Annotated in this window: 50 protein-coding genes (2 of these 50 only partly in view); 25 read left to right on the plus strand and 25 right to left on the minus strand. The window is 45.6% G+C overall.

The features are described from left to right. A protein-coding gene (locus BLR32_RS03210) for an alpha-2-macroglobulin family protein (RefSeq protein WP_089828791.1) crosses the window boundary here: on the plus strand, positions 1 to 688 show its end. Its footprint begins 4,910 nt before the window's first position; only the last 688 of its 5,598 coding nucleotides appear in the window; the start codon falls outside the window, past its left edge; its stop codon occupies positions 686 to 688. A 152-nt stretch (positions 689 to 840) separates the two neighbouring features. Beyond that, on the plus strand, positions 841 to 3,225 hold the full coding sequence (pbpC, locus tag BLR32_RS03215; protein ID WP_089828792.1) for a penicillin-binding protein 1C: 2,385 nt from the start codon (positions 841 to 843) through the stop codon (positions 3,223 to 3,225). Here pbpC and BLR32_RS03220 read toward each other — a convergent pair. Continuing rightward, a complete protein-coding gene (locus BLR32_RS03220; RefSeq protein WP_089828793.1) occupies positions 3,219 to 4,478 on the minus strand; it encodes a replication-associated recombination protein A in 1,260 nt (419 codons plus the stop codon). The genes pbpC and BLR32_RS03220 overlap by 7 nt on opposite strands. Before the next feature lie 37 nt (positions 4,479 to 4,515). After that, the gene (locus tag BLR32_RS03225) at positions 4,516 to 5,046 is read right to left on the minus strand and encodes a hypothetical protein (protein WP_143011344.1); all 531 of its coding nucleotides are present in this window, start codon (positions 5,044 to 5,046) and stop codon (positions 4,516 to 4,518) included. 142 nt (positions 5,047 to 5,188) lie between these two features. Between BLR32_RS03225 and BLR32_RS03230 the strand changes: the two genes are divergently transcribed. The 4 genes from BLR32_RS03230 (at position 5,189) to BLR32_RS03245 (ending at position 8,480) form a co-directional block, all read left to right on the plus strand. Continuing rightward, on the plus strand, positions 5,189 to 7,249 hold the full coding sequence (locus BLR32_RS03230) for a M13 family metallopeptidase (protein WP_089828795.1): 2,061 nt from the start codon (positions 5,189 to 5,191) through the stop codon (positions 7,247 to 7,249). 175 nt (positions 7,250 to 7,424) lie between these two features. Further along, a complete protein-coding gene (locus BLR32_RS03235) occupies positions 7,425 to 7,658 on the plus strand; it encodes a hypothetical protein (protein ID WP_089828796.1) in 234 nt (77 codons plus the stop codon). Between the two features lie 29 nt (positions 7,659 to 7,687). Beyond that, entirely contained in the window at positions 7,688 to 7,993 is a 306-nt protein-coding gene (locus BLR32_RS33705; RefSeq protein WP_218124145.1) for a YHS domain-containing protein, read from the plus strand. 79 nt (positions 7,994 to 8,072) lie between these two features. Further along, positions 8,073 to 8,480, plus strand: coding sequence for a hypothetical protein (locus BLR32_RS03245; protein ID WP_143011345.1), 408 nt, complete (start codon positions 8,073 to 8,075; stop codon positions 8,478 to 8,480). A 429-nt stretch (positions 8,481 to 8,909) separates the two neighbouring features. On the opposite strand, the gene BLR32_RS03250 is transcribed toward BLR32_RS03245, so the two are convergent. Next, on the minus strand, positions 8,910 to 12,146 hold the full coding sequence (locus tag BLR32_RS03250) for a TonB-dependent receptor (protein WP_089829907.1): 3,237 nt from the start codon (positions 12,144 to 12,146) through the stop codon (positions 8,910 to 8,912). Positions 12,147 to 12,613: 467 nt separating this feature from the next. Then, on the minus strand, positions 12,614 to 13,144 hold the full coding sequence (locus BLR32_RS03255) for an Lrp/AsnC family transcriptional regulator (RefSeq protein WP_089828798.1): 531 nt from the start codon (positions 13,142 to 13,144) through the stop codon (positions 12,614 to 12,616). A 178-nt stretch (positions 13,145 to 13,322) separates the two neighbouring features. Between BLR32_RS03255 and ppsA the strand changes: the two genes are divergently transcribed. Continuing rightward, positions 13,323 to 15,752 (plus strand): phosphoenolpyruvate synthase, encoded by a 2,430-nt coding sequence (gene ppsA, locus BLR32_RS03260; protein ID WP_089828799.1) that lies wholly within the window; start codon positions 13,323 to 13,325, stop codon positions 15,750 to 15,752. Positions 15,753 to 15,803: 51 nt separating this feature from the next. On the opposite strand, the gene BLR32_RS03265 is transcribed toward ppsA, so the two are convergent. The 5 genes from BLR32_RS03265 to BLR32_RS03285 all read right to left on the minus strand — a co-directional run bounded on the left by BLR32_RS03265 (position 15,804) and on the right by BLR32_RS03285 (position 23,040). Next, positions 15,804 to 16,901: a M57 family metalloprotease gene (locus tag BLR32_RS03265; RefSeq protein ID WP_089828800.1), complete on the minus strand. Its 1,098-nt coding sequence runs from the start codon at positions 16,899 to 16,901 to the stop codon at positions 15,804 to 15,806. A 199-nt stretch (positions 16,902 to 17,100) separates the two neighbouring features. Beyond that, the gene (locus tag BLR32_RS03270) at positions 17,101 to 18,576 is read right to left on the minus strand and encodes a cell shape-determining protein MreB (RefSeq protein ID WP_143011346.1); all 1,476 of its coding nucleotides are present in this window, start codon (positions 18,574 to 18,576) and stop codon (positions 17,101 to 17,103) included. Positions 18,577 to 18,657: 81 nt separating this feature from the next. Beyond that, on the minus strand, positions 18,658 to 21,447 hold the full coding sequence (locus BLR32_RS03275; RefSeq protein WP_089828802.1) for a TonB-dependent receptor: 2,790 nt from the start codon (positions 21,445 to 21,447) through the stop codon (positions 18,658 to 18,660). A 205-nt stretch (positions 21,448 to 21,652) separates the two neighbouring features. Beyond that, a complete protein-coding gene (locus BLR32_RS03280; RefSeq protein ID WP_143011347.1) occupies positions 21,653 to 22,063 on the minus strand; it encodes a hypothetical protein in 411 nt (136 codons plus the stop codon). Between the two features lie 140 nt (positions 22,064 to 22,203). Continuing rightward, positions 22,204 to 23,040: a UDP-2,3-diacylglucosamine diphosphatase gene (locus BLR32_RS03285; protein WP_089828804.1), complete on the minus strand. Its 837-nt coding sequence runs from the start codon at positions 23,038 to 23,040 to the stop codon at positions 22,204 to 22,206. 251 nt (positions 23,041 to 23,291) lie between these two features. On the opposite strand from BLR32_RS03285, the gene BLR32_RS03290 reads away from it, so the two are divergent. From BLR32_RS03290 to BLR32_RS03325, 8 genes are all read left to right on the plus strand, one after another. Then, positions 23,292 to 23,945 (plus strand): DUF47 domain-containing protein, encoded by a 654-nt coding sequence (locus BLR32_RS03290; RefSeq protein WP_089828805.1) that lies wholly within the window; start codon positions 23,292 to 23,294, stop codon positions 23,943 to 23,945. A 49-nt stretch (positions 23,946 to 23,994) separates the two neighbouring features. Beyond that, positions 23,995 to 24,999, plus strand: a complete 1,005-nt coding sequence (locus tag BLR32_RS03295) for an inorganic phosphate transporter (protein ID WP_089828806.1) — start codon at positions 23,995 to 23,997, stop codon at positions 24,997 to 24,999. A 186-nt stretch (positions 25,000 to 25,185) separates the two neighbouring features. Beyond that, positions 25,186 to 26,055, plus strand: a complete 870-nt coding sequence (rfbA, locus tag BLR32_RS03300) for a glucose-1-phosphate thymidylyltransferase RfbA (RefSeq protein ID WP_089828807.1) — start codon at positions 25,186 to 25,188, stop codon at positions 26,053 to 26,055. Between the two features lie 159 nt (positions 26,056 to 26,214). Further along, positions 26,215 to 27,243, plus strand: a complete 1,029-nt coding sequence (gene galE / locus BLR32_RS03305) for a UDP-glucose 4-epimerase GalE (protein WP_089828808.1) — start codon at positions 26,215 to 26,217, stop codon at positions 27,241 to 27,243. A 45-nt stretch (positions 27,244 to 27,288) separates the two neighbouring features. Then, the gene (locus BLR32_RS03310) at positions 27,289 to 28,251 is read left to right on the plus strand and encodes a transketolase family protein (RefSeq protein ID WP_089828809.1); all 963 of its coding nucleotides are present in this window, start codon (positions 27,289 to 27,291) and stop codon (positions 28,249 to 28,251) included. A gap of 77 nt (positions 28,252 to 28,328) precedes the next feature. After that, complete coding sequence (locus BLR32_RS03315; protein WP_089828810.1) at positions 28,329 to 28,880, plus strand: RNA polymerase sigma factor; 552 nt, start codon at positions 28,329 to 28,331, stop codon at positions 28,878 to 28,880. A 102-nt stretch (positions 28,881 to 28,982) separates the two neighbouring features. Continuing rightward, on the plus strand, positions 28,983 to 29,906 hold the full coding sequence (locus BLR32_RS03320) for a hypothetical protein (RefSeq protein WP_089828811.1): 924 nt from the start codon (positions 28,983 to 28,985) through the stop codon (positions 29,904 to 29,906). Position 29,907: 1 nt separating this feature from the next. After that, positions 29,908 to 30,384, plus strand: a complete 477-nt coding sequence (locus BLR32_RS03325) for a hypothetical protein (RefSeq protein ID WP_089828812.1) — start codon at positions 29,908 to 29,910, stop codon at positions 30,382 to 30,384. A gap of 144 nt (positions 30,385 to 30,528) precedes the next feature. Here the strand turns inward: BLR32_RS03325 and BLR32_RS03330 are convergent, their stop codons facing one another. The 7 genes from BLR32_RS03330 to purD form a co-directional block, all read right to left on the minus strand. Then, complete coding sequence (locus tag BLR32_RS03330) at positions 30,529 to 31,275, minus strand: MBL fold metallo-hydrolase (protein ID WP_245705340.1); 747 nt, start codon at positions 31,273 to 31,275, stop codon at positions 30,529 to 30,531. 17 nt (positions 31,276 to 31,292) lie between these two features. Then, on the minus strand, positions 31,293 to 32,582 hold the full coding sequence (gene rodA, locus BLR32_RS03335; RefSeq protein ID WP_089828813.1) for a rod shape-determining protein RodA: 1,290 nt from the start codon (positions 32,580 to 32,582) through the stop codon (positions 31,293 to 31,295). Between the two features lie 5 nt (positions 32,583 to 32,587). Beyond that, positions 32,588 to 34,543: a penicillin-binding protein 2 gene (mrdA, locus tag BLR32_RS03340; RefSeq protein WP_089828814.1), complete on the minus strand. Its 1,956-nt coding sequence runs from the start codon at positions 34,541 to 34,543 to the stop codon at positions 32,588 to 32,590. Positions 34,544 to 34,742: 199 nt separating this feature from the next. Next, positions 34,743 to 35,252 carry a hypothetical protein gene (locus BLR32_RS03345; RefSeq protein WP_089828815.1) on the minus strand — a complete coding sequence of 170 codons (510 nt, stop codon included), beginning with the start codon at positions 35,250 to 35,252 and terminating at the stop codon, positions 34,743 to 34,745. Continuing rightward, positions 35,249 to 36,136 carry a rod shape-determining protein MreC gene (mreC, locus tag BLR32_RS03350; protein WP_176842150.1) on the minus strand — a complete coding sequence of 296 codons (888 nt, stop codon included), beginning with the start codon at positions 36,134 to 36,136 and terminating at the stop codon, positions 35,249 to 35,251. Before mreC ends, BLR32_RS03345 begins: the two co-directional genes overlap by 4 nt. A 65-nt stretch (positions 36,137 to 36,201) precedes the next feature. Further along, on the minus strand, positions 36,202 to 37,224 hold the full coding sequence (locus tag BLR32_RS03355; RefSeq protein WP_012787871.1) for a rod shape-determining protein: 1,023 nt from the start codon (positions 37,222 to 37,224) through the stop codon (positions 36,202 to 36,204). 364 nt (positions 37,225 to 37,588) lie between these two features. Next, the gene (gene purD / locus BLR32_RS03360) at positions 37,589 to 38,866 is read right to left on the minus strand and encodes a phosphoribosylamine--glycine ligase (protein WP_089828817.1); all 1,278 of its coding nucleotides are present in this window, start codon (positions 38,864 to 38,866) and stop codon (positions 37,589 to 37,591) included. 204 nt (positions 38,867 to 39,070) lie between these two features. Between purD and BLR32_RS03365 the strand changes: the two genes are divergently transcribed. The 3 genes from BLR32_RS03365 to BLR32_RS03375 all read left to right on the plus strand — a co-directional run bounded on the left by BLR32_RS03365 (position 39,071) and on the right by BLR32_RS03375 (position 43,899). Next, on the plus strand, positions 39,071 to 40,777 hold the full coding sequence (locus tag BLR32_RS03365; RefSeq protein WP_089828818.1) for a peptide MFS transporter: 1,707 nt from the start codon (positions 39,071 to 39,073) through the stop codon (positions 40,775 to 40,777). 456 nt (positions 40,778 to 41,233) lie between these two features. Further along, the gene (locus BLR32_RS03370) at positions 41,234 to 43,279 is read left to right on the plus strand and encodes an OPT family oligopeptide transporter (RefSeq protein ID WP_089828819.1); all 2,046 of its coding nucleotides are present in this window, start codon (positions 41,234 to 41,236) and stop codon (positions 43,277 to 43,279) included. A 122-nt stretch (positions 43,280 to 43,401) separates the two neighbouring features. Further along, entirely contained in the window at positions 43,402 to 43,899 is a 498-nt protein-coding gene (locus BLR32_RS03375; RefSeq protein ID WP_089828820.1) for a hypothetical protein, read from the plus strand. Here BLR32_RS03375 and BLR32_RS03380 read toward each other — a convergent pair. The 3 genes from BLR32_RS03380 to BLR32_RS03390 all read right to left on the minus strand — a co-directional run bounded on the left by BLR32_RS03380 (position 43,896) and on the right by BLR32_RS03390 (position 48,031). Continuing rightward, positions 43,896 to 45,104 (minus strand): DUF1501 domain-containing protein, encoded by a 1,209-nt coding sequence (locus tag BLR32_RS03380; protein ID WP_089828821.1) that lies wholly within the window; start codon positions 45,102 to 45,104, stop codon positions 43,896 to 43,898. The two genes, BLR32_RS03375 and BLR32_RS03380, sit on opposite strands and share 4 nt — an antisense overlap. 25 nt (positions 45,105 to 45,129) lie before the next feature. Further along, on the minus strand, positions 45,130 to 46,569 hold the full coding sequence (locus BLR32_RS03385; RefSeq protein WP_245705342.1) for a DUF1800 domain-containing protein: 1,440 nt from the start codon (positions 46,567 to 46,569) through the stop codon (positions 45,130 to 45,132). Positions 46,570 to 46,825: 256 nt separating this feature from the next. After that, positions 46,826 to 48,031: a molybdopterin molybdotransferase MoeA gene (locus BLR32_RS03390; RefSeq protein ID WP_089828823.1), complete on the minus strand. Its 1,206-nt coding sequence runs from the start codon at positions 48,029 to 48,031 to the stop codon at positions 46,826 to 46,828. 43 nt (positions 48,032 to 48,074) lie between these two features. On the opposite strand from BLR32_RS03390, the gene moaC reads away from it, so the two are divergent. Both moaC and mobA read left to right on the plus strand, forming a co-directional pair. Continuing rightward, positions 48,075 to 48,557: a cyclic pyranopterin monophosphate synthase MoaC gene (gene moaC, locus BLR32_RS03395; protein ID WP_089828824.1), complete on the plus strand. Its 483-nt coding sequence runs from the start codon at positions 48,075 to 48,077 to the stop codon at positions 48,555 to 48,557. Positions 48,558 to 48,567: 10 nt separating this feature from the next. Next, positions 48,568 to 49,152: a molybdenum cofactor guanylyltransferase gene (gene mobA / locus BLR32_RS03400; RefSeq protein ID WP_089828825.1), complete on the plus strand. Its 585-nt coding sequence runs from the start codon at positions 48,568 to 48,570 to the stop codon at positions 49,150 to 49,152. Between the two features lie 53 nt (positions 49,153 to 49,205). Here mobA and BLR32_RS03405 read toward each other — a convergent pair whose 3' ends face one another. Then, on the minus strand, positions 49,206 to 49,622 hold the full coding sequence (locus BLR32_RS03405; protein WP_089828826.1) for a molybdopterin synthase catalytic subunit: 417 nt from the start codon (positions 49,620 to 49,622) through the stop codon (positions 49,206 to 49,208). Positions 49,623 to 49,720: 98 nt separating this feature from the next. Between BLR32_RS03405 and BLR32_RS03410 the strand changes: the two genes are divergently transcribed. Both BLR32_RS03410 and BLR32_RS03415 read left to right on the plus strand, forming a co-directional pair. Continuing rightward, the gene (locus tag BLR32_RS03410) at positions 49,721 to 49,909 is read left to right on the plus strand and encodes a hypothetical protein (protein WP_089828827.1); all 189 of its coding nucleotides are present in this window, start codon (positions 49,721 to 49,723) and stop codon (positions 49,907 to 49,909) included. A gap of 61 nt (positions 49,910 to 49,970) precedes the next feature. After that, complete coding sequence (locus BLR32_RS03415; RefSeq protein ID WP_089828828.1) at positions 49,971 to 50,360, plus strand: hypothetical protein; 390 nt, start codon at positions 49,971 to 49,973, stop codon at positions 50,358 to 50,360. A gap of 2 nt (positions 50,361 to 50,362) precedes the next feature. On the opposite strand, the gene BLR32_RS03420 is transcribed toward BLR32_RS03415, so the two are convergent. Continuing rightward, the gene (locus tag BLR32_RS03420) at positions 50,363 to 50,593 is read right to left on the minus strand and encodes a MoaD/ThiS family protein (protein WP_089828829.1); all 231 of its coding nucleotides are present in this window, start codon (positions 50,591 to 50,593) and stop codon (positions 50,363 to 50,365) included. A 76-nt stretch (positions 50,594 to 50,669) separates the two neighbouring features. On the opposite strand from BLR32_RS03420, the gene BLR32_RS03425 reads away from it, so the two are divergent. The 3 genes from BLR32_RS03425 to BLR32_RS03435 all read left to right on the plus strand — a co-directional run bounded on the left by BLR32_RS03425 (position 50,670) and on the right by BLR32_RS03435 (position 54,930). Further along, positions 50,670 to 51,038, plus strand: a complete 369-nt coding sequence (locus BLR32_RS03425) for a DUF7009 family protein (RefSeq protein ID WP_089828830.1) — start codon at positions 50,670 to 50,672, stop codon at positions 51,036 to 51,038. Between the two features lie 227 nt (positions 51,039 to 51,265). Continuing rightward, positions 51,266 to 53,743, plus strand: coding sequence for a TonB-dependent siderophore receptor (locus tag BLR32_RS03430; protein ID WP_089828831.1), 2,478 nt, complete (start codon positions 51,266 to 51,268; stop codon positions 53,741 to 53,743). 2 nt (positions 53,744 to 53,745) lie between these two features. Continuing rightward, entirely contained in the window at positions 53,746 to 54,930 is a 1,185-nt protein-coding gene (locus BLR32_RS03435) for a PepSY-associated TM helix domain-containing protein (RefSeq protein WP_089828832.1), read from the plus strand. On the opposite strand, the gene BLR32_RS03440 is transcribed toward BLR32_RS03435, so the two are convergent. The 4 genes from BLR32_RS03440 to serS all read right to left on the minus strand — a co-directional run. Next, positions 54,886 to 55,629: a sulfite exporter TauE/SafE family protein gene (locus BLR32_RS03440; RefSeq protein ID WP_089828833.1), complete on the minus strand. Its 744-nt coding sequence runs from the start codon at positions 55,627 to 55,629 to the stop codon at positions 54,886 to 54,888. The genes BLR32_RS03435 and BLR32_RS03440 overlap by 45 nt on opposite strands. A gap of 8 nt (positions 55,630 to 55,637) precedes the next feature. Further along, positions 55,638 to 56,723, minus strand: coding sequence for a ThiF family adenylyltransferase (locus tag BLR32_RS03445; RefSeq protein ID WP_089828834.1), 1,086 nt, complete (start codon positions 56,721 to 56,723; stop codon positions 55,638 to 55,640). Then, the gene (locus BLR32_RS03450; RefSeq protein WP_089828835.1) at positions 56,720 to 57,265 is read right to left on the minus strand and encodes a GNAT family N-acetyltransferase; all 546 of its coding nucleotides are present in this window, start codon (positions 57,263 to 57,265) and stop codon (positions 56,720 to 56,722) included. The genes BLR32_RS03445 and BLR32_RS03450 overlap by 4 nt, the downstream gene beginning before the upstream one ends. Before the next feature lie 73 nt (positions 57,266 to 57,338). Next, positions 57,339 to 57,671, minus strand: partial view of a serine--tRNA ligase gene (gene serS / locus BLR32_RS03455; RefSeq protein ID WP_089828836.1) — the 3' end only. 942 nt of this gene lie beyond the right edge of the window; 333 of the gene's 1,275 nt are visible here — the last part of the coding sequence; the start codon falls outside the window, past its right edge — the gene reads right to left on this strand; the stop codon is at positions 57,339 to 57,341.

Genomic DNA, 57,671 nt, shown 5'->3' on the forward strand with positions numbered 1-57,671 from the left:
ACAGACCACCGCTTATGCGCTGATCGCTGTTGCCAAATATTGTGGTGTGAACAGCAGTGGCAATAAGATGACCTTCAGCTATACGCTGAATGGCGCCAGCAATACTGTCAACGGTAGCTCTTATGTAGCCCAGGTGCCTGTTAGCTTCGCCAGCATGGCAGATGGCAGCGTAAGCATCCAGAACAAAGGACAGAATGTGTTGTATACCCGCCTCATTCTCCAGGGTCGTCCGGATGCTGGCCAGGAACCCAATGTGCCTAACAATCCTGATGTACTGGATATCCAGGTGAAATATAGCACCCGTGATGGTAAAGTCCTCGATCCGGCTTCCCTGCGTCAGGGAGCAGACTTCCTGGCAACTGTCACCATCCGCAATCCGGGTAAACGCGGCTATTACGAGCAGATGGCTTTGACGGAGATATTCCCAAGTGGATGGGAGATCATCAATACCCGTCTGATGGACAATGACAGCACCTTCCGTTCATCACCATATACCTACAAGGATATCCGTGATGACAGAGTGTACACTTACTTTAATATTGAAGAAAACAAAACACGCACTTACAACGTGCTGCTGAATGCGGCCTACCTCGGCCGTTATTACCTGCCAGCCGTATCCTGCGAAGCAATGTATGACAATACCATACACGCCTTCCTGCCGGGCAAGTGGGTGGAAGTAACGAAATAAAGATTTAACAACTGACTGCCGTTTAGTGAAGCAAGAGGGATAGCGCTCCTGATTGTTTTGCTAAACGGCAGTCTTTTTTCAGATATCAGCGCCCCTGCAACAAACATTGTCCCCTACATTTTATTCCCGATTCTTATTCCTAATTTTACCTCATGTGGTTCCGAAAACGAAAATGGTGGCTTCTTGCTGCAGCCCTGCTCCTTATCCTTTACATCTTTTCTATACCTTCCCGTCTCTTCACTACGCCTACCTCATTTGTGATTGAAGACAGTAATGGAGAGTTGTTAAGCGCTACCATTGCTACCGACGGACAATGGCGTTTCCCCGCAGATAAACAGGTACCCGATAAATTTGCCAAATGCATTGTTGCCTATGAAGACAAACGTTTCTATCATCATTGGGGCGTAGATATATTGGCACTGGCGCGCGCTATCAGGCAAAACATCAGCAGGAAAAGAGTTGTCAGCGGTGGTAGTACACTCACTATGCAAGTAATCCGCTTGTCACGCAATCAGCCACGTACCCTGATGCAGAAGCTGATAGAAGCAGTGATGGCTACCCGCCTGGAGTTCTCTTATTCGAAGAAAAGTATCTTATCATTATACGCAGGTAATGCACCTTTCGGCGGAAACGTAGTGGGACTGGAAGCCGCCTCCTGGCGGTATTACGGCCGCAGCGCCACGCAATTGTCCTGGGGAGAAACAGCTGCACTTGCAGTATTGCCCAACAGTCCTGCACTCGTACATCCCGGCCGTAACCGGCAGATCTTATTACAGAAACGTAATCAGCTGCTGGATAAATTACAGCAGAATAATACAATTGATAGTGTAACCTGTCAGCTGGCCAAGCTGGAACCCTTGCCAGATCAGCCGAAAGCATTACCACAGGATGCACCACACTTACTGGATCTCTTCAGAAAAGACTACCAGGCAAAGAAGGATAACAAAGCTGTTACACGTATTAAAACAACGCTGGAAGCTTCTCTGCAACGCAATGTCAGCAATATCGTAGAGCGTTATCATAGCATCTATAAAGCGAATGGCATTAACAATGCAGCAGCGATTGTACTGGATGTGGAGACAGGCAATACGCTCGCCTATGTAGGCAATGTGTATCATCCTGAAGATCCTGAAACGGAAAGCCATGTGGATATTATACAGGCGCCCCGTAGTCCGGGTAGTACGCTGAAACCTTTCTTATACGCGGCTATGCTGAATGATGGAATGATATTACCACACTCCCTGGTAGCAGATGTGCCTACACAGATAGCCGGCTACACACCACAGAACTTCGACCTCGGTTATGACGGCGCAGTACCTGCCAGTAAAGCCCTTGCACGTTCTCTTAATATTCCCGCGGTCAGAATGTTACAGCAATACCGCTATGAAAGACTGCATGCATTACTCAAGCAGATGGGAATGACAACCCTGACCCAGCCTGCCGATCATTACGGTCTTTCGCTCATCCTGGGAGGAGGCGAGTCTACCTTATGGGAGCTGTCTGGCATGTATGCCAGTATGGCCCGTACACTGCTGCATTTAGATCAGTATAATGGGAAGTATGATGCAGATGATATCCATCCTCCGAACTATATACAGGGCGCTAAACTGGTGTCAAAACATTCGCCGGCAACGAATGGCATACTGGATGCAGGCGCTATCTGGTATACCTTCCAGGCAATGGAGGAAGTAATGCGCCCGGGAGAGGAATTGCTCTGGCAGCAGTTCTCCTCGTCACAACGTATCGCCTGGAAAACTGGCACCAGCTTCGGTTTCAGGGATGGCTGGGCGATTGGCGTTACGCCTCAATATGTAGTAGGTGTATGGGTAGGAAATGCAGATGGTGAAGGCAGACCCGGACTGATAGGCGTATCCACAGCAGCGCCGATACTCTTTGATGTATTCCGCTTATTACATACAGGTAGCTGGTTTAATCCCCCTTACACTAAACTACAAAAGATAGAAGTGTGCAGACAGAGTGGTTACAGAGCCAGTGATCTTTGTCCGGAGAAAGACTCCATAGCAGTACCCGCCAGCGGGCTGCGCTCAGGTTTATGCCCTTATCATCAGCTGGTACATCTTGATCATACAGGCAAGTGGCGTGTTACGGCAGACTGTGAACCACCGTCTCAGATGCAGCATGTACCCTGGTTTGTATTACCGCCAGCAATGGAGTTCTATTATCGCACTAAACATAACTACCTGCCATTGCCGCCATACAAAGCAGAATGCCTGGCTACACTCAATGCAGATAAGGCGCCAATGGAACTGATCTATCCAAGGCCGAATGCGCGTATTTACATACCTGTGGAAATAGATGGCACGCCGGGAGAGACCGTATTCACAGCCACACACCGCAATACATCGGAGAAGATCTATTGGCACCTGGATAACAATTACATTGGCACCACACAGGAATTCCATCAGTTAGCGCTGCACCCCGCCGCGGGTAAACATACCATCACACTGGTTGATGAGCAGGGAGAGCAGATCCATGTATCGTTTGAGATATTGGAGAAGAAGAACGACAATCAGTAACCGTACTTCTCCTTCCATAAGCTGCGCAGATGTTTTCTCATTTCATCTTCTCTTGCATTCTTGCCCGGGTCATAGAGCTTCATGCCTTTGATCTTCTCCGGCAGGTACTCCTGCGGAGAGAAGTTGTTTTCATAATCATGGGAGTATTCATATCCCTTATGATATCCCATGTCTTTCATCATCTTCGTAGGCGCATTGCGTATGTTCATTGGCACTGGCAGATCACCGGTTTGTGACACGACCGACATGGCATTATTGATAGCCATGTATGCAGCATTGCTCTTTGCAGAAGAGGCCAGATAGGTAGTACATTGAGAAAGGATAATTCTCGCTTCTGGATAACCGATCAGGTTCACTGCCTGGAAACAACTGGTAGCCAGCAGTAATGCATTAGGATTAGCGTTGCCAATGTCCTCTGATGCAAGGATCACCAGGCGGCGGGCAATGAACTTTACGTCCTCTCCACCTTCTATCATTCTCGCCAGGTAATATACTGCGGCATTGGGATCGCTTCCGCGGACGGATTTGATAAATGCAGAGATGATGTCATAATGCTGCTCGCCTGTCTTATCATAGATCGCCACACGCTGCTGTGCAATGTCCATCACCTTCTGATCGGTAATCACAATAGGCTTTTCATTTTGCAGCGTATTTACTACCAGCTCAAACAGGTTAAGCAGTTTACGGGCATCTCCGCCGGCGATATTAAACAAGGCAGTCGTTTCCTTCAGTTCAATACTTTTGCTACCCAGCCATTCATCCTGTTTCATGGCCTGATGTAATAGCTGTAACAATTCCGATTCACTGAGTGGTTTGAGCACATATACCTGGCTGCGTGACAACAACGCGGAATTGACTTCAAAGGAAGGATTCTCTGTAGTAGCGCCTATCAGGGTAATGATGCCTTTTTCAACAGCACCCAGCAGGGCATCCTGTTGTGATTTATTGAACCGGTGTATCTCATCAATGAACAATACCGCATAGCCCTGTTTACGGGCTATCTCGATCACTTCACGTACTTCTTTTACACCAGCAGAAATAGCACTGAGTGTATAAAAGGGTACATCCAGTGTATGCGCAATAATGTTGGCAATGGTGGTCTTACCCACGCCAGGAGGCCCCCACAGGATCATGGATGGGATCTTTCCCTGGCGGAGGGCGGTACGTAATATACTATCCTTACCGGTCAGGTGTTCCTGTCCCACCAGCTCATCCAGTGTCTCCGGTCTTATTCGCTCAGCTAATGGTTCCATTATGCAGTGATATTAAATGTTTGGGATGCTGCAGATATCAGGCATCCAGGTCAAGGTCAATATGTTTATCATCTTCCTGCTTTTTCTTCCATTGTTTCAGGAAAGACAAGGATAACAAAGCATTCGTTACAATGGAAGCGCCATACAGGAAGAGGAAGAACTGCATCATTGTCATTGCAGTTCCCTTCAAACTTCTAATGGTTTCAAGCTGTTGTCGCTGTTCCTCGGTGATCTGGCTGCTCGCTTGTTTCAGATCCAGGTTCATAACTATAAATATCGCAATACCACTGAGCAGCATTAAAGCACCTATCAATATTGTGTAACCACCCATAATACGGATACCGCCAGGTGTATTTTCTTTCAGCGTAAAGCCGGGTTCCTGGAGGCTCCTTTGCAGGTAAGCCGAGAGGATGGCATGGATAAAAACCCCGCCCAACATAACAATGGAGACCAATCCCTGGCTAAATGCGCCCATCAGCATGGACGCAAAATTCATCATTATAGAAAATCCGGTGATGAACAAGTTAATCCCTGTCAGCGCTTTAAACAATTTAAATCTAAAAGTCATGTATTCCATTTTTACAGATTACAAACCTACTAAACAACCGGCAAACCACCCAGTATACTACCATACCTGCCGCCGTCTATAAAAAAGCGATATGTCAGCATGGGATGTTTTAGTTATATTGAGCTACTAAACCTGTTTACATATGAAGAGCACATACGCTTTACATCTTCCATTGCTGGCAGCTGTATCCCTTATGGCAGCCTGCAACAACAACACCACAAAACAGTCGCCCGCAGGAGCAGACACAACCAAAGTCCCCGCTTTCGAAGTAAGTTCAATTGACTCAACCACAAAGCCTTGCGATGATTTCGACCAGTTTGTAAATGGCAACTGGAAGAAAAACAACCCCATCCCTTCCACAGAAAGCCGTTGGGGCGCTTTTAACGTACTTGATAAGGAAAATAAAGAAGTACGTCTGAAAGGTATCATCCTTGGTCTGGCAGAGCAAAAAGACCTGAAGAAAGGAACGGAAGAGCAGCAGATCTCCGACTTTTACCGCTCATTCCTGGACACTGCCACTATCGAGAAACTGGGTACAACACCTTTGCAGCCTTACCTCGATAAGATTAATGGTATCCAGAACCTGGCAGATTTTGCAAAAGTATCCGGCGAGTTTGAAATGATCGGTATCCCCGGCGTTGTGAACTTTGGCGTTGATGCAGATGGCCGTAACAGTAAGATGAATGCCGTATACCAGGTACAGGACGGTTTAAGTCTTGGTGAAAGAAGTTATTATGAAAGGCCAGACTCCAGTACTGCCGAAGTACGTAATGAGTTTGTAAACCATATTAACAAGCAATTCTCACAGGCTGGATTTAAAGATGCCGACCCGGGTAAGACCGTGCTGGATTTCGAAACCAAAGTAGCTAAGCTCCAGCTCACCAATGTGGAACTGCGCGATCCCGTTGCTACTTACAACAAAGCGCCCTATAGCGAATTAAAGAAACTGGCCCCGGACTTTGACTGGGACGCATTTACAGGTACACAGGGTATCAAAACTGATACAATGATCCTGCAGAACAAAAAGTATCTAACCAATATATCCGCGCTGTTAAAGGGGACATCTCCTGAAACACTCAAAACATGGCTGCGCTGGCAGGTATTATCCCATTTTGCCAGCTATCTGCCTAAACCGATAGACGATGAGAATTTCCATTTCTTCGCTACTGTAATGCGTGGTGCTAAACAACAGCGTCCCCGCCTGGAACGCGCTGTACGTGCTACTGATGGTATCATGGGTATGCCGCTGGGAAAAGTATTTGCCAAGAAATACTTCCCTGAAAGCTCCAAACAGAAGGTATCTGAAATGATCGAGAACGTACGTGCCGTATACGGACAGCGTATCGACAGCCTGACCTGGATGAGTGCTGCTACCAAAGAGATGGCGCACAAGAAACTGGCATCCTTCACTTATAAGATCGGTTATCCTGATAAATGGAAAGATTACTCTACCATTGATATCAAACCAGGTACCCTGATCGAGAACCTCGTTTCTGCCGCTCACTACACCCATAAAGAGGCGCTTGATAAAATCGGGAAACCGGTAGACAAAACTGAATGGGGTATGACACCTCAAACCGTGAATGCGTATTACAATCCGCTGAACAACGAAGTAGTATTCCCTGCAGGTATCCTCCAGCCGCCATTCTTCAATGCAGATGCTGACGACGCTATCAACTATGGTGGCATCATAGCAGTGATCGGGCACGAGTTCACCCATGGCTTTGACGACCAGGGTTCTCAGTACGACGCAGAAGGTAACCTGAAGAACTGGTGGACAGACGCCGACCGTAAGAACTTCATGGCACTGGCGCAACGCTATATCAACTATTTCAACAGCATTGAGGTGCAGAAAGGCTTCTTTATCAAGGGAGCACTCACCATCGGTGAAAACATTGCTGATCTGGGTGGTCTGACCCTGGCTTACAGCGCATTGGAGAAATCGCTGAAAGGCAAACCTGAGCCGGCCCTGATAGACGGATTTAACTGGAAACAGCGTTTCTTCCTGGGATGGGCGCAGGTATGGCATGCCAATACCACAGAAGCAGCGCTGCGCAACCAGGTGCTGACAGATCCGCATTCTCCTGCAAGAGAGCGTATCAACGGACCGCTGCCTCATCTGAAAGCCTTTGCTGATGCCTGGGGTTGTGCTCCTGGTAGCAAAATGTGCCTGACTGATGATAAACGTGTTGTGATCTGGTAAACTACCTTACTTGAAATAATAAAGGGGCTCGCGTAAAACCGGGCCCCTTTTGTTTTTTTAAGTAAGAGCACCGCATTTGCCGCAAACCGGTCATCAATGTCCGGGATTTGTACAATACTTTCTGTTCATTATGCCTTAATTTTGCCCTATTATTCACCGGATTAAAACAGTAACAATGACCGGCATTTTGAAACAATATCGCATAGAGATCCGTAATATATTGATCCTTGCCCTGGTGGTGATGCTGCTGCCATATTTACCCAAACTGGGCGCCTTCCTGCTGACCACTACCACAGGAGCTATCATTACCCTGAGCATGGTGGGAAGTTTAGTACTGGCTTTCACGCTGAAAATATACTTTCGCATATTGGTTATGCGTATTAATAAGGACAACGAAACTGTTGCCTGATTCCTTTAAACGCAACAACCTATATAACGATGAAACAGCTTTTGAATATCTCCTATACGCTCCTGCTGGCAGCATTGATGACTGCCTGTGGTAATTCCGGTACAAAAACAGCGAATGACAGTGGGACTGTCGCTACCCAACCTGCGGAACAGGAACCCGCCAAGGATGCTGCTATTGCCGGTAAACTGCCAGATCCTGTATGTGGTATGCCTTATGATACCATGTATAAAGAATGGAGCGTATATCAGAATGATACCGTTCATTTTTGCTCCCCGACCTGCAAGCGCGTGTTTGATAAGAATCCGGAGAAGTACGCGGGTAAACTGGGACTGTAATCGACCATCAGCCCTTTTTTATCTCTTACCCAATGTAACTTAGTACTGTTTTTTGCGTTCTAATTACAAACTCCTATGCATGAGATCACTATTAACCAGCTTGCTGCTACTCATGTTATTCTGCAGCTGCGAGAAAAATGACGTAGAACCCGCGCCAGCGATAGATGTCACCGGTGCCTGGCAACTGTCCCAACAGTTGTCAATGCCGGATACCGTTTGGCAGAATATCGCCTCCGGCGATTCCGCGTACTACGTTTTTGGGTCCAACGGACAATTCGTTTTTGATGCAAAGAGTTACCACCTGACAGGTACTTATAAAGTCATCCCCTCCGGCGATAAGGTAAAACTGATCGTTACCGGCAAAGACTCCGTTTCTCAATATCTCCAGGTAGAAAAACTAAACGATACCAGCATCCGGATAGATGACTGGTTAATCGGTGTCAACAGACAACAGACCAGCCGCAAATTCATCCTCATCTACAAATAATCTGCTCATAAGCAATACGATATATACGGCATAAAAAAAGTCCCGGGATAATTCCCGGGACCGTCGATTAAAACAGCTTATGAAAATCTACGCTTACGTTCAAATTATGTTATAAAGTTACCCCCCTGGTGTTACGCGAGTGTTACGGGTACATTATCAGCGTATTAACAAATTAGAAGGAGAGTTTAACCCCTGAGGATCAACACCTCATCTGACTTCCCCCCAAAGCACATCAGCTACAAACAGCACTGTCGAATTGAATAAAGAGACGCCTGAAAACAATATTACGGCCAGGGTATTTTCCCCCATAGCGGCATGTGCTTGTTGCCTCTCATTTCAACGGGTATCATGAGAGAACCTCCCTAAAACAAACCAGGGATAACGCATCGCTGCATTACCCCTGATTCCCAATTACTAATTGCTAATTTCTTAGAAGCTATATCTTAAGCCCAACTGCATCTGGTGTCTGCTACCAAAGAAATCTCTGGAGTAAGGAGTACCAGGATTAGACCAGGTGTATACCGGGTAAGCGGTAGGAGAACCTGCAGCCTTGCTGCTCAGACCTACGCTTGCAGTAGAGTTGAACGTATTTGGAGAGAAGTACTGGATACCCCAATCCTTGTTCAACAGGTTGGTCAGGTTGATGATGTCGTAAGTCAGGGTCAGGGTGTGAGTAGTCTTACCTGCCTTGAAGTTGAAGTCCTGAGTGAAACGGAAGTCAGCCTGTGTATTCCATGGCGTACGGCCACCGTTACGCTCTGTGAACTGTCCTTTACGGGTGCTCAGGTATTTGTCACCTTCTACGTAAGAGAAGAACGCATCAGCCATTGCCTGGTTTTCAGGAGCGAAGAACTTGCGTGCTTCAGCCTGATCTTTCGGAATGTATACTAAGCTAACCTGCTGTGGTGTACCCTGAATGGTCGCGTTCACGAAACCATAAGAGAAAGGCAGGCCGGAAGAAGTATTGAAGAACAGCGCAAAGTTAGAAATGAAACGGCCGTTGTGTTTCCAATCCACTTTATAGCTACCGGTAGCCACGATGCGGTGACGGATGTCGAAGTTGGAGTAAGCCAGCTGCGGATCGTTTGGATTCAGCGCCTGGTTCAGCTGCCAGTTAGACTCCATGGAGTTACGGATACCGTTGGTGATGTCTTTAGACTGACCATAAGTATACGCTACGGAGAAGTTCAGACCGAAATCAAATGCCTTGCTTGCCTGACCGGTTACAGCATAACGGTAACCTTTTTTCGTGTTTGACAGCAGGTAAGCATTTGTAAACTTAGGATTAATCTTGCTACCGCTATAGATAGGCTGTTGTTTCTGGGTATCGTAGATGTTGTAAGTAGGATTATCCACCAGGTTGATCTGCTGGAATTTCAGATCATAGATAGTTTTTGTATAGATACCTTCTACTGTGAATTTCCACCTGTTTTCTGTAGAGTAATCCAGCGCCAGGCTGCTTCTCCACATCTGCGGCATCTTGAAGTTGTTGTCGATCAGGTCCACCTGTGTAGCGCCGGTTGCATCGTGTACATTAACACCCTGTGCAGCTACGAACTGTGCGCCACCCTGTGGGTCAACTTTTACCGGATTGCTACCTGCTGCAGGAACAGTGGTTGCATTGAAACGTTTGTCATATGCACCATAGGTAGTACCGTTGTTGTAGTAAGCATAACCTAACCATGCAAAAGGAATACGACCGGTGAACAGACCTGTTCCGCCACGCAGTACCAGGCTCTGATTGCCATTGATGTCGAAGTTAAAGCCCAGGCGTGGGGAGATCTGAATATTATTCAGGTATTTATTGTTGATATTTTTAGGCTGTGTGTAGCTATAAGTAGTACCGAAGTTAGGATCTACCGGAGCACCTGTGGTCTTATCGCTCAGCGCCTGTCTGTTCGGCAGGTTGGTATAATCGAAACGGATACCTGGAGTCAGTTTGAAACGGTCAGTCAGCTGGATCTCGTCCTGCGCATACAGGCTATACATACCGATCTTGAACTTAGCAGGAGGATTCGCCATGATATAATCACGGGAATTATCGGTGTAATTAAAGTTAGAACGTACACGGCTAGGAGCATCAGCCAGGAAAGCATTAATGCTGTCATAATCCACACGGCCATTCCAGGAGTTTACGAAACCATAAGTGATGTTGTAAAACTCGTTGTGGGTACCGATGGTGATATTGTGGTTGCCTTTGAGGATGCTCACGTTATCAGTGAATTCAAAGGTCTTCTGTTTCATGTTGAAGATAGCTGCCTCACGGTCTGTACCCAGGAAGATGGTACCACCTCTGGATTTGATCTGGATCTGAGCCAGGGATGGATCGGAAGTCGGATCACGATAGTCGTGGATGCTTGAGTAACCGAGGATCAGGCTGTTTGAAACAGTATTGCTGAAACGGCTTTTCAGTTCCGCAACAGTAGAGGTCTGGTTGTTCACCTGTTTGTAGTCGATACCACCGAAGCGGAAGTTCTGCTGGTCACGCTCCAGGTTAGTTGCTTCTGAAGTGATGGTATTGTTACGTAATGACAACTGGTGTTTATCATTGATATTCCAGTCTAAACGGTTGAAGAACTTATTAGAATTAGCATAAATGGATGTGTTGCTATAAGTTCCCGGATCGTATTTACCGGATTTAGTCACATCGAGGCTCAGCATGTGCTGACGGATTGCTTCTGCTTCCTGTACGGTGATCAGAGGCATATCCGCAGAACCTGCACCCAGGATAACCGGGTCGCGGCGGCGTGCTATCTCTTCGTTGGTGAAGAAGAATAATTTATCCTTGATGATAGGGAAACCTAATCTTATACCAGTCTGGTAATCATGGAAGTCGGAAGGCAGTTTGGAACCATCACCTGCGTTGTTCTTACCGATCATACCTGCGTTACGGCCAAAACCGTATACAGAGCCATGGAACTCATTGGTACCACTACGGGTTACCGCGTTGATGCTACCACCCAGGAAGTTACCAATCTTCACATCGTAAGGAGCCAGGTAAACCTGGATATCCTGGATCGCATCCAGCGATACCGGGTTAGAGCGGGTGCTGCTACCAGGCTGGCCAGAGCTATTGGTCTGTCCACCGAGAGAAGGGCTGAAGCCGATCGCATCGTTGTTGATAGCACCATCCAGTGTTACGTTATTATAGCGGTAGTTGGTACCCAGGAAGGAGTTGTTATTACTCTGTGGAGTACCACGGGTAAAGTCCTGGAAGCTACGGTTAATGGAAGGAAGGGTCTTTAACGCGTTCTGGCCTACTTTAAAGCCAGCGCCGGATTTATTCGCAGTATTACCTTTCACCACTACTTCACTCAGGGCGGTAGTAGCGTCAGTCAGCTGGAAGTTGAACGTGCTGCTACCCAGTGACAGGTTCAGGTCACGACTTTCTTCTGTTTTATAACCAATGAAGGAAACTGTTATAACATAAGGGCCACCTGGATTGATGTTGTTGATCAGGTAACGGCCATCTGCGTTGGTTTGAGCACCGTAACGCGTTCCTGTTGATGTGTTTACCGCCAGTACTGTTACGCCTGGCAAGGCTTCGCCTTTACCGCTAACTATCTTCCCGGAGATCTGGGAAGTAGTGATCTGTGCTCTTAGGTTGGCTACAGACAGTACAAGGATACCGATAAATAACAATAACGAATAGAATTGCTTGTTCACGCCTTTTGAATTTTGACGCAAACGTATCCCTGCTACATTACGCATATGTTAACACAATATTAAATTAATGTTAACACACGAGCGCACGTATCATATTCAACGACTTATGGATAAGCCATTAAACTATGTGAGTAATATTTTCTGTTGGGCTTGTTGATTTCCTACTCGTTTTCCAGGCATAGATACAGGAAGCATGAGTTACGAAGCAGACAATGTTCTATTCATACAAGCTTATCAGCATGCAGAAACAAAAGGAGGGAATTCGCAATAGGTTTCCATTTTGTTCGCATTATTTCAAAAATAAAAATCGTGTGTTAAGAGAGTGTTACCGCAATATTAACTTTCAAGATCAAGTGTGTTAAGTTTTTCCTAATGTAACCTTTCTTCTTGCGATACCGTTTTACATACGGAATCTCCTGCATATGAAAGTAATTCCTAAAGCCTGATCTATATACTGTACTGTGGCATCAACTGCCGCCTGTAGCCCCCTCATCTTTTTTTCCAGGCTTTGTTGTTTTGATGATCTGCCCTGTGTTAAATGACAGGGCAGTTTCGTGTTTAGGTTCCGCTATTACAAAAAGACTGTTGATCCGGCTGATAGCATCCAGCCGGGAGAGTTTATTGGTAATAAATAGCTCGTATTCTTCCAGATCTGCTACCATTACTTTCAGCAGATAATCATAAGGTCCGTTGATCTTATAACATTCCATTACTTCCGGGAAAGCGTTCACCTTTGATTCAAACAGCAGGAATACATCGTGGCCGTGTTCCTTCAGCGTTATATTGGCGAAGGCAGTCACATGTTTACCCATCCTCTTCCTGTCCAGGATAGCTACATACCCTTTTATATATCCTTCACATTCCAGCCGCTTTATTCTTTCAAAAATGGAGGTCACTGATTTTCCCAGTCTGGCCGCTATTTCTTTATTGGTGAGACGAGCGTCTTCCTGTAACAGATCCAGTATATGCAGGTCGGTTTCATCTAACGTGAAATGCATTGGGGAATATTTTACTAAAAGTACATAGAATAAAGACACTACTTCAGAAAAAAAATCATGATTTACAGCCCTTTATAGATTTGTTTTCGCCTTTAGCAGCCATCTGCATTTCTGTTTACAATAATCATGACCTTTATCCTGACGCGCCAACTATCATACACCAAAATTTATCTCATTGATGGAAACAAGAATTGTAATTCCTCTACAGGCATTAGGCCTGGAGGATATCCCTATCGTAGGTGGAAAATGCGCCTCGTTAGGGGAAATGATTGCCAACCTTTCAAAAGCAGGCATTAATATCCCCTCCGGATTCGCCATTACAACTACTGCCTATTATCAATTCCTGCGCCATAGTGGCCTGGAAGAGTATATTCGGGAACAGATCGAAGGCATTGATTTCGACTCACTGGTTACATTACGCCGGGCAGGCCAGCGGATCAGGCAGGCCATCAGCAACACCAAATTTCCCCATGAACTCAGCACTGAGATTATCAGTGCTTATATGGACCTGTCAAGGGAATATGGTCAGGATATCACTGATGTAGCTGTGCGTTCTTCCGCTACTACTGAAGACTTACCAGACGCATCCTTTGCCGGTCAGCAGGAAACCTATCTGAATGTACGTGGTCCTGCCGCACTTATTGATGCAGTGCGTAACTGCTTTGCCTCCCTTTTTACAGACAGGGCCATCAGCTACCGTCAGAACTTTGGATACGACCATTTCAGCATAGGTCTGTCAGTGTGTGTACAGAAAATGGTACGCTCCGACCTTGGCGCTGCAGGCGTAGCCTTTTCACTGGATACAGAATCCGGGTTTAAAGATGTCGTGGTGATCAACGGGGCATTCGGCCTGGGAGAAATGGTCGTACAGGGAGCAGTATCCCCCGATGAGTTTATCGTGTTCAAACCCGCGCTCAATGGTAAGTTTACACCTATTATTGAGAAGCGCCTGGGCATCAAAGACAAGATGATGATCTATGGGGAAAGCAACGACCAGCGTACAAAAGTAATACCTGTTGAAAGAGGCAACCAACAGCGGTTCTGCCTGAGAGACAAACAGATTATGCAACTGGCGGAATGGGTATGTAAAATAGAAGACTACTATACGCAGTTAAAAGGTAAATGGTGTCCCATGGATATCGAGTGGGCACTGGATGGATTGAGCAATGAATTGTTCATCGTACAGGCTCGTCCGGAAACCATCCATTCCCAGAAGGAACATCACACTATTACCTCATACGCCATTGAAAGCAAAACCACGCCGCTGTTGAAAGGGATAGCGGTAGGAGATAAGATCGCCTCCGGAAAGGTTAATATCCTGTTTTCCCTGGACAAACGTGTTACAGAAGGTACCGAATTCAAAGCCGGTGATGTACTGGTAACAGACATGACCGACCCTGACTGGGAACCTATCATGAAAATGGCGGCGGCCATTGTCACCAATAAAGGTGGCAGAACATGTCATGCAGCCATTGTAGCCAGAGAGATGGGTATCCCTGCTATCGTTGGCTGTGGTAATGCAACAGAAATACTATCTACCGGACAGGATATTACGATCAGCTGTGCGGAAGGAGATGAAGGCATTATCTATGAAGGCCTGGTGCCATTCAAAGAAACCTCCCTTGACCTGCGGGAACTACCTGAGATCAAAACAGCGCTGATGCTGAACGTGGCGTCGCCCGCTATGGCTTTCCAGTTCTCACATCTGCCTAACAAAGGTGTAGGACTGGCCAGAGAGGAATTCATCATCAACAACTACATAAAAGTTCATCCCCTTGCGTTGCTGCATCACAAGTCATTGAACGATGCAAGTCTGACTGCCGATATCATGCAGCTGATCAGAGGGTACGATGATGAAGAAGCTTACTTCGTGCAGAAGCTTGCTTATGGTATTGCAAAGATTGCAGCTGCATTCCACCCGGGTAAAGTCATTGTACGGTTCTCAGATTTCAAGAGCAATGAATACTACAATCTCTTAGGTGGAAAATATTTCGAACCGGAAGAGGAGAATCCGATGATCGGCTGGCGCGGCGCATCACGGTATTACTCTGAGAAATACAAAGCAGCCTTTGCATTGGAATGTAAGGCCATCAAGAAAGTAAGAGAAGAAATGGGCCTGAAGAATGTAGTAGTGATGATCCCTTTCTGCAGAACAGTAGATGAACTGCTGATGGTGCTCGATACCATGAAGCAGTATGGTATAGAAAGGGGCCGGAACGGGCTGGAAGTATACCTAATGGCAGAAATACCATCCAATATCATGATGGCGGAAGAATTTGCCGCACATATAGATGGCTTCTCCATTGGCTCCAACGACCTTACCCAGCTTACACTGGGCCTGGATCGCGACTCTGCCCTGATTGCGGGCTTATATAATGAACGCAATCCGGCAGTATTAAGGATGATCAGTATGCTGATTACAGCGGCCAAGAAACAACATGTGAAAGTGGGCATCTGCGGTCAGGGTCCATCTGATTTCCCTGACTTCACAAAGTTCCTCGTAGAACAAGGTATCGACAGTATTTCAGTAACGCCTGATGCGCTGACTAAAACCGTCAAGGCGATCCATGAAGCGGAAGAAATGAAAGAGCAAATCCCTTACGTATAGTCTATATAAGCAGAACAGCGGGCACTGTGATGGTACCCGCTGTTACTGCGCCTATTGAATAGTAATTGTCTTGCTTGCCCAACTGCTTACACAGGTAGGTGTAGTAATCCTGGTCCTGAACACATAAGTACCGGGCGCCAAGCTAGGTACCTGGAACTCTATGTCAGAATCAGTCGAAGTATAATTATAACCGGTGGCACTGTTGGTGATCTGCCATTCTACAAGACTAACAGGTCCTCTGTATGAAGGATACAGTGTACCGGAAGCAGAACCGGAAGATTCTACGGAAGACCGGTTAATGTACGTCTGTAAATTACAGTTAAGCGGATATAATGTATTTACCGCTAACTTGTCATAAGAGCTTAACAGTACATTACCATTATTGGTGTTGCGATTGAATACTGCCATCATAACAGAACTAGGATCATGTACCGTAATGTTGGGGAAATAGTTTCCTCCGACCCATAAACCATCCTGGCTGTTAGGTTCCCCGTTAATATCCCAGTCAGTGTGGCGTAATCCCAACATATGGCCCATTTCATGGGTCAATATCCAGCTGATCTGGTTACTGGTTAAACCCAATGCATTAATATAGTTCTGATTGACAAGTATATTATAACCTGGCACACCGTTCAGATCCGGTACTCCGGGGAAGTCAGCCGATGCCAGTGTAGTTCCTGGTAGGGAGGTAAAAATAAGGTTCCAGTCAATTCCCTGATCGGTTTGGAACAAGATATGAAAATTAAGATTCGAGCCTGCCGCGTTCCACTCATAAACTGCCCTGTTCAAAGCAGAGTAATAAGTAGCATTAGACCACCATGCGTCTGAAGCATATATCCTGATGTTGTTAAAGGATAATGATTGATCGCTGTGAGCATGACGGTCATTGGGATTTACTACAGGAATACGGAATGTGTCCAGGAATTTCTTTGCAATTATGATATCGTTTTCTACAACAAAAACTGAATCATAGCATTTTACAGAAGATCTTTTAAATCCTAGTTTCTCAATCTTGGCGAGATACTTCTCATCAATAGGGTCCTGGTTTTCTTTGGGAGTTGCTGGCTGAGAGATGTCATTCTTCTTACAGGCAACAAAACAAATTGAAAGTAGCAGCGCTATTCCGAATAGCGAAGATGTGATTTTCATTGAGGGCTCAATTAAAAAGTTAACAAAATAATTAGGGTATATCGTTAGATAAGATAGCGTATCCCAATCAAAGGGAATATTAAGAAATCGTTAAGCGCACTCAAAGAGAAGATAGCGTATATCATACAACGTAGGGTATCAACAAAAAAGAGGGATAGACATAAGTCCATCCCTCCTGATAAACAGTTATATACAAAGATTACTCTTTTACGTAAACAGTTTCGTTTGGAGACCAGTTGATCCAGGATTGTTTAGTCCAGGGATTAGCAGGATCTACCGCACCTACGTAGTTAACTTTATCGAAGAAAGCATCGAAATCAGTACCCCATACTGCAGCTTTTGCAGTTTTCAGTGCGAATTCAGTGTTAGTAGCTTTGTAAGAAGCAGCAGCCGGAACTTTAGCGAATACATCAGTCAGCGCTTTCAATGTATCGTTCTTGCTGGTAGCAGTCACAATCAGGCTCAGGATGTTGGCACCTGTCAGGTAGCTTGCATCTTTTGTATCTGCATCAAAGAATACAGGACCGATAGCACTAGCACCAGCACCACGCTGACCAGTAATTGGGCTTACACCTGCAACCTGGAATACAGAGTTGGTGATTTTAGAGTTACCAGCAGCAACAGAGTCCTGAGCAACTTTACTTTCAACATCAATAGCAACCGGATCGCCAGAGAATACAGAGTTAGCTACAGTGAAAGTAGCACCTCTTCTCCATCTTGCACCAGCATAGAAATAATCGCCGCTACCAGTAGCAGTACCAGGCCCAACGATAGTCAGGTTAGAGATGATTGGGTGAGTGAATGGAGTGCTACCGTTAGCACCATTCAAGTTATCAACTTCCAGACCATTTGACAGACTTACTACGTCAGAAGCAGCCGGATCCTGTAATGCCACGCAGAACTGCAGTTTACCTCTGAAACCGCTGTCCATATCGAAGTTATCATCCAGTGTGCCCATTGCAACCAGGTATTTACAGTTTACATTACCACCGAACCACTCGAAAGCATCATCGCCAGAGTAGCTAACCTGTACGTGGTCAACTGTAGTACCACCACCAACAGCGTAGAAAGTAACACCGTTCACTTCACTATCAGGAGTGCTGGACAGTGCGATACCACCAAATTCAACCCTAACATACTGGAGAATACCAGAGTTGTCGTTGTCATCACCCTGAGTAGCACCAGTTGGGTTACCGTAGGTCAGGCTAACAGTTGCATCAACTTCCTGTAAACCTTCTACGTTTCTTTTATCAGCACCTCTGTTTGTGCTTCCTTTACCTAACAGGATGATACCACCCCAGTCACCTTTCTTACGTGCACCAGGAGCTTTGGCAGAAGTGAATACGATCGGAGCATCTGCAGTACCTTTAGCAATCAGCTTAGAACCAGCAGTGATGATCAGTGTACCACCTGTAGTAGTGGTTACAGTTCCACCGAGAATGGTTGTACCTGGTTCGATAGTCAGTGTAGAGTTGTTTACAACGTACACATATTCCTTCATCAGGTAGATAGTATCTTTTGAAAGAGTTCTGTTGGCAGAAATTTTACCTTTTAATTCAACGGTTGCTTTCGGTTTATCCGGCGTTGGATTTACTTTATCATCGTCTTTACAAGCTACGAAGGTTGTAGCCAGCGCAGCCGCCATAAGCATAACCGATGTTTTCATTTTTCTCATAGAATTGAAATTAATTTTTACCAAAAAAATAGATTAAATGTTATAGGAATATTAGCTGTGTGTTACTAAATGATCAACTTATTAATGGAATGTGTAAGAGAAACTCAATGAGAAGTTTGTCCCATATTTGTAAGAATAAAATACATAGTCTGTGCCTTTAGAATAGCTCTTCTTGCTGTCTTTGTTCTGATATAACAGATACGGGTTATTCAAAATATCAGAGATGTTCAGTTTGATTTCCGCGGCCTTCTTAAACAGACGTTTGCTGAGTTGCAGATCGAGCAGGTTCCTTGAATTCTCAAAGATATCCAGCTTGTTGCTGCTATCATCTCCTACGATAGTGATCCTTGGGCCTATCCTGTTATACAGAACAGTTACACCCATATCATTATTAGGATTATTGATCTGCAAACCGGCATTGATCAGGTAAGGAGACTGACCAGGCATACGTCTTGTTTCACCGTTGATGTTACGCACTGTCTGGTTAGGATTCCTGATAGAAGAATGGATATATGCTCCGTTTGCGAAAACATATGAATTCTTTCCCCAGTTGCCCAAAGCCAACTCAAGGTTCTTACGCACTTCCAGTTCTGCCCCGAAAGTATTTGCATCATCCAGGTTAATATAAGTACGATCGTTGTTATCGAGACTGTACCAGGACTCAGAAATAGGATTCTTGAATTTTTTATAAAAAACAGCTACTGCAAAGGTTTCTCCGGCTGCCGGATACAATTCATAACGCAGGTCGATGTTGCTGATACGTGTCTGTTTCAGTTTTGGATTACCGAAAACTGCAGCCGTGTTCTGGAAATCGAAGAAGCTGAAAGAGGCTATTTCTCTGAATTCTGGTCTTGCAACGGTGTTGGAATATGATAGCCTCAGATTTGATTTATCAGACAGTGCATATACGAAGTTAGCAGATGGCAGGAAGCTGCTGTAAGTAGTATCTGTTGTATAAGATCCTGAACCTACAGTGGTTTTCGGCTTCAGCTGCTGATTGTAAGACTCATAACGCAGACCCCATATTACTCTTAACTGCTTTGTAATAAAGTTATCGAACATGAAGTATCCTGCAGTCAGATTAGATTTTGCATCGTATATACCGGATGGTGAAGTATTATCTAACAGATAAATGCCATTGCTACCAAGGTTCTCATTAGAGAATAATTCATAAGGCCTTGCAGTCAGCTTATCATATGGAAATCCAGGTGCAGATTGATATGATAATGGTCTATAGCTGGAGAAGCGTTTTCTGTATTGTTCAAAGGCACCGATCTTCAGAGAATGGTCTTTGTTATCTTTCAGCAGCGGAAACTGATAGGAAGCACCACCATTGAAGATATCATCGTTCACTTTGAAGAAAGCACGGGAAGAACCACCATTTACCGGCTGATTGATGATAGCATGACTATCTGTATAGTTCGAAATGCGGATGTCTGGCTCCTGACGGTTGGTGTTAGAGTAGTTCACCATCCATTCTAATCTTCTGTTATTGCCCAACCCATGTTCACCCTGTAAAGTAGACGACAGGATATAACGTTGCACCAGGTTCAAGAGGTAAGACTGTGACAGATAGTGGAACGGAGGATTGGGATCAGTAGCCACCTGACGCAGTACAGTATTATTATCAAGAATACGGTTATACAGGTTCTTGAAAGAGATCTTGCTGTTCTTGTAGCTGTATGCAAAGTTTGCTACAGCACCGAGAGCACTTGAATATTTATTGCTGGTATCAATGTTATGACGTTTATAAACATGGTTGTCTATATCATAGTCATTACGTTCTGCAAACTCATTACGTTCACTATGTGTGTGGGTAACAGAGAAGATATAACCCAGCTTACGCTCGCCATAGTATTTAGTATTACCTGTTGTCAGCTGTAAGCTGGTACCAGGAGCAACAGTCGTCTTGCTTATTTTCCAGTTATTATTAAAAGACTTGTTCAGATCATCCTGTGCTTTTCCTGATACATTATTAAAATCTTCAGCAGTAGCGGGAACTCCGGAAGGCAGTTTTCTTGTGCTGTTACCAAATGTCCAGTAATCACCACCACTTCTCATGCCCGATTGTGCATCTTTAAAGGTAGACAGTGTATTTACTGACATACCAACAGAAGCTGTTACAAATTTCTCTTCAGGAAAATCTTTTGTATTTACCTGGATCAGACCACCTGCAAAGTCACCAGGTTTATCTGGCGTAGCAGTTTTGTTGATCACCATGTTATCGATCAGACCAGAAGGGATAATATCAAAAGAGAAAGATTTTCTGTCAGGCTCTGTACTTGGCAACAGTACATTATTCATAGTAGCGTTGTTGTAACGGTCTGTTAAACCGCGTACTACTACGAATTTATTATCCTGAATACTTGCACCGCTTACACGCTTTAATACCTCACCGGTATTTTTATCAGGAGACGCCTTGATCTGCTCTGCAGAAATGCCGCTGGATACAGCTACGTTATTCTTCTGGGCAACATATAAAGCATTGATCGTTTCCTGTTTGAAAGAACCTTTGATCACTACTTCTTTCAGTTCTTTTGATTTAGGTTCATCCATGATAACAGGCAACACAGTGGGAGCGCCTGGTTTTATCACCACTTCGCTTACTGCTTTGGTCTGGTAACCCATGTATTTAAACTCCAGTGTGTAAGTACCGGGAGCGAGATTTAAAGTATAACGGCCTTCTACGTCAGTAACTGCGCCAGTGCTTGTACCCTGTACAATAACGGTAACGCCTATTAGGGCTTCACCAGTTTTCTGGTCAGTTACTTTACCTGTTACTTTCCCATTATCTACTACAGCAAACGCGGAAAGGAAGGAGCTCAAAAGAAGGCATACACACAACAGTGCAGACACAAAAGAATGTTTCACGATATAAGCTGATTGAGTTGATTGAATTACTCGCGCAAAACTATCGTGGGTGTGTTACCGCAGTGTTACAGGAAGGTTACCAGAATGTTAATTGTTAAGGAATAATTAAAAAATAGTTAAGGCGTTTAGGTTAGTGTCAGGATAGTCAAGGTTCATAGGATAGTAATAATAAATAAGTTAGGGGCGGTAATGCTGAACATCCGGATTAGCAGGCAATCTGCTGAGGGCCCTGATGGTTATTATTCAATAACCTGTCAAGTGTGATATCTAGCTGCGCGTTATATTCATTATTATGTTTTCTTCCATCAGATAAAGAAGCGATTAACTGGAACAGGTGCATGCTTTTATTTGTAAAAGGCTTATTGTCCTTATTACAAAGCTCCAGTGTAAAGTTGAATTTATCTTCCAGTTCTTCTTCAAACTCTCTCAGGCTTAAAGTTTCATCTATGGGAAATTCAATCAGCATCTCTTCAGGGAAGCCGGCTTCTCCCAGGGTATCAAATGCGTTGGCCGGAGAATTACGCATGTAAACAGCAATATTACAGGAGAGCAGTCGCTGAAACTGCATCTGTAACAGTGATACTGTCATTAGAGGATGTAACTTCAATACTTTCATCTTACTATTTATGTTAGCATTACCAGTCGGATCACTGAATGTTATAATGTTACAAACTTAATAGCTCAGTATTAAGTGAATATTAAGCAGTTGTTATTATATCATAAATAAATGTTAAATAACAAGCATTTATATATGAGCTATTGTTGAGGGAAGCTGATTGCCTTGGAAATATCTCCCCAGGGCATATTTGAGGCTTCATCTTCTTCTTCCGGTAATACAACACGGGTTTTTGATACGGGGTATTGGTAGAGGGACCACTGACCATTGGTATATTCCAGAGAGGTCAGGCTTTCCACCCAGTCTCCGGAGTTCAGGTAGGTAACGGCTTTACCGTTATGCTCCATTTCCTTAATGATTGGCTGATGTATATGCCCGCAGCACACCACATCGAATCCTTTATCGATCGCTATTTCAGCTACCACCTGCTCAAAATCAGAAATAAACTTCACCGCCTGTTTCACACCATGTTTCACCTTTTTGGAAAAGCTCATCTTTTCCCTGCCCATACGCTCTAAGATATTATTAACCAACCTATTAATAATTATCAACAGATCATACCCCTTTCCACCCAGTTTGGCCAGCCACTTAGAGTTCTTCATCGTTACGTCATAAACGTCTCCGTGGAAGAACCAGTGTTTTTTACCATCCACCTCAAGGATCAGTTTATTATCGATGACCAGGTTACCCAGTCCGAAACCGGCATATTTACGCAGGGCTTCATCGTGGTTACCAGTCAGATAGTATACTTCAGTTCCCTTTCCGGTCATTTTCAGGATCCTGCGGATCACTTTGGTATGCGCTTTCGGGAAATAACGCTTGCTAAACTGCCAGATATCAATGATATCCCCGTTCAGTACCAATATCTTAGGATCGATACTATCCAGGTACTGGACCAGTTCTTTAGCATGACAACCGTAAATTCCGAGATGTACATCAGATATAACAACGATATCGAGAGGGCGCTTATCAGACATTTTTTATGAAGATTGAAACCGAAAAAACCGGGCAGTTGCGTAGGTTTAGTGAAAAATAGATTAGTCCGCTGAAAACGGCCACAGGTGTAGGAATAACCTCTTCACAAGCAGCCTTTTTTCACAATACAAAGAAAAAATTGCTATATTACTTTTATATTAATCCAGTGTTAAGGAATCATTAAGGATAATTTTTTCTTGGAGGTATTGCCAGCGGAAAGCTATTTTTGCGCCAAATTTTTCAAACAAAGAGTATGGGAGGCTTCAATTCTTTTGTAAAGTTATTTATACCAAAAGACAGGGTTTTTTATTCATTATTCGAGGATGTAGCCGCCAACCTGGTGGAAATGGGGAAAGTGCTGGTTGAGCTGGTTTCTGCTTCAGACATGGCGGTACGCAAGGATAAAACCCATCTGATTGAGCGTCTTGAGCACAAAAACGACGATTTCACTCATCGCATCTTTGTGGAACTGGGTCAGAACTTCATTACTCCTTTCGACCGTGAAGACATTCACCACCTGGCGGCTACGCTGGATGATGTGGCTGACTATATCCATGGTTCCGCCAAGAGACTGGACCTTTATAAGGTAACGGAAATCAACGAAAGTGTTCGCAAACTGGCTGAACTGATCTACCAGGGTACCCTGGAGCTGCATAAGGCAATCCCTGAGCTGCGTACCATGTCCAACATGCGTAACATCACAGATGCCTGTGTAAAGATCAATAGCCTGGAGAACCACGCGGATGACATTTATGACATGGCCATCGCAGATCTGTTCGAGAAAGAAGCCAACAATGCAGGAGAACTGCTGAAAATGCGTGAACTGTACCAGGCCCTGGAAATCGCCACAGACAAATGTGAAGATTGTGCCAATGTGATAGAGTCAATTATAATAAAATATGCATAATCAATAGATTACGCATATCCGCTGCCTATTTAATGCAAACTACTTTCTAATGACCTTACTTGTCTCGATCATTATACTGGCGTTCATATTTGATTATATTAACGGTTTCCATGATGCGGCTAACTCAATAGCTACCATCGTATCCACAAAAGTACTGACGCCCTTTCAGGCGGTACTGTGGGCCGCAGTATTCAACTTTGCTGCTTTCTTTATTTCCAAATATGTTTATGGTGAATTTAAGGTAGGTAATACGATCGCTAAATCGGTTTTTGAGCAGTTCATTACCCTGAAAGTGATCCTTTGCGGCCTGATAGCAGCCATTACCTGGAACCTGCTGACCTGGTGGTATGGTATTCCATCCAGTTCTTCACATACCCTTATCGGTGGTTTCATCGGCGCAGCCATAGCTGCCGCTCATGGCTCCTTTGATGTGATCAACTATTCCAAGGTAATGCCTATCATCTACTTCATTGCCCTGGCTCCCTTCATAGGGATGTTGGTAGCTTTTGTGATCACCATTATTATTATGAACGTATGCCGCAAGGCAAACCCATACAGGGCTGAAAACTGGTTCAAGCGTTTACAGCTGGTGTCTTCAGGCGCGCTGAGCCTTGCACACGGTGGTAACGATGCCCAAAAAGTAATGGGTATCATCGCTGCGGCGCTGGTGGCCCATGGTACTATTGCAGATGTGAAAGATGTTCCAAACTGGGTGCCATTGTCCTGCTTCATTGCCATCGCCCTCGGTACAATGAGTGGTGGCTGGAAGATCGTTAAAACAATGGGTTCCCGTATCACCAAGGTAACTCCGCTGGAAGGTGTTGCTGCGGAAACTGCGGGTGCCGTTACGCTTTACCTCACCGAAACACTGGGTATTCCCGTAAGTACTACCCACACCATTACCGGTTCCATTATCGGTGTAGGAGCCACGAAACGTCTCTCCGCGGTACGCTGGGGTGTAACAGTGAGCCTGCTCTGGGCATGGATACTGACCATTCCGATCAGTGCATTACTGGCTGCTCTTGTTTACTTTGTAGTCAATCTCTTCTTCTAACAGACGGTATTACTACTTAATATAATAAGCCCTCCGGCGTCGCCCATTACCAATGGAATGACCGGAGGGCTTTCTCTTTATATACATCTGCTTTTTGAGTTTTTCCTTTTTTTTATCACAGAGCCCCCTATTTTTGTAAGGCTTTTTGAAGAACCTATTCTATTATTCATTCTTATAATAAATGCTATGAAAGGTATTATACTGGCCGGAGGTTCCGGGACGCGTTTACACCCCATAACCTATGCCATCAGCAAACAAATCATGCCGGTATATGATAAACCGATGATTTATTACCCACTTTCCACATTGATGCTGGCCGGTATAAAAGAGATCCTGATCATCTCCACCCCCCACGATCTGCCCGCTTTCAAAAGATTATTCGGTGATGGTGAGCAGCTTGGCCTCAAACTGAGCTATGCCGAACAGCCACTGCCTAATGGTCTGGCGCAGGCGTTTGTAATAGGCCGCGACTTTATCGGCGACGACAATGTAGCATTGGTACTGGGTGATAATATCTTCTACGGCGCCGGTCTCGGTACGCAGCTGGCCAACAATGTGAAACCAGACGGAGGCATCGTATACGCCTACCAGGTATCTGATCCGGAACGCTATGGGGTAGTAGAATTTGACGAGAAGATGCAGGCAGTATCCATAGAGGAAAAGCCACAGAAGCCCAAAAGCAGTTATGCAGTACCTGGCTTATACTTTTACGACAATGATGTGATCAACATAGCCGCGGCGTTAAAACCAAGTCCACGCGGAGAATACGAGATCACTGATGTGAACAGGGAATACCTGCGCCGCGGAAAACTGAAAGTGTCCATCCTGCCCCGTGGTACGGCCTGGCTGGACACCGGTACCTTCGACTCCCTGATGCAGGCCTCACAGTTTGTGCAGGTTATCGAACAACGCCAGGGTATTAAGATTGCCTGTATAGAGGAAATTGCCTATAAACAGGGCTTTATTTCCCTCGAACAATTGCAGGCGCTGGCCAAGCCATTGCTGAAAAGCGGTTATGGACAATACCTGGAAAAGATCATTGAACATAAAATCTGAGGAATTAAAAATTAAGAATTAAGAGTTAGGAACCGTACATTCGTAACTCAATTTCAAAATCAGCAATTGCGGGGCTTCGAATCCCCGGTTCTTAATTCCAGGTTCCGTTGCACATCTGATTGTAATTAATCCTAAAACATTCAAAAAAAATACACACATATGAAGGTTCTTGTTACCGGTGGTTGTGGTTATATCGGCGCGCACACTATCGTAGATCTGATTAACAATGGCTTTGACGTAGTTTCAGTAGACAGCAACATCCGCAGCAGCACACAATTGCTGGACGGCATAGAAAAGATCACAGGCAAAAAGATCCGTAACTATAAGGTAGACCTCTGCAACCTGGAAGACACACACGCCGTATTCCACGAAAACCGTGATATCGTAGGCGTGATCCACTTTGCAGCGCTCAAAACAGTTCCTGAATCTGTAGCTGATCCCTTACTTTATTTCCATAATAACCTCGCTTCCCTGGTGAATGTACTGAAGTGTGTGAAAGAGTTCAATATCCCTAACCTGGTATTCTCCTCTTCCTGCTCCGTATATGGCAATGCTACCGAACTGCCCGTAGTAGAAGCCACTCCGCTGGGAGAAGCACAATCACCATACGCCCGTACCAAACAAATGGGCGAACAGATGATCCAGGACTATAGCAGGGTGAATGATACACAGTCTATATTACTGCGTTACTTCAACCCGGTAGGCGCCCATCCATCTGCACTAATCGGAGAACTGCCGCTGGGCCGCCCGGACAACCTCGTACCGGTTATTACCCAGACAGCTATCGGCAAGATCCCTAAGCTGACAGTGTTTGGTCATGATTACGATACCCGCGATGGTTCCTGCATCCGCGATTATATCCATGTAATGGACATTGCCAATGCTCATACAAGGGCGCTGCAGTACCTGCTGGACCAGAAGAATACAGACAATTGCGAGATCTTCAACCTGGGTACCGGCAACGGCGTAACCGTTCTGGAAGCCATCAAGGCCTTTGAAAAGATCTCCGGTGTTAAATTGAACTATGAACTGGGGCCCCGTCGCCCGGGCGATGTGATCGCTATCTATGCCAATAATACCAAAGCCAAACAAGCACTGGGCTGGGAACCAAACATCGGCATAGAAGATATGATGCGTACTGCATGGCAGTGGGAAGTCGCTTTAAGAGACAGGGTTCTTAGCAATTAAAAAGTTTATTTCTTACATTTACTACTCAATTCTTAATATAAGGCTATGGTAAAAGATATTAAACCGTTAAATGAGAAAGAGACACGCGCAGGCTTTGGAGAAGGTATATTAGAAGCTGGGCGTAAAAATCCGAATGTAGTAGCGCTGACCGCAGACCTGTTGGGTTCCATGAAACTGAATGCCTTTATTAAGGAGTTTCCAGACCGCTTTGTACAGGTAGGTATCGCAGAAGCAAATATGATCGGTATAGCCGCCGGTATGACCATCGGTGGTAAAATCCCTTATACAACTACGTTCGCGAACTTTTCCACAGGCCGTGTATACGACCAGATCCGTCAGTCCGTTGCCTATTCCGGCAAGAACGTAAAGATCTGTGCATCTCACGCCGGTTTAACACTTGGTGAAGATGGTGCTACCCACCAGATCCTGGAAGATATCGGTATGATGAAAATGCTCCCTGGCATGACCGTAATCGTTCCATGCGATTTCAACCAGACCAAAGCTGCTACTATTGCCGTAGCCGATTACGAAGGACCGGTATATCTCCGTTTTGGCCGTCCGAAATGGCCTAACTTCACTCCGGAAGATCAGAAATTCGAAATAGGTAAAGCCCAGGTACTACACGAAGGAACAGATATCACCCTGTTTGCCTGCGGTCACATGGTATGGTTATCTGTTGAAGCAGGTAAGATCCTGGAAGAAAAAGGTTACAGTGTTGAGATCATCAATATCCACACTATCAAACCGCTGGACGAAGAGGCTGTACTGCGTTCCATCAAAAAAACCGGTTGCGCTGTAACTGCTGAAGAGCATAACGTACTGGGAGGTCTGGGCGACAGCATTGCACAGGTAGCGGCTCGTCATAACCCAATTCCTATCGAATACGTAGGTACCAACGATACATTCGGTGAAAGTGGTAAACCACTGGATCTGTTGAAAAAATATGGCCTGGATGCAGAACATATCGTTGCTGCTGCTGAAAAAGCAATAGCAAGAAAGAAGAAATAAACTGTACCGGATTAAACTTTACATAAAAAAAACCATCTCATAGGTGGTTTTTTTTATGTAAAACCATTTAACCTAGAATGAGCATACATCAGGATGATAAGACACTATTGGCAACGTACAGGGATCCCGCCACAAAGGAGAAGGGTTTTACCTGTATCATCCAGAAATACCAGGAAAGGCTTTACTGGCATATCAGAAGACTGGTACTGGATCATGACGATGCCAATGATGTATTACAGAATGTGTTTGTAAAGGTCTGGAAGAACCTCGAAGGATTCCGCGAAGATGCCCAGTTATACACATGGTTGTACAAGATAGCCACGAATGAATGCCTCACCTTCCTGGAAAAGCAAAAGAAAAACAATTCAATATCACTATCAGATGTAGAAACAGGTCTTAGCAATACCCTGAAAGCAGATGCGCAATTCGATCCCAACAAACTGGAGTGGAAACTGCAAAAGGCTATTCTGGCACTACCTGAAAAGCAAAGAATTGTATTTAATCTGAGGTATTACGACGAGATGCCCTATGAAGAAATGAGCCGGGTGCTGGATACCTCCGAAGGCGCACTCAAAGCCTCCTACCATCATGCCGTAAAAAAAATTGAAGAGTTCATCCGTAATAGCTGAAAATGCGACATCTTCGTACTTTTATGAGGTGAATTGCATTTTTTTAGAGACGAAACTACAACCAGTTTAAACTATTGCTTTCTTCTACTGTCTAAAAACTGTATGAGATCCAGAGACAACGATATTGCGAACGAACTGCGGGAAATCATCCCTGATGCTCAATGGACTATGCTGAACCCCTCTTATGGAGGCGTTCCCGCTGGTTATTTTGAGCTGTTACCCGGACAAATCCTGCAAAAGGTACGTACAGCCGAAGTACAGGAAGAGCTGGCAATGCTCTCTCCACTGCTGGCCGGAGTACCTAAATCTTTCCCTTTATCTGTTCCTCAAGGCTATTTCGAGCAACTGTCACAACAGGTCCTGCAAAATATCACCGCAGCACAGCAGACGCTGCCAGCAACGGAAGAGACCTCTTCCGTCCTGGCGGATATGCCGAAAGTGTTCCCCATGTCTGCACCTGCCGGTTACTTTGACCAGCTGAGCGCAGTAATAATGGCTCGCATCGCTGAAACTGAAGGCACTACAACTGCCACTTCAGCAACAAGCGTACAGGAAGAACTGGCGGCCTTATCACCCTTGCTGGCGGATATGCCTAAAACGATGCCTTTATCGGTGCCCGCCGGTTATTTTGACCAGCTGAGCACTACAGTAATGGCTGGCATCGCCGATATACCGGCACCTGCCCATACCCCGGTTATCCGCAGAATGAATACCCGCAGGTATATGAAATGGGCTGTGGCCGCCTGCCTGATAGCACTGGTAAGTGTGAGTACCCTGTTCTATATGCGGAGCACCCACCGCGGCAACAGCGCCATAGAAAATGCGCTGGCCAATGTCAGCGACCAGGAAATCATGGAATACCTGCAGTCCCATACAGACACTTTTGATAAAGAAGAGCTAACCAGTAATACACCATTAGTAGAAGAAAATAACGCGATTCCGGGAGTAGAAGAGTTACCAGCAGAAGCCATACAACATTATTTAGACAACACCGGTTTGTTAAACGAAAGCCTAACAGACAACTGAGATGAAAAAACTTTACACATTATTTATACTTATCGCGCTATCATTGTTTTGCCACCCTCCGGTCAGTCAGGCACAACAAGGTAGCAGCGACTCAGAGATAAAGGATCGCATCCGCGCCGCGGAAATAGCGTACCTGTCTCAAAAACTAGACCTTACCCCAGACGAAGCACAGAAATTCTGGCCACTATATAATCAATACACCAAGGAAGTTGAAATCCTCATTGCGGAACGCCGTAAGAAGAATAAGATGCCGCAACCAAACACTCCGCCTGCTGATGATAAGGAACTGGGGTATGAACGCCGTATGCTGGATATCAAAACGCATTACAGCCAGGAATTTCAAAAGGTATTGCCACCCGCCAAAGCAGGGGTTGTATTCCGGTCAGAACGGGAGTTCCGGACCCAGCTGATCCGGACCATGAAAGACAGGCAGGCCAGAAACATGGGTGGCCCCGGAGCAAGAAGATTCAGACAATAAGTATCAAACGATAAAAAGAAAAAGGAGCACAGACTGTGCTCCTTTTTCTTTTTATTTATAATGGGCTCTTACTTCACGAAGTTTTCCTTCCCCGTTCAGCAGCATCATTTCTGCCGCTATAAACGGATACTGATGCTGCGCAGCTCAGAGTTTTCCGAAGGGTAACTTCGTATCATGATAATAGAGAAAAGTCCATCCGTCGCGGGCGCCACGCTGCTTGAACTGCTCGCGTAATTCCATACTCCGCTTTCCGTCATAATCATACTTTGCTGCAAAACGGCGTTTCATATAAGAAACCTGCGGGGCTTCATCCCCTCCAAAGAATATTTTATCGTCGCCGGTATCTATAAGAAAGACCTGATGATAAGGGCAATGCCCGCCGGTCACTTCGTAAGTAATGTAGTCGTCAATGGAGCCATTTCCCTCTGTGAAAATGACATTGTCCCGCTCCCGCAGGATGCGAACGTCTTCTGCATGATAAGATTTCCCGTCGTGTTCAAGTGCATAATCCATTTCGTGCCTGTTCACATAATAGGTGGCCTGTGGAAAGCTCAGGCTACGCTCGCCAGTCACCGGATCTACAATGGAGATCCCGCCAGAATGATCTTTATGTAGATGACTCATCAGCACTTTGGTGATGTCCATCGGGTTAACCCCGTTGTCGATCAGGTGCTGATGTATCTGTAAAATGCCATCCGCATTACGATAGCCAAGGCCGGCATCCAGCAGGATATAATCCTGGTCTGTGATCACTAAAAATGGTTGAATCTCTACCAACAGCGAGCCGCCGGAGCGCTGCTGCATTGAATCTGTATCAGGATTAAAAGGAATAAACTTCTTTGTCCCGTCTACTGTAAAAGCCCCTTCTGATAATGGTATAATACGTGCCATTCCCCAAAGATATGCAACTATCGTAATACCATCTGCCTGTCGGCATCCAGTCGAAGCATGATAAAAATTAACATAGTGAATGTCATCAGGGACGAACCACCGTAACTCACCAGTGGCAGCGGGATTCCGATTACCGGCGCCAGACCGATGGTCATGGCAATATTAATAGCCATGTGGAAAAAGACTATACTGGCCACCCCATAGGCATACACCCGACTGAATGTCGATCGCTGTCGCTCCGCCACAAAAATGATCCGTAAGAGCAGGGCTACATAAAGACCTATAAATATGAGAGAGCCCAGGAAGCCAAAGTCTTCACCTATAGTACAGAAGATAAAGTCAGTACTCTGTTCCGGTACGAAATCATAGCGGGTCTGGGTTCCTTTCAGATATCCCTTTCCGATAAAACCACCGGATCCGATAGCGATCATACTCTGACGGGTATTGTAAGTTGCTTTCGGATCGTTCTCCTTGCCCAGCATTACCTCGATACGGCGTACCTGGTAATCCTTCAGCACTTTAGTGAAAGCAAAAGGCACCACAAACATCACAAACACGGAACAGAATGCCCAGATACCCAGTATCAGGGCCAACCTGGAACGGTTACGCTTTATTTCCCGGCGACTGAAATAAATCACCAGTACCGTGATGACGGAGAATATGATAAAGAGGATATTCTTATCAACAAGCAGGGCAGACAATACCAGCACAATCCCTGAGAAAGCGATCACCAGCAGTACCCCCGGCAGACCTTCCCTGTACATCACCAGGAAGAAGGAGAAATACACCAGCGCCAACCCGGTTTCCGATTGAAGAATGATGATCGCGCAAGGTATCAGTACCAGTGCAGAGGCGATCAGCCTGGAGCGCAGTTTGGTGAAATCAGTTTCTATAGAAGAGAGATACTTGGCCAGGGCCAGGTTGGTACAGAGTTTTGTCAGTTCCGCCGGTTGAAACTGGAAGCCTCCAAGCACCAGCCAGGAATGCGATCCTTTTACGTCCTTTCCGATGCCCAATACCAGCAACAGCAGGAGCAAACCACCTGCATACAACAGGTTGGCGGTAGCGGTGAAGAACTTACTATCTGTGAGCCAGATGATCGTTGCCAATACGGCCGATACACCCAACCACATCAACTGGCGGGAATAGTTTTTAGTCAGGTGAAGAATATCATTCCAGATGTTATCTCCTTCCCTGTACTCAGCCGCGAAGATAGATAACAACCCCACAAACACGATCCCCAGGTAGAGGCCCATAGTAGGCCAGTCAATACCTTCTGTCAATTTTATTTGCTGCCGACGGTTCATATTGATTAATCCCGGAAATAAAGTTTAAGTATCTCGTCTGATGTCATTTTGGCGCTGGCTCCATTCAATGAGTCGAGCTTGGATTTTTCCCTTACTACAGGATCCAGTGTGTTGTATTCCAGCAATGTTTTCATTTGTGGCTTACGTTTCACGGAGATTGTATCATGCAGGTATTTCTCCATGATCAGGCTCGCGATAGGCGCTGCATAAGTACTACCGAAACCAGCGTTCTCTACTATCACCGCAATAGCGATCTTCGGATTATCCCTTGGGGCGAAAGCCACAAATACGGAGTGGTTCTTCAGTTTTGTCAGCTTTCCGTTCACGATAGCGTTATTCTCAGCCGTACCTGTTTTACCACATACGATCTCACCTTCTATTTTAGCGGATACACCCGTACCTCTTTCCACCACATCCTCCATACCATAAATTACCGGCATATAGGAAGAGTCAGATACGTGCGCCACAGTATGTTTCTCTCTGAATTTTGTCAGTAGTTCGGTATTGTCATTATCGATCTTGTCCACGAAATGCGGCAGATAGTAATAACCTTTATTGGCGATAATACACATCGCGTTCGCCATCTGCATAGGGGTAGCTACTACCTGACCCTGTCCCATACCAACGTACAGTTCTGAGCAGGAGTTCCATTGACCGCGGTACAGTTTATTCATACCGGCAGTATCAATGGCCTTACCGGGAGATTCACCTGGGATATCTACACCAAGTCTGTGTCCAAGACCGAAAGAAGAAACATAGTCATGCCATTTCTGGTGTCCCTTCTTCACACCACCCCATTTGGCAGCATCCACCTCCATACGGTACAGGTGTACGAAGTATGCGTTACAGGAGTTAGCAATGGCCAGTCGCAGGTTGGCTGCGTGCCCTGCATTGTGGTGCGTACAGGCAATGGCCCGGCCGCAGTAAGTATAAGCACCAAAGCAGGGGAAGCCGAAACTGGGTGTAATCACTCCTTCATCCAGTCCGATCAGGGCGGTAAGTGGTTTCATGGAAGATCCTGGTGGGTAACCAGCCTGTATCGCGCGGTTAAAGAGTGGTTTTGTCGTATCGGCGAATAATCTGCTGAAGTTACGGGCACGGTAAGAGCCTGTCAGCAGGTTCGGGTCGAAGGTAGGCGCGCTCACCATGGTCAGGATACCTCCTGTACGGGGATCGATCGCTACAATACTACCGATCTTATTACGCATCAGGTGTTCTCCCAGTACCTGGAGATCGACGTCCAGCGCCAGGCGGAGGTTCTTACCGGCAATCGCAGCAGTATCGAACTCACCTTTTTCATAAGGTCCCTGCGGCCGGTTCAGGTTATCTTTTACGAGATATTGTATACCACGTTGTCCCATCAACACACTTTCGTACGTTCTTTCCAACCCGGTCATACCCAGGTAGTCGCCCTGGTTATAAGCGCTGTAGGCTGGTTTCTGTAACATCTGGGGAGATACCTCTCCGATATAACCGAGGATGTTGGCGGCAGCATTGAAGGGGTAGGAGCGGATCTGGCGTTGCACCAGCTCGAAGCCTGGCTGGAACATATACATACTTTCCTGCAGGCGGCCGAACATTTCGGGTGGCAGCAGGGAAGCAAATACGGATACACGACGGCTACCGTTCTTAATGATAGCGCTGGTGATACGTTTTCTGAATTCTTCCTTATCGATCTGGAGGATCTCACACATGTAAGCCGTATCAATGTTCTTTACGTTGATCGGTGTTACCACGAGGTCATACATCGCATCATTGCTGAGGATACTTCTGCCTTTGCGGTCATAGATAATACCACGGCTGGGGTATACCACTTTGCGGAGCACCGCATTGGCATCCGCCAGCTTGGAATATTTCTTTTCCACTACCTGCAAAAAGAACAACCTGGTAATAATTACTATTACCATTCCAAGGATGATAAACTGTATTACTCTTTTCCTGGGCTGATTATAGACAGACATTTCCGCTGAAATAATGTGGCCACTTCACGGCCTCTCCCACCGTCAGGCAGAAAGATGAAGCAAGCGACCTGTTGCTTTATAATATGACTTTCAATTTTTTCTAAAGTTAGAGATTACGTTCTGTGCTATCTGTTGTCATCGTTTATTTTAACAAAACATAATCATCTCATAAAATATGGTCTCTGGACTAATTCCCCGTCTACTTCCTGGAAAAGAACAGCAACTCGTACAACACGATCAGTACGATACTGGCCGCTGTTGACAAAAGGATTTTCAAAAGCAGATAGAAGAAGCTCGCAAAGCTGAATACTTCCAGCGGGAAATACACGAGATTGTGCAGGAATACCAGGATTGCGATATAGGTCAGGAATTGGGACACTCCCATGCTGGTCATGGAAGGTGTTTTCTGGGTTGTTTCAAAACCACCCTGCGGAGACAGTACATTGATGATGAACGGGCGGAGGTAAGCAATGAATACACAGGCAGCAGCGTGCATACCCATTGTGTTCATGAACATGTCCAGTCCGAGGCCCATCAACAGTGCCAGCAACATTAGTGCAGGACGGGGCATATTGAAAGGCAGCAACAATACGAACAACATGTACAGGTTAAGACCTACCAGCTGGTGTAACAGAATATTCTGCAGTACAAATACCTGCAGAAGCAGTAAGAGCACGAAACGGATAATATTTCTTAATAGTATACTCATTTAATCGTTCTGTAGGTTGAGTCCTCCAAAGCTTGTTGTTCCTCTTTCAGTAAGTTATCAATCACATACACATACTGAAGATTGTAAAAATTAGTCGCCAGTTTGATCCTGATGGTATAGGAGGTGCTGGATTTATCAGCGACGGTATAAGACTCCACGTAACCGATAGGGATATTTTCCGGGAATAATGCAGAGTAGCCGCTTGTTACCACCGTATCTCCTTTGATCAGTCTTACGCTCTTAGGTACGTCTTCCATCACTGCATATCCTGCATCGCCACCATACCAGCGTACAGTACCCATTTCTTTACTATAGCTTAAGCGGGCACTCAAACCAAAGGTGCGGCCTTTCGCGAGCAGGGAGAGCACGACTGCGTAGTTGTCGTTCACGCTACGTACCACACCCACCACGCCACTGGGGCCTACAACACCCATATTGGGTTTAATACCGTCTGCACGGCCCCTTCTGATGGTAATATAGTTGATGGGATTATTGATACTGTTGTTCACCACTTTTGCTTCCTTATAGAGATAACGGCGTACTTCAGTGCCGATCACTTTACGGGTGGTGTCGGTGCTGTAGTGGCGGATAGTATCTACTTTAACGATATTGTTAATGGAAACGCTGTCAAAGCTGGTGCGCAACATATTATGGAGGCGGGCATTTTCTTTCACCAGGCTATCATTGGTAGCTTTCAGGTGGAAGTAATACTCCACATTGTTGTAACGTTCGTATAACCTGGCGCTGAGACTATTGGCGGAGTTGAGGTAGGCTGATTTCTGCAGATCGTTGTTCTTGAATACCAGCACAATGCAAATCACTTCCAGCAGCAAAAACAGAAAAAAATTAAAATAGCGCCTAAAGAAAATGATGAGATTACGCACAGGATATATTTTCTTGGTAGAAAGTGTACAAGGCAGTTACGGACTGCCTTGTACATTTCCCGATATTATTGCATTAAGAACGGATATTTACCTACGTGTTTCAGTGCTATTCCGGTACCCCTAACCACGGCGCGTAACGGATCGTCAGCAACGTGTACGGGAAGCTTGATCTTTTGAGTAAGACGTTTATCCAGTCCGCGGAGCAGCGCACCACCACCTGTCAGGTACAATCCCCTGCGGTAGATATCTGCAGCCAGTTCCGGAGGTGTAGTTTCCAGTGCCTTCAGGATAGCCTCTTCAATCTTGAAGATAGATTTATCCAGGGCTTCTGCTACTTCCTGGTAAGATACCATGATCTGTTTAGGAATACCTGTTACCAGGTCACGGCCGTTCACCGCTACATCATCTGGTGGATTATCCAGTTCTTTCAGTGCAGAACCGATCTGAATCTTGATCTGTTCAGCGGTTCTTTCACCGATCAACAGGCTATGGTAACGGCGCAGCGCCTCCATGATATCGGCAGTGAATTCATCACCGGCGATACGGATACTCTGGTCACAAACGATACCTGCCAGGGCGATCACGGAGATACCGGTGGTACCACCTCCGATATCGATGATCATGTTACCCACTGGTTCTTCCACGTCAATGCCGATACCTAAGGCAGCAGCCATAGGTTCATGTATAAGGAACACTTCCTTCGCGCCTGCCTGTTCGGCAGAGTCACGTACGGCGCGTTTTTCTACTTCTGTGATGCTGGAGGGTATGCAGATAACCATACGCCAGCTGGGGGAGAATAAGGGCTTTTTGGGATACACCAGTTTGATCATCTCGCGAAGCATACCTTCCGCCGCGTTAAAGTCGGCGATCACACCATCTTTCAGGGGACGGATCGTACGCAGGTACTCGTGTGTCTTCTCGTGCATCATCATGGCCTTCTTTCCTACCGCCACGATTTTACCGCTTGCGCGCTCTATAGCTACAATGGAAGGTTCATCCACCACCACCTGGTCGTTGTGTATGATCAGCGTGTTAGCTGTACCTAAGTCAATCGCTATTTCCTGTGTTAAAAAATTAAAGAACCCCATTGCTAAATATGGTCAAAATATTATTGTGTGCAAAAATGAATAATTCCAACGAATATACAATCTAAAAATTGTTTGTTTTCTCAATAATACAACTAAATATTAAAAAATGTTATTTATTGTATCTGTTGTATCTGATGAGCCGGTTAATAAGTTGCAACATTTAATGGCAAGGTACACAGCCGGCATAGTAATGACTCTCGAAAACGCTTAAACGAAAAATGGCTTGTGTTAATTGTGCACTCTGTATGAATGAGTTATCCTCTCTCCGGTCGTCCCCACGACCCTTCCCGATGCTTAAACGGGACACTGGTCCAGACTACACTTTTCGCGCCGGCAAGGCGTGAAAGGCGCAAATGAACATCTGCTACACGAACTCGAAACCAATATCCCTCCTGTAATATTTGCCTTCAAAGTCAATAATTTCAGCTGTTTGCCGGCTGTGGGTCAACGCAATGCCCAGATCAGCTGCCAGGGAAGTTATAGTCAGTACACGACCTCCATTGGTGAGGATATCCTCTCCAACAGCCTTCGTTCCTGCCTGAAACACCAACTGATCCTGCGTAGGCGCCGGTATATTGCTGATTACCTTTCCTTTCTCATATGCTTCAGGGTAGCCTTTTGCCACCAGCATAACGGTTGTTGCCACACGGGCATCCTCGTAAATTGTCTGTGCGGAAAGCTTTCCTTCCTGTACGGCCTTGAAAAGCTCCAGCAGATCGTTCTGTAATCTCGGCATCACCACCTCGGTTTCGGGGTCTCCCATACGACAGTTGTACTCAATAACAAACGGTTCCCCGTCTACATTGATCAATCCGAAGAAGATAAACCCGTTGTAGGCGATCTGCTCTTTTTCAAGTCCCGCTACTGTTGGACGGATAACGCGTTCTTCCACCAGGTCCATAAATGCCTTGCCTGCGAATGGAACAGGGGAAACAGCCCCCATACCACCGGTATTCAGGCCGGTATCTCCTTCTCCGATCCTTTTATAATCCTTTGCAGTAGGCAATATCTTGTAGGAATGGCCGTCTGTCAGTACAAATACTGACAATTCGATCCCTGTCAGGAATTGCTCTACCACTACTTTCCTGCTTGCATCGCCAAACTTCGCTTCTTTGATCATCTGTGAAAACTCTGCCACTGCTTCTTCATGATCGCTCAGGATCACCACTCCTTTACCCGCTGCCAGTCCGTCGGCTTTGAGTACTATCGGCAGGGAATGCGCCCGCAGGTAAGCCACGCCTTCTTCATAATTCTCCTCGCTGAACTCGCGGTAAGCGGCAGTGGGGATATTATGGCGTAGCATGAACTGCTTTGCAAATGCTTTACTGCCTTCCAGCTGGGCGCCCAGGGCAGATGGGCCCATCACCGGGATATGCTGTAAAGCGGCATCCTGCTGAAAATAATCGTAAATGCCTTTTACCAGCGGCTCTTCCGAACCGGGTACTACCAGGGAGATAGCATTCTCAATACAAAAGGTCTTTATTTTTTCAAAATCCGAAACAGCGATGTCCAGGTTCTGGCCATATTGTGCAGTACCGGCATTGCCAGGGGCAATAAATAACTGCTCGCAATAAGTGCTCTGTGCCATTTTCCATGCCAGGGCGTGTTCCCTGCCACCACTTCCTAATAATAATATCTTCATATGAAAAAATAAATTCGCTGCTTTTGCTCCTGAAAATTTACATTCACCTTCCAATCAGCCCGTTCTTCCAAATTTTTTGCAAAGAAAGGCCAAAATTTGACCAAAAACACCATTTTACCCGATAAAAAGCTGAATTTATTTATCTTGCCGGATTCGAACGACTGACTAACGCCATAAACAAACAACAAACTAAACAGATCTACTATGACTCAAACTGCTGTTGAGCAGCCTGTAATCACGCCCGCCCCCAGGGGTAAAGGGCACCACAAAGGATTGTACGTACTCTTTTTTACTGAAATGTGGGAACGTTTCGGCTATTACCTGATGATCGGCATTTTTTTCCTCTACCTCGTTGATCCATCTTCCAACGGCGGTAAAGGGTTTGACACCACCAAAGCAGCGGACCTTGTCGGTTCTTACATCGCATTAGTTTACTTATCTCCTTTCATCGGCGGCCTGCTGGCCGACCGTTATCTCGGCTACCGCAGGGCGGTAATACTGGGAGGCTTCCTCCTGGCAGCCGGTTACTTCTCTCTTGCCGCCCCCGGCGATATGGCCATGTACTGCGGCCTCGGCCTGATCATTATCGGTAACGGGTTTTTCAAACCCAATATCGGTACCATCCTTGGTAACATTTACAACCGGCCAGACCTCGCGCCCAAAAAAGACGTGGCTTACAACATCTTTTACATGGGTGTGAACATCGGCGCCTTCATCTGCAACTTCGTGGCTGCCTACCTGCGTAACCACTATGGCTGGGGACATGCCTTCGCCGCTGCTGGTATAGGAATGCTGGTAGGCCTGGTTATTTTCGCATCCAACCTGAAGAAGATTGCGGAAGGAGATGTGCGGAAACCAGCCTCCCCGGATGAAATGTCTACCGCCAAGATCCTGGGCAGCGCATTACTACCGGCTATTGTCGCAGCTGTGATCGGTTATTTTATCAGCAGTCCACGCTTATTAGGTCACACACTGTTCGGTACGCAATCAAATGATGCCTTCCTGTTTGCCTGTGTACCTATCGTTATCTTTTACATCCGCCTGTATACTACTTCAAAACAGCAGGAAGATAAACGCGGCCTGGGAGCCCTGCTGGCCTTTTTCGCAGTGGCTATCATATTCTGGGTAATCTATAACCAGAACAGTACCGGCCTCACCATCTGGGCTGACCAGTATACTGACCGCCAGATGTCTCCGGCTATGGAAAAAGCAGCGCAGCCTTTCGGTATGCTACAGACGGTAACTACCGAGCCGCATAAAGTAACGCAGATAGATGATCATTTCCGTGCTATCAAGGACGCCAATGGCAATACCATCGAAGTAATGGGCGCTGATCCTTACTTCCAGAACCTGCCCAAGGAAAGATGGCCACAGGACGGCAAGTTGAGACTCCTCTCCACTGAGATCTTCCAGTCTATCAATCCATTCTTTATCGTAGCATTCAGTCTTATCGTAATAGGCATATTCGGCTGGCTTGCCAAGCGCGGCAAGGAACCTAATACGCCTGTAAAGGTCGCTATCGGTATCTTCCTGGCAGCGGGTTCATCCCTGCTGATGGTGGTAGCCGCCTCAATGACCAATGTGTATATAGATAAGAGCTCTATGGCCTGGCTCTTTGGCACCTATGCGGTATTTACCGTTGGTGAGATCCTGGTAAGCCCGATCGGGTTGTCCATGGTATCCAAACTGTCTCCTCCCCGTGTAACAGCCCTTATGATGGGTGGCTGGTACCTGGTGAACGCCATTGCCGGTAAAGTAGCCGGTCTGATGGCCACCTTCTGGGACAATTTCACCAACAAAACAAGCTACTTCCTGATCCTTGTGATCTCAGCCGGTATTGCCGGCGTAGTGATGCTGATACTCAGCAAGTGGATCGCCAGAGTCGTTAAGGAGAAAACGGGCTCTATTTAAGCCTTTCCTGTTAGTTTATTGCAAAACGGTGCAGCCTCCCGGTTGCACCGTTTTTTTATTGCCTGAAAAAGCATCTCACAGGACTCAATACCCATGCGTGTTCGGTGTGATCTCTATATCTCCATATCGCTATACCGTCATCTCCATATCACTTTACCGGCATATATATATCGATTCGATATAGAGATGACGGTGAAATGATATGGAAATGACGGTATAGCGATATGGAAGAAACGGTAAAAGAAGCCGCACTGTTGCCTCTCAGTATAACACTTAAACTATAAATAAGTGATTATCAATAAGAAAAAGGGCATTTTCACAGCCGATGACAGAGAGGTACAAATAGACGATAGCACTGTTTACCGCTTGTGTAAATATGCTAAGTCCTGACTCTAAAAGGGATTTTTCTCTTATATTGCCTCTTAATCAACAAAAATCTACACTTCAAACCTATTTATGGCAGATAAATTCAAGCCTTTTGTTGCACCCGAGGTGCATATGAAGGAGTTTACGCTGAAGTCCATCGTACTGGGCTGTATATTCGGGATTATCTTTGGAGCCGCCACCGTATACCTGGCATTAAGAGCAGGCCTGACCGTTTCCGCCTCTATCCCTATTGCGGTAATTGCCATTACCCTCGGCCGGAAATTCTTTAAAACCACTATTCTCGAAAACAACATCATCCAGACCACCGGATCAGCCGGTGAATCCATTGCTGCCGGAGTCGTATTCACCCTGCCAGGTTTCCTGTTCCTGTCAGACGGCGGAGGTGCGCAGTTCTTCAATTATCTGACCATTCTGACCCTGGCTATCTTCGGAGGCATCCTGGGAACCCTGATGATGATCCCGCTACGCCGGTCACTGATCGTAAAAGAGCATGAAACCCTCCCATATCCTGAGGGTACCGCTTGTGGCGACGTACTGATAGCTGGTGAGAAAGGGGGTGATTTCGCGAAAACGGCTTTCTACGGCCTGGGTTTCGCTGTTGCTTATGCTTTTCTGCAAAAAGTACTGCATGTCATTGCGGAGACGCCCTCTTACATGACACAGCAGTATAATAAATATTTCTCCTCTGCCCGTGTAAGTGCCGATATCACTCCTGAGTATATGGGTGTGGGCTATATCATCGGTCCCCGCATTGCAGGTGTACTGGTAGCAGGTGGTGTGCTGTCATGGCTGGTGTTAATACCATTGCTGTCATTCCTGGTGCCTCCTGACGCGATTGCTGCTCAGCTGGTGAAACTGGGCTACCTGGCCAATATCAGCACGCCAGGCGGTAAAGGCGACTGGAATCCTACCACACATACCTTTGGCGACTTCTCCGCTGCTGTGTACGTTGCTTACGTACGACAGATAGGCGCCGGAGCGGTGGCTGCAGGTGGTTTCATCACACTTATTAAAACAATCCCTACTATCATATCTTCCTTTAAAGGCAGCATTGGTTCCCTGAAGAAAGACAATGTAGAAGGAGAAGCTACTACCGGAAATGTACCACGTACTGAAAGAGATCTTAATATCAAGATCGTATTGTTCGGTAGCATTGCGCTGATCGTGCTGATGGCATTCCTGCCACAGTTACCTGGCGATTCTATTGGTAAGAAACTGCTGGTAGGTTTGCTGGTAGTTATCTTCGGCGCCTTCTTCGTAACAGTGTCCAGCCGTATTGTGGGCCTGATCGGATCTTCCAACAATCCTATTTCCGGTATGACCATTGCCACCCTGATGGGTACCTGCCTGGTGTTTATTGCAGTAGGCTGGAGTGGTAAAGTATATGAGCCGATGGCCCTGGTAGTAGGTGGTATGATCTGTATTGCGGCAGCAAATGCCGGTGGTACTTCACAGGATCTGAAATCAGGTTATATCGTGGGTGCTACCCCCATGTATCAACAGTTATCTCTCTTCATAGGTGCGATCGTTTCTTCTATTGTGATCGGTCTGACCGTAAAGTTCCTGGATAAGCCTACTGCTGCTATGATCGCTAACGGCGTAACTGACCACGCAATAGGCAGTATCTATTATCCGGCGCCACAGGGCACCCTGATGGCTACGCTGGCTAAAGGTATCCTGTCTTACAACCTTGACTGGCAATTTGTACTGGCAGGTGTTTTCCTGGCTATCACGATGGAACTCTGCGGTATCAAATCATTGTCTTTTGCAGTAGGTGCTTACCTGCCACTGTCTACTACGCTGCCTATCTTCATTGGTGGTGCTATCCGCGGCCTGGTAGATCAGAAACGTAAGAAGCAGAATGTACACTTGTCAGCCGAGGAAGAAGAGCTTGGTAAAGGCAACCTCTTCGCTACCGGTCTTGTAGCAGGCGGTGCTGTAGCAGGTGTAATTATCGCTATATTGGCTGGTTTTGACAGCACATCTAATGCATTAGCTGCTGTAAATATGGAGCATTCACTGGCTGGTATATTTGGTCACGGTGGATATTACATCCTGGGTACCGCATTGTTTGCCTTTATGGGCTGGGTGTTGTACAGGATAGCAAACAAATAAGAGTTAATATTAAAAGATAAAGGCTCAGGATTCAATGAATTCCTGAGCCTTTATCTTTTCCTTATTTCCGTTTGCAATTAACTGCTTATTATTGCGTTATAACAAAAAACCCCTTGTTGTTTATGCGCGTAACCTTAACCATACTTTGTGCCGTACTGGTCTTTTCATCCTGCGAAAAAGATCAGCAAAATGAAGTAGCCCGCAAATTCATTTCGTTTGATCTTGACAGTATAATAGTGGTTGCTGAAAATCCTGCTGCTGTTATTTCAACAGCAAATCTTACTGATACAGATCCCAATAATGATATTGACAAACTAACTATTACCGCCACCGGCATCAATGATGAACAAGTCAATATCACACTGCTGGGAAGTACTGAAGGCCTGACAAAAGGCTCCTTTTACTCACAGGATGGCAATTCGATGTCCGTGTATTATCCGAACGTGAACCTTTCCCAGATAGCCAATCAGCGCGTTGGCACTTTGACATTTTCAATTACCAATGTAAAGGATAGCCTGATCGAAGGTTCATTTACAGGTACGCTTGTTGACACCACCGGTGCATTGACTACCAGAAATGCCACTTATGGCTTTGTAAGGGCTATCGTCAGAAGTAATTAAACAAATGACATGTGATCATACTGTCTTTTAAGGATGGCAGCGTCGTCAGCCTCCAGCCACTTTTTCAATAGTGTGGCATACACGCTCTTGAAATCTACTTTGTGCTGCAGGTCTCCTTCATTCAGATTCTCCAGGTCGGGCGCTTCATTCAGTAGTCCCTGCTGTTTCAGTCCACCACTTATCATGAACATATTATTGGCGGTACCATGGTCGGTGCCACCTCCTGCATTCTGTTCTACACGGCGACCGAATTCAGAGAATGTAACGATCACTACATCCTGAAAACGGTTGTTATTCTTCAACTCCTTGGATAAAGCAGTAATGGCTTCATCCAGGCGTTGCAACTGTGTTTGCTGCGCCGCCAGCTGATTCACATGCGTATCAAAAGCGCCATGGGATACATAGTATACTTTTGTATTGATGTCAGACATGATGAGTCTTGCAATGGTCTGCATGTTCTTTCCCAAATCTGTTGAAGGGAAGATCTCTTTTGTCTTATACGCTTTGAATTGTTCTTTGATATAAGACGCAGATGAAACAGTTGCGCTCATGGTTTTATACAGATAATCCACTGGCTGATGATCATCTTCATTAGTATGTGATTCCTTTTGCAACAATTCCCTGAACATCCTGTCGTTGGCCGCCGCCTGCAACTTATCAGGATCTTTAACAGCAAGGCCTTTCTGCAAATCACCTTTCATTGCGAGGCTTAAGGTATCATCAATCTCCAGCGCCTGTACCGGCTTATCACACCCTTTACATTGTGCATCCAGGAATCTTCCTATCCAGCCATCAGTCCAGTTCTCAGAAGATGTACTGGCAGACTGCCAGATATCCATAGAGCGGAAATGTGACCTATCCGGATTAGGATAACCAACGCTGTTCAGTATCGCCAGCGATCCTTCATCATACAGGCTTTTCAGGCCTTTTAATGCAGGGTGTAATCCCATTTCATCCGTGAGGGATAAGGCATCTGTACGCTGAATCCCGAGCGTAGGGCGATTGCGGTAATAAATATCATTCCGGTAAGGGATCACTGTATTCAGTCCGTCATTACCTCCTGAGAGCTGCACTACCACCAATACTTTATTGCCGGCAGGCACCAGGTTATCTCTTTCCAGTGCTTTCAGGAATTTCGGCATCATCAGTGAAGCTGAGGCTAATGATCCTACCTGTAAGAAACGTCGTCTGTTTAAGATCAGCATAAACTTGATTTTTTAAGTGGATACATTAGCACAACTGATACTCGGGTGTGCTCATTACTGCTATTGCTACTGTTTTGATATAATTTTCACGGGAAGAAACATCTGCATAGTTTTCCAGCAGTTGTTTGTTCACGTTCTTATTGCTTTGTAAAAGAGAACCGGCAATAGTATCTGCCAGTTTTTCCCGGGGTATTTTCTCATAGTCCTTCAGAAAAACATCCCAGTGAATCACTCCCCTGATCTTCCTGGCATATTGCCTTTTCACTGATTCATTCAACTCCATGGTTGTCTTATAGCTGCCCATACCCATTTCAGGAGTGATCTCTTTGGGTGTGATGTTGAACTCCTTTTCATACAATATCATCTTCGGTAACTGCATGCGGTACATCAGGCTGGAACTGTCTATCCAGTTACGGCCGCCAGGCCAGCCGGCCACATTGGGCGGATAAAAAAGCACTTGTCCCAATACCTGCTGGAATGACAACATCACTTCTTCTCTTTCAAAGTTAACAGGAACGGTTCTACGCAATCCCACCAGTAATTCCACGGGTGATTTTATACGCTTACCAATCAGCTGCTGATCATAGAACCAGTCTGCATTAAAGATATGCTGCATCAGTGCTCCGATATCATAATCTGATGCGTAGAACTTTTCTGACAGTGTATTTATTCTTGCTTCGTCAGGTGTTTCATCTACAAAATACCGGTATACTTTTGCAGTGATGTATTTGGCTGTTTCCTTGTGTTCCAGTAATATTTTCAGCACATCATCTCCTGTGAAGTTGCCACTTTTACCAAGTACTGTTTTCTCTCCGTTATCATGTCGTTTGTCTCTGAATATGAAGTTGCCTTCATTATCGTATGCCCATCCGGTAAAGGCTCTGGCAGCTTCTTTAATATCAGTTTCGGTATAATGACCGCGGCCCATCGTGAACAGTTCCATCACTTCTCGGGCAAAGTTTTCATTCGGATGTGCTTTATAATTCTGCTGGTTGTTCAGGAACTGGAGCATAGCGGGCGACTTAGACACAGCAGTCAGCAGTGTGCCAAAATTACCCAATGCGTTCTCGCGTATTATCTGTAGTAATTGCTGGCTGAATAATACGTTCTGTGTACGGCAGGCAAAATGTCCATGCCAGAACAGGGCCATCTTTTCGCGCAATGGGTGCTGGCTTTGCACCATTTCGTATATCCATGAAAGGTTAAGGTCTTTGATACCTTGCCTGTTCATTTTAGCCAGTTCCTTTTTTTCCTCCGGCGACATGTCTTTGGTGCGTTCAGGGAGGTCTGTTTCGTCCATTACTTTCAAGGGGGTCTGGGTATCCTTATCAGGGCCGGTCAGGATCTTACTGATCACCTGTCGCCGTTTTTTGTGGGTCCAGTCTTCTATAACGGGTAGTGAAGCGCCAAAACCGGCCCTCCACGCAAGGTGTTGCATTTGTAGCTTTTCGGGAACAGCTGCCATATAGGATGAGATTTCGGGTTTGACATCGGTGAACGGAGAAAGTTTAATGACGGATGCGAGATTTAATATGATGAAATTGTTACGGAGTATAGATATCTGATTATAAAATGCACAATCATAAACGGTCGGTTATTGATGTGTGATTATGGATGTGGGCGTATGGTTTGGATGTATTTCAGGCATTTTGTTCCCGGGGCTTTCAACCCCGGGCAACAACCGAGCGACTCTTAATGGAGCCGATCGAAACGAAAACGCGTCATCTGAACTTCCAGACAGGATAGCTGCTGCCTTTTTCGAATACACTCTTTTCCGGTGGTAATTCCAGGAAACCGTCAGCCTGCAGCAATGCAGCCAGATCGCCGGAACCGTGGTAAGGAGGCGGTAAGGCGACTAATTGTCCGTTAGCCACAGGATGCAGGCGAACAGGCAGGAAATAGGTCAACGGTGGCGCGAAATTGATGTCGCCCCCCAATACTGCATGAGGAACAGGAGGAGCGGTATACTGCAGGCAGGCGCGCAGCCAGGGCAGTACATAGCGATAGCAACACATAAAGCCTGACACCGGGTTACCAGGCAGGGCAAATACCACGGGCCCATTTTCAAACCGGCCAAACAGGAAAGGCTTACCCGGCCGCTGTTGTACTTTGTGGAAGATCTGCTGCATGCCCATCTGTTCCAGTACATGCGGCAGGTGGTCATATTTTCCGGCTGATACAGCGCCTGTACAGATCCAGACATCTGCATGCTTCAGTGACTCAAATAATTGCCGGATAGCGGCTTCGTTGTCATGTACGTGATAACATTCAGCATTAATACCCAGCTCTTTCAAAGCTGCCGCAAGACTGTAGGAATTGGAGATTCGGACCTGGTGTACGTCTGGCGTTTCAGTAACTGGCACTAGCTCATCGCCTGTAGCAATGACCGCAACCCTGGGCAAACGGCTTACGTTCACCAGCGCCTTACCTACAGATGCCAGGACACCAACTTCAGCAGCAGTTAACAGTGTGCCTGCCGGAATCACTAACTGGCCGGCCGCAGCATCCGAACCCTGCCGGTGAATATGCTGTCCTTTTTCAACACCGGCATTAATAGTAAAGCGTTTGAAACCCTCATGTTCTGTGGCTGTCAGGTGTTCATACTGTATCACAGTATCTGTCAGTTCAGGCATGATGGCGCCTGTCATTACTTCTATACAATTGGCAGTATTGGACAACTGTTTACGGGGCATGCCTGCGGCTTGCATATCTTCCACACCAAAAACGGTCTGTCCCTTTGCATAGCTCTCATAGTCTATCGCAATGCCGTCCATCATTACCCGGTCATATGGAGGAAAATCCCTATCAGACAGTACCGGTTCCCGCAGAATACGGCCGGTAACAGCGGTAAAGGGCAGTTGCTCTATTCCAAAATCCCGAACGGTATCCATTATAGCGGCATATGCGGTGGTTACATCTATCAGCATTCTTTTGGTTGTTTAGTGGCTTTAGTTGTAAATTTATTCCATTATGAGCAATGATTCAACTAAGCAGGGATTTTCACACCTCAATGCAGCTGATCAACCGGTAATGGTGGACGTGAGTGGGAAGGCAGAAACTACACGTGTGGCAGTAGCAGAAAGCAGGGTATTTCTACCGGAGATCGTAAGACAGCAATTCAGCGGAAAAGATATTCATACCGCAAAAGGTGCGGTATTCCAGACCGCCATACTTGCCGGCATCATGGCCGCAAAGAAGACGCCGGACCTGATACCACTTTGTCATACATTACTCCTGGATGGCTGCCAGGTGGAAATAGAACTGGAAGGTGAAGAAGCAGTAGTGCGTTGCACTATTAAGACCACCGGTAAAACAGGAGTGGAAATGGAAGCGCTTACAGGCGCCAGTGTAGCTGCGCTGACGATCTATGATATGTGTAAGGCATTTACACACGAAATGGTGATCAGACAGACACGTTTGCTAAGTAAAACAGGTGGTAAGAGGGATTTTTAAAAACAGTACGATGACAGCGCCATTAAAAGGACTCATACTCTGCGGCGGCCGCAGTACACGCATGCAACAGGATAAAAGCCTGATCGCCTATCACGGCATGCCGCAGTGGCAATATCTTTATCAGCTAGTACACAACATTACACCCGACGTATATCTTTCCTGCAGAGAAGAACAAAAACCAGCATTGAGTGATGATGTGCCTATGATCTTTGATAGCGTCGAAGGGAACGGACCATCTGTAGGATTGCTCAGTGCACATGCTGCTTTTCCGGATGCAGCGTGGCTGGTCCTGGCAGTAGATCTTCCATTGATCAGTGAACAGAGCCTCCGGTATCTTGTATCACAAAGACAGGTATTGAAAGATGCTACATCACTGATCAGTCCTGTCAATCATTTACCGGAACCGTTGATCGCAATATGGGAACCTTCAGGCTTGAAAAAGCTGCAACACAATTTTAATGAAGGGAAGAATTGTCCGCGTAAGACATTGCTGCAGTCTGATATTCTGCAGATAGAAAATCCATTCTCAGCAGAACAGTTTAATGCAAATACGCCGGAAGAAATGAAAGAAGCGGAAGAGCAGATAAAACATTAAGGCTAGTCCTGCATCAGGAATTAAGACATTCCTGATGCAGGGTCAGCTATTTTTTACGGATGTGCCGCCACCCATACTTCGCCATCTTCAAAGTATTCCTTTTTCCAGATAGGCACTGTCTCTTTTAATGTGTCAATTGCATATTCACATGCATCAAATGCTGCTGCACGATGTGGTGCTGCAACAGCAATAACAACCACTACTTCTCCCGGTTGTTTCTCACCAACAATGTGTAAGATCGCGATCCTCTTTACACCCATTTTTTCAATGGTATAATCTGCGATTTTTCCCATCTCGAGTAATGCCATCGGTTCATAACATTCGAAAAAAAGTTTGGTTACTTTTTTTTCTTTTGTAACGTTTCTTACATTTCCGGAGAAGACTACAACACCGCCACAGTCAGGCCCTTCAACGAAGTTGAGTGCTTGTTGAACGGTTACGTTGCTATCTATTTTTATTAGTTTGTTCATTGTAATATCAATAAGCGAATTTAGTTTTTTTGAAGGAAAATAATTTTTATAGATCAATGGAAATGATCTAATATTGGTGCCTTAAAACTTTGTTTGTCATGCATCCCATAGTAGAGAAAATCATCTTCGCCATTTGTATTAGTACGTTTCTGCTTCCCATTATTGACTTTATAAAATATGATGCGGAAGTAAGAAAAATGTACAGAGACCTACGCAAAGAGATGGATGAAGAATTCAGGAAGTTTGAGGCTGATCCTGAAAATTACACTTATACTCCAAAAGAGTAATCAGTCTTACCCAAAGGACAATCGTGCGCTTTATGTTTTGTTAACTAAAAATTTATAACCATTGACAGAGTTAGCTAGTTCAATTACCAGATTACGACGTGGCCAATACACCGACGTCATCGGCGCAGGTGGTGGTACAGCATTGTTAATGTTCGCAGAAAGACTGCCCGATACTTATTGGTTTAAGACGTATCTCATACTGGCCGCGCCATCACTTTCGGTCAGCTTTTCCAAAATCACTAACATCATATTAAGTGAATGCAATATTATCTATGACATGTTGCGTGAATCACAATATGAGAGAAGTATTTTGAGATCGCTCAAATTATTAAGGAAAAATCCTCTTGCTTCACAGGCGAGCATAGAGAAATTAGAGCAAGCCTATTTAGATGTTAGCATAAAATGCATAGAAAACAAGATCTTCAAATTAGACAAAATGAAAAGCGACTGATCTCACCCACCACTCACCGGTGGGATCACCGCAATTTCATCTCCTGGCTGCAACACATCCTCATCATTAGCATACACTTTATTTACCGCTATCATCAGGGAACGTAATTGTTCCAATGATGGATATTTTGTGTATAACCAGGTCCTGAGTGCCGCTACTGAAGTAATCCCCTCCGCCGTAATAACAGGTGCTCCTGCTATATCTTTCGCTATGCCGAATAGTAAAATGCGCATATCCCTTGTATGAAATTTAGATAAAGCTACGATAATGTAGTAATTTTAAACAAGTGATATATCAAATAACAGTAAGATGAAAATAAGGATCAGGGGTAACAGCATCCGCTACCGGCTGGATAAAAAAGACATTGAAGCACTCAAAGCTGATGGAAAAGTAGAAGAAAGTACTACTATCGGCGCAGGCAATCTTCATTTCTGTATCAAGGCTAAAGCTGGCAGTAATGCCCCTTTTATTAAACTGGAATCATCCGCAATACACCTTTCCTTTCCGAAAGAACAGGTGCAGGAGTGGACAGATACCGACCAGGTGGGCTTTTCTGCCGAAATCCCTAATGCTGACGGTTCTGTGCTAAGTATTCTCGTTGAGAAAGATTTTAAGTGCCTTACAGAGCGCGATGAAGATGATAGCAATGCATTTGACAATCCTGCAAGCAGCTGCTAATCATACATTTATCTTATAAGAACTCCTTATAGGGTGAGCGGAATCTCCTTTTAAACTTGAAAAGTTCAAGGTAGACACCATCTTTTCTGATAGGCTATAAAATATGACATATTCCTGACATACAACACATTACTGGCTGGTTTTTCCGCTTTGAATAAATCTTTTTCCCGATCCGAGTAAGTAAGCGGACATTACTGATCGTTCTTTGTGGAAAAATCAGTCATTCAATGTTCGGCTATTTACAAAAGCTACAAATCAGCATTTTCCTATACCTGTCCCTGTGCATATCTGCCAACGCACAAACCAAAGTGAACATAGAAGGTACAGTAAGAGACATCAATAACGTTCCATTACCAAAAGTGAGCGTACTGCTTAACAAAAGCCAGACAGCATTCACAGACGAAAACGGACACTACATCTTCTCCAACCTGCCTGAAGGCGCAGAATATACCATCCGCTTTACACACACCGGTTTCGAACCTTTACAACAGAAAGTAAAAGGAAACAGACTGGATGTTACCTTAGTACCAGCTTCTTCCCAGCTGCAAACGGTAGAAATAACCGGAAGAACTGAAAAAGGGTATAAGAACACCGCTTCTTTTATCGGTACCAAAACAGCGACCCCGCTGAAAGATGTGCCTCAGTCTATTTCCTACGTTACTAAAGAGCTAATGCAGGACCAGGCATCTGTAAGAATGGGAGACGTAGTGAAAAACTTCAGTGGTGTGAATCAGTTTACTTTTTATGATGATATCACCATTCGTGGTTTCCGTATCAATGGTGGTAGCACCACACAGCTGCTGAATGGTCTGCGTACCTTCACCGGCTTCTGGAAACAGCCAATGGTTAATTACCTGGAAAGAGTAGAAGTGATCAAAGGCCCTGCCTCTGCCTTGTTTGGTAATGCATCTCCGGGTGGTACCATCAACCGTGTAACTAAAAAACCGCTGGAAGAAGCACGTAAGTCACTCAGCTTCACTATGGGGAGCTTCAATAATAACCGCGTCCTGGCTGACTTTACCGGTCCGCTGAACGATGAGAAGACCATCCTCTACCGTCTGAATATCGGTTATGAAAATACAGAGTCCTTCCGCGACCTGCAGTTCGATAAGAACCTGGTGATTGCACCGTCTGTATCTTTCCTGCCAACAGAGAAAACACGTATCAACTTTGATGCAGTATATAACAAATCCAACAGCCGTCTGGATCGCGGACAGTCAGTGTTATACCAGGGCGACCTGTACTCAACACCGATCTCCCGCTCACTCAGCGCTACAAACGACTATCTGAATGAAGAAACATATACTGTAACAGCGTCTCTGAATCACCAGTTCTCCAGCCGTCTGGCATTCAACCTGGCTTACCTGCGCACTGGTTATACAGAAGACCTGCTGGAACACCGTAGCGCGAATGCTTATGCAGTAGATTCCTCCGGTACTCCAATTCCTAACCTGGTAGCCCGTCAGTCATTCATACGCAAAAAGAATCCTTCCAGCGATAATGCTTCTGCTTACCTGACATATAGCGTGGAAACCGGCAAGATATCCCACAAACTGGTGGGCGGCTATGATTATGCTACCTCCAAACTGCCTCCAGGCGCATCTCAGTTAACAGCCAGCAATTATCAGCTGAAAGCGGGCGGCGCAGCAGCATACAATCCTGCAAAAGCAGCTAACTACGTATTCTACAACTACACTACTCCAGATGGGAAAGTGATCAGCATACCTAAACCGAATGTTTCTTCCTTTGATATTACTAAAAATGATAACAAACTGGAAGATCCTTCTAAATACACCTACGTTGTGCAGAACAGTGCTGTATTGCCATCTTTCAGCAGCATCAGTGGTATTTATCTACAGGACCAGCTGAGCATCGGAAATCTGAAATTATTACTCGGTGGCCGTTACGAAACATATACCGATAAGCCTAACTACAGAACCGATAGCGTGAAAAAAGTAACGCAGCACACTTTCCTGCCAAGGCTGGGTGTTGTATACAGCATCAACCGTAATATCAATGTGTACGGTATGTATACCAAAGGTTACAATCCTCAGGATGCAGCCGTTCAGACTAATCCTCTCTCCGGCGGACCATTTGATCCTATCACCAGCCAGCTGTGGGAAGGTGGTCTGAAAACAGAATGGCTCAATGGTAATATCACTGCCAACGCGGCTGTATACCACATCGTGCAGAACAATACATTATACAGTGCAAACGAAGCAGGCAATCCTGACAAGATGATCCAGATCGGCGAAGAAACTGCGAAAGGAGTGGAACTGGATGTGACAGGACGTATTACTGATAACTGGGACCTGACATTGTCATATGCCTTCAACGACGCTTCTATCAGCAAGTCTGGTAAATCCGATTCAGCACTGGTAGGCAAGCAGAAACCCAATGCACCAAAGCACCAGGGTAATATCTGGACTAAATACACCATCCCCTCCGGTCCTGTAAAAGGATTAGGTGTGGGAGCGGGTGCTAACTTCGTAACAGAAAGGAATGTGTCGCTCAACACCACTCAGACCCTGCCTGGTTATGTACTGGTGAACGCGGCTGTTTACTACCAGGTGAACAAAGTGCGGTTGCAGGTGAATTTCAATAACGTTACAAATAAAACCTACTGGGTGGGCGGTTATGACTATATTCGCCTCTTCCCCGGCGCACCGAGGAACTGGCAGGCAACAATCTCATATACATTCTGATCATGAAAAAAATATTTGGCTGGTTACATCTCTGGCTGGGAATAGCTTCCGGCATTGTGGTCCTCGTAGTAGCGGGGACAGGCAGCCTGCTCGTATTTGAAGAAGAACTGGAACATGTGTTCCAGTCTTCTTTTTTTTATGTAGAGGTGCCGGCAAACACTTCCAGGCAACCACTGGATAACCTTACAGCCTATGTACAAAGGGAAAATCCTAAGTACAAGGTCGGCAATATCATGGTGGAACCGGAAGCTGACCGCAGCGTTGTCTATCTGTTACGCAAGGGAAAAGGGAACAAAGTGTTGAAGAACCAGCTGTATGTTGCTGTCAATCCCTATACCGGTAAGATCATTGAATCAATACCGGGTAATAAACGCTTCTTTTCTGTCGTACTGCAATTACACCGCTACCTGTGCATGGGCGAAACCGGCAAATTCATCACCGGTATATCCTGTTCCATCTTCACCATCCTGATCCTGACAGGTCTGATATTATGGTGGCCTAAAAGGAATGCCCGTAAACAGCGTTTAAGTGTAAAATGGAATGCATCATTTAAAAGACTTAACTGGGACTTGCATGCGGTATTTGGTTTCTATGTGCATATCATATTGCTGATCACTGCCCTTACGGGACTTGTATGGAGCTATAAGTGGATGAACAATCTACTGTATATCGCTTTCGACGGGAACACCAAACAACAGAAAATAGTAAGCCCTGAAAGCCTTGCTGTAGAGAATACAGGTATTGCCTACCTGGAAAAGATCGTAACAAAGACCAATGAGCGACTGTCATATGAAGGTACGATCACCATCCGTCTTGCAGAGAACGATAGTACATCCATTTCAGTTTCCAAAGAAGACAGGTCAAGGCATGGCAATGTGAGTGATTTCCTTTATTTCCAGGCTGGCACTGGTGAACTGGTAAAGGAGCGTTTGTATGACAATGAGAGTAATGGTACTATCGCCAGAAGATGGGTATATCCTCTGCACAGAGGGACCCTTTATGGATGGCCTACCCAGATACTGGCGCTAATCGCAGCGCTGGTGGCCACCACACTGCCAATATCCGGATTCCTGATATGGATGGGAAGAAAGAAGAAAAAGAAAAATACGGAGGTGAAGGTAAAAGCGGCAAAACCACAGGCATTACCCCTGGATAAGCATCCTGACACCAGCGTACAATATCAGTAAAGCAGTGGCTCCTTCTACTATCCGTGGTTTCAGTACGGCAGCACTCAAACGGGCACCTATCTGTCCACCGACGATAACAGACAATAAAAGCGGGCCGGCAAAGTGAAGATCAAATACTATTTCTCCTTTGCTGGCCTGTCCTAATAACCCGCCGATAGAATTTACCAGTATAAACACACTGCATATTCCCGCTATTTTCTTTGCTGTATCATAACGCCCCAGACGCAATACCGGCGATAAATAGATACCTCCTCCGATGCCTGTCATGCCTGATAATAACCCGATAGCAGCACCAACAATACCGTATTTGTAAGTCTTCTGTGCATTCGGATCCGGCACATATTCCTTTTCAAGAAACAGTTTGTAACACATCAGTAAAGCAGCCACAGTCAAGGCAATGCCCAGCAACAGGAAAAAAGTATGCTGTTTTAATGGCAGGTAACTGCCTATAAAAGCAAATGGTACACTGATCACACTTAATTGTAAGGCTCTCTTCAGTGGTAATTGGCCTGCACGATAAAAATGATAAACACCACCGATCACCACTACTACGTTACAGAGCAGTGCAGTAGATTTCATCAGCTGGAAATCAACACTCCACAGTGCCATTAAAGCGAGGTAACTCGAACCTCCTCCAAAACCGGCGGAAGCATACAATAGGGCCACTGTAAAGAACAGTATACAAAGTTCAACAGACATATACCAGTTTAATAAGTGTTCATTTCCACATCAATTTCGGCAGCCCAGGCATGGATACCTCCTTCAATATTGTAGACTGCAGGAAAACCTGCTGCATCCAGCTGTTGCGCTACCATCAGGCTACGCATTCCATGATGGCATAGTAAAGCTATCGGCTGATCTTTTCTCAGCTTGGGAATAATACTTCCTATCATTCGCATAGGCACATGCATGGCTTGTGGAATATGGCATATTTCCCATTCATCAGGCTCTCTCACATCTATCAACTGTAAAGGCTTTTCTGTTTCCAGCCAATCCTCCAACTGGTGTACTGACAAACTTTTCACACCACCTGTATCGCAGGGCTGCTCGTAGCTTTCCTGCAGCGTAGTAATGTCGTGATTACCGGGAACAGGTTTGATCTGAAAAGTGTGATGGATGTTATAGAGTGTATCAATTGTCAGTAATTGATTGCTGAGTGGCTCACCGATGCCTGTGATGATCTTGACTGTTTCATTGGCCTGATAAGTACCGATAATGCCGGGCAGCACACCCAGTACGCCAATATCACTGCAGTTCAGCATAGTGCCCGGTTCTGGCTGTTCAGGGAATAGACAGCGGTAAGTAGCACTACCCTTGTAATTGAATACACTGACCTGTCCTTCGTATTTATGGATAGCACCATATACAAAAGGTTTATTGAGTATTACACAGGCGTCATTGACCAGGTAACGGGTGCCAAAATTATCAGTGCAATCCACCACTACATCATAAGGCCTGATAATGTCAAGCGCATTATCTGGCATGATCCAGGTATCATACATCGTGAATTGTACCTCCGGATTGAGTTGCTGCAGGCGTTGTACAGCGATCTTCAATTTCGGGCGGCCTACTTCATCTGTGTTGTAAAGTACCTGTCTTTGCAGGTTTGTGAGAGAAATATCGTCGTGTTCCACGATACCCATCTTTCCTATTCCCATTGCAGTGAGATATTGCAATACGGGCACTCCTAATCCTCCTGCACCTATTACGAGTACTGCTGCATTGTTGAGCAGTTGTTGTTTTGCGGGACCGAAGCCTTCCAGTTTCAGGTGTCTGTCATATCGTTGCATCATCCGTTCTTTATCCTTTTAGACATTAATATTGAATCACCATATGTACCATCCGTTTGCCTAAATCCCTGAAGCAAACGTCCATATTCCAGGAAACCAAAGTTACGATACAACTGGATAGCTCTTTCATTATTTGCAAACACATTGAGATGAATGGTTTCCAGCTCATTATGTTGTTCCGCCCAACGCAGGGCGGCTGTCATCAACCGACGGCCGATACCCATATTCCAGTATTCATGCAGGATGGCGATTCCCAGCTGGCCGAGGTGGGCTTCTTTGTCTAGTTCTGATTGTTTGATGGTAATAGAGCCCGTCAGGCGGTTTTCAACCACTGCCAGCAGGTGAAGATGTTTAGATTCATTACTAAGGGAACTGATAAATGCACGCTCATCCGCGACAGTCAGCTCTGCCGCTTCCTGCCGGGTCATCAGCAGAAAATCTGTTTCCATAGTCAGCTGCCGGAACAGGGCTAGCAGTGCCGGAGCGTCTTCCAGCAGGGCCGGGCGCACCAATAATACCTGGCCATTGGGTAGAAAGTGCTGCATACTACAAATGTAAGTACAAAAAAAAGCGCTGCAACATATGCAACGCTTTTCTATTATTTTAATAATTCTTTATTTATAGTGCAATCTTGTCTCCACCAAAATAAGGCTGCAGCACTTTCGGAATATTGATGCCTTCTGCAGTCTGGTTGTTTTCCAGTATGCAGGCCAGGATACGCGGCAGAGCCAGGGAGCTACCATTCAGGGTATGCACCAGCTGAGGTTTACCACCACCGTCTTTAAAACGGATCTTGGCGCGGTTTGCCTGGAAAGCTTCAAAGTTCGATACAGAGCTCACTTCCAGCCATCTTTGCTGTGCGGTGCTATACACTTCAAAATCGTAAGTCAGCGCAGAACCGAATCCCATATCGCCACCACACAGGCGCAGGATGCGGTATGGCAGTTCCAG

This window comes from Chitinophaga filiformis, assembly GCF_900102545.1.
Lineage (GTDB): Bacteria > Bacteroidota > Bacteroidia > Chitinophagales > Chitinophagaceae > Chitinophaga > Chitinophaga filiformis.

Bases quoted from the DNA above. Each gene is read 5' to 3' on its own strand.
- BLR32_RS03235 (WP_089828796.1), top strand. From the start codon at position 7,425: ATGACCGGCATTTTGAAACAATATCGCATAGAGATCCGTAATATATTG.
- BLR32_RS03345 (WP_089828815.1), bottom strand. From the start codon at position 35,252: ATGAGTATACTATTAAGAAATATTATCCGTTTCGTGCTCTTACTGCTT.
- BLR32_RS03380 (WP_089828821.1), bottom strand. From the start codon at position 45,104: ATGCTGATCTTAAACAGACGACGTTTCTTACAGGTAGGATCATTAGCC.
- BLR32_RS03440 (WP_089828833.1), bottom strand. From the start codon at position 55,629: ATGTCTGTTGAACTTTGTATACTGTTCTTTACAGTGGCCCTATTGTAT.
- BLR32_RS03430 (WP_089828831.1), top strand. From the start codon at position 51,266: ATGTTCGGCTATTTACAAAAGCTACAAATCAGCATTTTCCTATACCTG.
- BLR32_RS03385 (WP_245705342.1), bottom strand. From the start codon at position 46,569: ATGGCAGCTGTTCCCGAAAAGCTACAAATGCAACACCTTGCGTGGAGG.
- BLR32_RS03425 (WP_089828830.1), top strand. From the start codon at position 50,670: ATGAAAATAAGGATCAGGGGTAACAGCATCCGCTACCGGCTGGATAAA.
- BLR32_RS03290 (WP_089828805.1), top strand. From the start codon at position 23,292: ATGGGAGGCTTCAATTCTTTTGTAAAGTTATTTATACCAAAAGACAGG.
- BLR32_RS03330 (WP_245705340.1), bottom strand. From the start codon at position 31,275: ATGGCACGTATTATACCATTATCAGAAGGGGCTTTTACAGTAGACGGG.
- BLR32_RS03315 (WP_089828810.1), top strand. From the start codon at position 28,329: ATGAGCATACATCAGGATGATAAGACACTATTGGCAACGTACAGGGAT.
- BLR32_RS03255 (WP_089828798.1), bottom strand. From the start codon at position 13,144: ATGCATTTCACGTTAGATGAAACCGACCTGCATATACTGGATCTGTTA.
- pbpC (WP_089828792.1), top strand. From the start codon at position 841: ATGTGGTTCCGAAAACGAAAATGGTGGCTTCTTGCTGCAGCCCTGCTC.
- BLR32_RS03265 (WP_089828800.1), bottom strand. From the start codon at position 16,901: ATGAAAATCACATCTTCGCTATTCGGAATAGCGCTGCTACTTTCAATT.
- BLR32_RS03245 (WP_143011345.1), top strand. From the start codon at position 8,073: ATGAGATCACTATTAACCAGCTTGCTGCTACTCATGTTATTCTGCAGC.
- BLR32_RS03325 (WP_089828812.1), top strand. From the start codon at position 29,908: ATGAAAAAACTTTACACATTATTTATACTTATCGCGCTATCATTGTTT.
- BLR32_RS03445 (WP_089828834.1), bottom strand. From the start codon at position 56,723: ATGATGCAACGATATGACAGACACCTGAAACTGGAAGGCTTCGGTCCC.
- BLR32_RS03375 (WP_089828820.1), top strand. From the start codon at position 43,402: ATGCGCGTAACCTTAACCATACTTTGTGCCGTACTGGTCTTTTCATCC.
- BLR32_RS03320 (WP_089828811.1), top strand. From the start codon at position 28,983: ATGAGATCCAGAGACAACGATATTGCGAACGAACTGCGGGAAATCATC.
- BLR32_RS03220 (WP_089828793.1), bottom strand. From the start codon at position 4,478: ATGGAACCATTAGCTGAGCGAATAAGACCGGAGACACTGGATGAGCTG.
- mobA (WP_089828825.1), top strand. From the start codon at position 48,568: ATGACAGCGCCATTAAAAGGACTCATACTCTGCGGCGGCCGCAGTACA.
- rodA (WP_089828813.1), bottom strand. From the start codon at position 32,582: ATGAACCGTCGGCAGCAAATAAAATTGACAGAAGGTATTGACTGGCCT.
- BLR32_RS03365 (WP_089828818.1), top strand. From the start codon at position 39,071: ATGACTCAAACTGCTGTTGAGCAGCCTGTAATCACGCCCGCCCCCAGG.
- BLR32_RS03230 (WP_089828795.1), top strand. From the start codon at position 5,189: ATGAAGAGCACATACGCTTTACATCTTCCATTGCTGGCAGCTGTATCC.
- BLR32_RS03370 (WP_089828819.1), top strand. From the start codon at position 41,234: ATGGCAGATAAATTCAAGCCTTTTGTTGCACCCGAGGTGCATATGAAG.
- BLR32_RS03390 (WP_089828823.1), bottom strand. From the start codon at position 48,031: ATGCTGATAGATGTAACCACCGCATATGCCGCTATAATGGATACCGTT.
- galE (WP_089828808.1), top strand. From the start codon at position 26,215: ATGAAGGTTCTTGTTACCGGTGGTTGTGGTTATATCGGCGCGCACACT.
- BLR32_RS03295 (WP_089828806.1), top strand. From the start codon at position 23,995: ATGACCTTACTTGTCTCGATCATTATACTGGCGTTCATATTTGATTAT.
- BLR32_RS03450 (WP_089828835.1), bottom strand. From the start codon at position 57,265: ATGCAGCACTTTCTACCCAATGGCCAGGTATTATTGGTGCGCCCGGCC.
- BLR32_RS03410 (WP_089828827.1), top strand. From the start codon at position 49,721: ATGCATCCCATAGTAGAGAAAATCATCTTCGCCATTTGTATTAGTACG.
- BLR32_RS03355 (WP_012787871.1), bottom strand. From the start codon at position 37,224: ATGGGGTTCTTTAATTTTTTAACACAGGAAATAGCGATTGACTTAGGT.
- purD (WP_089828817.1), bottom strand. From the start codon at position 38,866: ATGAAGATATTATTATTAGGAAGTGGTGGCAGGGAACACGCCCTGGCA.
- BLR32_RS03270 (WP_143011346.1), bottom strand. From the start codon at position 18,576: ATGAGAAAAATGAAAACATCGGTTATGCTTATGGCGGCTGCGCTGGCT.
- moaC (WP_089828824.1), top strand. From the start codon at position 48,075: ATGAGCAATGATTCAACTAAGCAGGGATTTTCACACCTCAATGCAGCT.
- BLR32_RS03420 (WP_089828829.1), bottom strand. From the start codon at position 50,593: ATGCGCATTTTACTATTCGGCATAGCGAAAGATATAGCAGGAGCACCT.
- ppsA (WP_089828799.1), top strand. From the start codon at position 13,323: ATGGAAACAAGAATTGTAATTCCTCTACAGGCATTAGGCCTGGAGGAT.
- BLR32_RS03225 (WP_143011344.1), bottom strand. From the start codon at position 5,046: ATGACTTTTAGATTTAAATTGTTTAAAGCGCTGACAGGGATTAACTTG.
- rfbA (WP_089828807.1), top strand. From the start codon at position 25,186: ATGAAAGGTATTATACTGGCCGGAGGTTCCGGGACGCGTTTACACCCC.
- mrdA (WP_089828814.1), bottom strand. From the start codon at position 34,543: ATGTCTGTCTATAATCAGCCCAGGAAAAGAGTAATACAGTTTATCATC.
- BLR32_RS03280 (WP_143011347.1), bottom strand. From the start codon at position 22,063: ATGAAAGTATTGAAGTTACATCCTCTAATGACAGTATCACTGTTACAG.
- BLR32_RS33705 (WP_218124145.1), top strand. From the start codon at position 7,688: ATGAAACAGCTTTTGAATATCTCCTATACGCTCCTGCTGGCAGCATTG.
- BLR32_RS03285 (WP_089828804.1), bottom strand. From the start codon at position 23,040: ATGTCTGATAAGCGCCCTCTCGATATCGTTGTTATATCTGATGTACAT.
- BLR32_RS03435 (WP_089828832.1), top strand. From the start codon at position 53,746: ATGAAAAAAATATTTGGCTGGTTACATCTCTGGCTGGGAATAGCTTCC.
- BLR32_RS03405 (WP_089828826.1), bottom strand. From the start codon at position 49,622: ATGAACAAACTAATAAAAATAGATAGCAACGTAACCGTTCAACAAGCA.
- BLR32_RS03310 (WP_089828809.1), top strand. From the start codon at position 27,289: ATGGTAAAAGATATTAAACCGTTAAATGAGAAAGAGACACGCGCAGGC.